45 protein-coding genes, 1 tRNA gene and 1 pseudogene (1 of these 47 only partly in view) are annotated in these 57,671 nt (G+C 42.9%); 32 read left to right on the forward strand and 15 right to left on the reverse strand.

Annotation, left to right across the window (positions count from 1 at the left end; translation table 11 throughout):
- Positions 1-213 precede the first annotated feature (213 nt).
- The 6 genes from IQ457_RS12545 to dnaA form a co-directional block, all read right to left on the reverse strand.
- Positions 214-822, reverse strand: coding sequence for a manganese efflux pump MntP (locus IQ457_RS12545; protein ID WP_200663693.1), 609 nt, complete (start codon positions 820-822; stop codon positions 214-216).
- A gap of 59 nt (positions 823-881) precedes the next feature.
- The gene (locus IQ457_RS12550; protein WP_200663695.1) at positions 882-2,363 is read right to left on the reverse strand and encodes a DUF6880 family protein; all 1,482 of its coding nucleotides are present in this window, start codon (positions 2,361-2,363) and stop codon (positions 882-884) included.
- 140 nt (positions 2,364-2,503) lie between these two features.
- Positions 2,504-5,038: a DNA topoisomerase (ATP-hydrolyzing) subunit B gene (gyrB, locus tag IQ457_RS12555; RefSeq protein WP_242465445.1), complete on the reverse strand. Its 2,535-nt coding sequence runs from the start codon at positions 5,036-5,038 to the stop codon at positions 2,504-2,506.
- Positions 5,039-5,696: 658 nt separating this feature from the next.
- On the reverse strand, positions 5,697-6,956 hold the full coding sequence (recF, locus tag IQ457_RS12560; RefSeq protein ID WP_200663697.1) for a DNA replication/repair protein RecF: 1,260 nt from the start codon (positions 6,954-6,956) through the stop codon (positions 5,697-5,699).
- 80 nt (positions 6,957-7,036) lie between these two features.
- A complete protein-coding gene (gene dnaN / locus IQ457_RS12565) occupies positions 7,037-8,212 on the reverse strand; it encodes a DNA polymerase III subunit beta (protein ID WP_200663699.1) in 1,176 nt (391 codons plus the stop codon).
- A 190-nt stretch (positions 8,213-8,402) separates the two neighbouring features.
- Positions 8,403-9,848 carry a chromosomal replication initiator protein DnaA gene (gene dnaA, locus IQ457_RS12570; RefSeq protein WP_200663701.1) on the reverse strand — a complete coding sequence of 482 codons (1,446 nt, stop codon included), beginning with the start codon at positions 9,846-9,848 and terminating at the stop codon, positions 8,403-8,405.
- A 647-nt stretch (positions 9,849-10,495) separates the two neighbouring features.
- On the opposite strand from dnaA, the gene rpmH reads away from it, so the two are divergent.
- The 8 genes from rpmH (at position 10,496) to IQ457_RS12610 (ending at position 18,012) form a co-directional block, all read left to right on the forward strand.
- On the forward strand, positions 10,496-10,630 hold the full coding sequence (gene rpmH / locus IQ457_RS12575; protein ID WP_007394757.1) for a 50S ribosomal protein L34: 135 nt from the start codon (positions 10,496-10,498) through the stop codon (positions 10,628-10,630).
- Positions 10,631-10,835: 205 nt separating this feature from the next.
- Entirely contained in the window at positions 10,836-11,207 is a 372-nt protein-coding gene (gene rnpA, locus IQ457_RS12580) for a ribonuclease P protein component (protein ID WP_144297362.1), read from the forward strand.
- A 1-nt stretch (position 11,208) separates the two neighbouring features.
- Complete coding sequence (yidD, locus tag IQ457_RS12585) at positions 11,209-11,583, forward strand: membrane protein insertion efficiency factor YidD (RefSeq protein ID WP_200663703.1); 375 nt, start codon at positions 11,209-11,211, stop codon at positions 11,581-11,583.
- A gap of 214 nt (positions 11,584-11,797) precedes the next feature.
- Positions 11,798-13,480 carry a membrane protein insertase YidC gene (gene yidC / locus IQ457_RS12590; RefSeq protein ID WP_200663705.1) on the forward strand — a complete coding sequence of 561 codons (1,683 nt, stop codon included), beginning with the start codon at positions 11,798-11,800 and terminating at the stop codon, positions 13,478-13,480.
- 214 nt (positions 13,481-13,694) lie between these two features.
- Positions 13,695-15,140 carry a tRNA uridine-5-carboxymethylaminomethyl(34) synthesis GTPase MnmE gene (mnmE, locus tag IQ457_RS12595; protein ID WP_200663751.1) on the forward strand — a complete coding sequence of 482 codons (1,446 nt, stop codon included), beginning with the start codon at positions 13,695-13,697 and terminating at the stop codon, positions 15,138-15,140.
- A 108-nt stretch (positions 15,141-15,248) separates the two neighbouring features.
- Positions 15,249-15,707, forward strand: coding sequence for a transcriptional regulator NrdR (gene nrdR / locus IQ457_RS12600; protein WP_068405041.1), 459 nt, complete (start codon positions 15,249-15,251; stop codon positions 15,705-15,707).
- Between the two features lie 109 nt (positions 15,708-15,816).
- Complete coding sequence (gene ribD, locus IQ457_RS12605; RefSeq protein WP_200663707.1) at positions 15,817-16,872, forward strand: bifunctional diaminohydroxyphosphoribosylaminopyrimidine deaminase/5-amino-6-(5-phosphoribosylamino)uracil reductase RibD; 1,056 nt, start codon at positions 15,817-15,819, stop codon at positions 16,870-16,872.
- Between the two features lie 465 nt (positions 16,873-17,337).
- The gene (locus IQ457_RS12610; RefSeq protein WP_200663709.1) at positions 17,338-18,012 is read left to right on the forward strand and encodes a riboflavin synthase; all 675 of its coding nucleotides are present in this window, start codon (positions 17,338-17,340) and stop codon (positions 18,010-18,012) included.
- A 57-nt stretch (positions 18,013-18,069) separates the two neighbouring features.
- On the opposite strand, the gene IQ457_RS12615 is transcribed toward IQ457_RS12610, so the two are convergent.
- The gene (locus IQ457_RS12615) at positions 18,070-21,003 is read right to left on the reverse strand and encodes a response regulator (protein WP_200663711.1); all 2,934 of its coding nucleotides are present in this window, start codon (positions 21,001-21,003) and stop codon (positions 18,070-18,072) included.
- Between the two features lie 233 nt (positions 21,004-21,236).
- Here IQ457_RS12615 and fmt point away from each other — a divergent pair, with 233 nt between their 5' ends.
- From fmt to IQ457_RS12680, 13 genes are all read left to right on the forward strand, one after another.
- Positions 21,237-22,343, forward strand: a complete 1,107-nt coding sequence (gene fmt / locus IQ457_RS12620) for a methionyl-tRNA formyltransferase (protein ID WP_200663713.1) — start codon at positions 21,237-21,239, stop codon at positions 22,341-22,343.
- Between the two features lie 84 nt (positions 22,344-22,427).
- Positions 22,428-24,014, forward strand: a complete 1,587-nt coding sequence (locus tag IQ457_RS12625; RefSeq protein ID WP_191690842.1) for a transcription antitermination factor NusB — start codon at positions 22,428-22,430, stop codon at positions 24,012-24,014.
- Between the two features lie 58 nt (positions 24,015-24,072).
- Positions 24,073-25,494, forward strand: a complete 1,422-nt coding sequence (gene thrC / locus IQ457_RS12630; RefSeq protein ID WP_200663715.1) for a threonine synthase — start codon at positions 24,073-24,075, stop codon at positions 25,492-25,494.
- A gap of 348 nt (positions 25,495-25,842) precedes the next feature.
- Entirely contained in the window at positions 25,843-26,943 is a 1,101-nt protein-coding gene (locus IQ457_RS12635; RefSeq protein WP_200663717.1) for a LysM peptidoglycan-binding domain-containing protein, read from the forward strand.
- Between the two features lie 76 nt (positions 26,944-27,019).
- The gene (dprA, locus tag IQ457_RS12640; protein WP_200663753.1) at positions 27,020-28,270 is read left to right on the forward strand and encodes a DNA-processing protein DprA; all 1,251 of its coding nucleotides are present in this window, start codon (positions 27,020-27,022) and stop codon (positions 28,268-28,270) included.
- 105 nt (positions 28,271-28,375) lie between these two features.
- Entirely contained in the window at positions 28,376-29,005 is a 630-nt protein-coding gene (locus IQ457_RS12645) for an L-threonylcarbamoyladenylate synthase (RefSeq protein ID WP_200663719.1), read from the forward strand.
- 126 nt (positions 29,006-29,131) lie between these two features.
- Entirely contained in the window at positions 29,132-29,650 is a 519-nt protein-coding gene (locus tag IQ457_RS12650; RefSeq protein ID WP_191690835.1) for a GbsR/MarR family transcriptional regulator, read from the forward strand.
- A gap of 141 nt (positions 29,651-29,791) precedes the next feature.
- Positions 29,792-30,745, forward strand: a complete 954-nt coding sequence (locus IQ457_RS12655) for a fatty acid desaturase family protein (RefSeq protein ID WP_200663721.1) — start codon at positions 29,792-29,794, stop codon at positions 30,743-30,745.
- A 40-nt stretch (positions 30,746-30,785) separates the two neighbouring features.
- Positions 30,786-31,247, forward strand: coding sequence for a hypothetical protein (locus IQ457_RS12660; protein WP_200663723.1), 462 nt, complete (start codon positions 30,786-30,788; stop codon positions 31,245-31,247).
- A gap of 108 nt (positions 31,248-31,355) precedes the next feature.
- On the forward strand, positions 31,356-31,823 hold the full coding sequence (locus tag IQ457_RS12665; RefSeq protein WP_200663725.1) for a hypothetical protein: 468 nt from the start codon (positions 31,356-31,358) through the stop codon (positions 31,821-31,823).
- 34 nt (positions 31,824-31,857) lie between these two features.
- Complete coding sequence (locus tag IQ457_RS12670; protein WP_200663727.1) at positions 31,858-32,820, forward strand: TIGR01777 family oxidoreductase; 963 nt, start codon at positions 31,858-31,860, stop codon at positions 32,818-32,820.
- Between the two features lie 195 nt (positions 32,821-33,015).
- Positions 33,016-34,089, forward strand: a complete 1,074-nt coding sequence (locus tag IQ457_RS12675) for a metallophosphoesterase (protein ID WP_200663728.1) — start codon at positions 33,016-33,018, stop codon at positions 34,087-34,089.
- Positions 34,090-34,205: 116 nt separating this feature from the next.
- On the forward strand, positions 34,206-35,342 hold the full coding sequence (locus IQ457_RS12680) for a metallophosphoesterase (RefSeq protein WP_068405018.1): 1,137 nt from the start codon (positions 34,206-34,208) through the stop codon (positions 35,340-35,342).
- Positions 35,343-35,449: 107 nt separating this feature from the next.
- Here IQ457_RS12680 and IQ457_RS12685 read toward each other — a convergent pair whose 3' ends face one another.
- Positions 35,450-36,937: an alpha/beta hydrolase gene (locus IQ457_RS12685; RefSeq protein ID WP_068405016.1), complete on the reverse strand. Its 1,488-nt coding sequence runs from the start codon at positions 36,935-36,937 to the stop codon at positions 35,450-35,452.
- A 477-nt stretch (positions 36,938-37,414) separates the two neighbouring features.
- Between IQ457_RS12685 and grpE the strand changes: the two genes are divergently transcribed.
- From grpE to IQ457_RS12715, 6 genes are all read left to right on the forward strand, one after another.
- Positions 37,415-38,029 (forward strand): nucleotide exchange factor GrpE, encoded by a 615-nt coding sequence (grpE, locus tag IQ457_RS12690; protein ID WP_068405014.1) that lies wholly within the window; start codon positions 37,415-37,417, stop codon positions 38,027-38,029.
- Positions 38,030-38,272: 243 nt separating this feature from the next.
- A complete protein-coding gene (dnaK, locus tag IQ457_RS12695; RefSeq protein ID WP_068405012.1) occupies positions 38,273-40,216 on the forward strand; it encodes a molecular chaperone DnaK in 1,944 nt (647 codons plus the stop codon).
- Positions 40,217-40,546: 330 nt separating this feature from the next.
- Positions 40,547-41,083, forward strand: a complete 537-nt coding sequence (locus IQ457_RS12700; protein ID WP_068405010.1) for a porin family protein — start codon at positions 40,547-40,549, stop codon at positions 41,081-41,083.
- A 168-nt stretch (positions 41,084-41,251) separates the two neighbouring features.
- Complete coding sequence (locus IQ457_RS12705) at positions 41,252-41,740, forward strand: NfeD family protein (RefSeq protein ID WP_227514939.1); 489 nt, start codon at positions 41,252-41,254, stop codon at positions 41,738-41,740.
- 21 nt (positions 41,741-41,761) lie between these two features.
- Positions 41,762-42,622 (forward strand): SPFH domain-containing protein, encoded by an 861-nt coding sequence (locus IQ457_RS12710; protein ID WP_068405008.1) that lies wholly within the window; start codon positions 41,762-41,764, stop codon positions 42,620-42,622.
- Between the two features lie 156 nt (positions 42,623-42,778).
- Positions 42,779-44,155, forward strand: a complete 1,377-nt coding sequence (locus tag IQ457_RS12715; protein ID WP_200663730.1) for an esterase-like activity of phytase family protein — start codon at positions 42,779-42,781, stop codon at positions 44,153-44,155.
- Positions 44,156-44,253: 98 nt separating this feature from the next.
- On the opposite strand, the gene hemN is transcribed toward IQ457_RS12715, so the two are convergent.
- Together hemN and IQ457_RS12725 are read right to left on the reverse strand one after the other, a co-directional pair.
- Positions 44,254-45,798 carry an oxygen-independent coproporphyrinogen III oxidase gene (hemN, locus tag IQ457_RS12720; protein ID WP_200663732.1) on the reverse strand — a complete coding sequence of 515 codons (1,545 nt, stop codon included), beginning with the start codon at positions 45,796-45,798 and terminating at the stop codon, positions 44,254-44,256.
- Between the two features lie 190 nt (positions 45,799-45,988).
- The gene (locus IQ457_RS12725) at positions 45,989-48,448 is read right to left on the reverse strand and encodes a penicillin acylase family protein (RefSeq protein ID WP_200663734.1); all 2,460 of its coding nucleotides are present in this window, start codon (positions 48,446-48,448) and stop codon (positions 45,989-45,991) included.
- 378 nt (positions 48,449-48,826) lie between these two features.
- Here IQ457_RS12725 and IQ457_RS12730 point away from each other — a divergent pair, with 378 nt between their 5' ends.
- Positions 48,827-50,368 carry a YifB family Mg chelatase-like AAA ATPase gene (locus tag IQ457_RS12730; protein ID WP_200663736.1) on the forward strand — a complete coding sequence of 514 codons (1,542 nt, stop codon included), beginning with the start codon at positions 48,827-48,829 and terminating at the stop codon, positions 50,366-50,368.
- Positions 50,369-50,376: 8 nt separating this feature from the next.
- On the opposite strand, the gene ilvD is transcribed toward IQ457_RS12730, so the two are convergent.
- On the reverse strand, positions 50,377-52,059 hold the full coding sequence (gene ilvD, locus IQ457_RS12735) for a dihydroxy-acid dehydratase (RefSeq protein WP_200663738.1): 1,683 nt from the start codon (positions 52,057-52,059) through the stop codon (positions 50,377-50,379).
- A gap of 348 nt (positions 52,060-52,407) precedes the next feature.
- Here ilvD and IQ457_RS12740 point away from each other — a divergent pair.
- Positions 52,408-53,427, forward strand: a pseudogene (locus tag IQ457_RS12740) (NnrS family protein); the annotation flags it as partial.
- Between the two features lie 100 nt (positions 53,428-53,527).
- Here the strand turns inward: IQ457_RS12740 and IQ457_RS12745 are convergent.
- From IQ457_RS12745 to IQ457_RS12760, 4 genes are all read right to left on the reverse strand, one after another.
- A complete protein-coding gene (locus IQ457_RS12745) occupies positions 53,528-54,247 on the reverse strand; it encodes a phosphoglycolate phosphatase (RefSeq protein ID WP_200663755.1) in 720 nt (239 codons plus the stop codon).
- A gap of 92 nt (positions 54,248-54,339) precedes the next feature.
- On the reverse strand, positions 54,340-54,840 hold the full coding sequence (locus IQ457_RS12750; protein ID WP_200663742.1) for a DUF4385 domain-containing protein: 501 nt from the start codon (positions 54,838-54,840) through the stop codon (positions 54,340-54,342).
- Between the two features lie 195 nt (positions 54,841-55,035).
- Positions 55,036-55,111: transfer RNA gene (locus IQ457_RS12755), tRNA-Phe, on the reverse strand.
- A gap of 122 nt (positions 55,112-55,233) precedes the next feature.
- Positions 55,234-55,656 carry a hypothetical protein gene (locus IQ457_RS12760; RefSeq protein ID WP_191690798.1) on the reverse strand — a complete coding sequence of 141 codons (423 nt, stop codon included), beginning with the start codon at positions 55,654-55,656 and terminating at the stop codon, positions 55,234-55,236.
- Between the two features lie 360 nt (positions 55,657-56,016).
- Here IQ457_RS12760 and hisB point away from each other — a divergent pair, with 360 nt between their 5' ends.
- The 3 genes from hisB to IQ457_RS12775 all read left to right on the forward strand — a co-directional run.
- Positions 56,017-56,664, forward strand: coding sequence for an imidazoleglycerol-phosphate dehydratase HisB (hisB, locus tag IQ457_RS12765; protein WP_200663744.1), 648 nt, complete (start codon positions 56,017-56,019; stop codon positions 56,662-56,664).
- On the forward strand, positions 56,665-57,309 hold the full coding sequence (gene hisH, locus IQ457_RS12770) for an imidazole glycerol phosphate synthase subunit HisH (RefSeq protein WP_191690796.1): 645 nt from the start codon (positions 56,665-56,667) through the stop codon (positions 57,307-57,309).
- A gap of 138 nt (positions 57,310-57,447) precedes the next feature.
- Positions 57,448-57,671 carry the 5' portion of a hypothetical protein gene (locus IQ457_RS12775; RefSeq protein ID WP_200663746.1) on the forward strand. It continues 169 nt past the right edge of the window, so 224 of the gene's 393 nt are visible here — the first part of the coding sequence; it begins with the start codon at positions 57,448-57,450; the stop codon falls past the right edge of the window.

The raw sequence follows: 57,671 nt of genomic DNA on the forward strand, positions 1-57,671 counted from the left end.
TAAACCCACCATCAAAAACATGCCTCAGCAGGGACAGGTAGCCACATTGTAAATAGTATCACTGAGTTACAATGTGGCTTATCCCGAACTGGGGTTAATTAATAAAAAATGACTATCTAAAAAATATTTATTCAAAGTTTCACGTGAAACAAGAAAAACCGCTTTGTTTATCAAGGCGGTTTTTTTATAGAGTAAGAACTTGAGGTTAATAAACTAGCTAAAGAAAATCACTTTTAAGCCAATGAGTATAAGTACAAATCCGCCAAGCGCTTCCGCCTTATCCTCAAGATACGTACCTGATTTTTTACCCAAATAAACACCAAAAACGCTAAAAATAGCAGTAATAATAGCGATAATCAAACAGGCTAGCCACGCATTAAGCGCCAACAAATTCAGCGTAAAGCCAGCTGCCATGGCATCAATACTGGTCGCTATCGCAAGGGTAAACATGGTGCGATGATTGATATTTTTCTTTAGGCTGTCATTTATAGACACTGTCTCACTATTTATATGCAGCGCTTTATCTACCGCCTCTTCTCCATCTCCTAAAAACACTTCATAAAGCATTTTTCCGCCAAGACCGATAAGAATAAAGCCACCAATCCAAGGTGCAGCAGCAGCCAACCAGCCTAATAAAGCGGCGCCCAATAAATAACCAATCAGTGGCATCACGCCCTGCGCAATACCAAAATACAAACCTGCATAAATCGCCAAACGCAGCACATAATGACGATGCTGTTTTTGTGATTTCGCCCCTAGCCCAATCGCAACAGCAAACGCATCCATCGCAAGAGCAATGGCAAGTAATATAACTTCAATCATTTTATTCTTCGCTTATTTCTGCTTATTGTCATAAGTTTCACGTGAAACACTATATCAATCTAATCATTTACCTTTTCCCAAAAACTACGCTTTTTACCATGCTTGTCTTTAAGCATAATGACATATTCTTTATGGGACGCAAGTTCACTGTAAGGCTTAGACGATTTACTAATAACCGTATCAAGCCTGGTTAGACGATCGAAGTAGCGAGCGGCGTGACCATAAGCTTTGCTGCGAGAGCTGTCTAGAATATCGTTAAGTAAAGTGCGGTAAATAATAACTTGAAGTAAATCTGTCTTAGTTGGCAAATCTTTTAACATGCTTGTGAGATCTGTGTAATGCACATCAGCAAACTGGGAATGACGGGCAACTGCAACCTCATTAGCAAGCTCAATCTCTCCTATTTCTAGCAGTAGCGATGTGGCCATAAATACATTTTCTTGTTGTTCTGCCAGCTCATAAGCTCTTTGTCGCCACTTAGATTGCTGAGCAGGACTGGCCACAGCCATGATAGCTTTTAACCGCGAAGGGGTTGATTGTAGCTCAAACGCCTCGCCTAGCACCTCCATGAGCGCGTCGGTATCTTTTTGCATGTGATATATGTGACTCAGCCAATCCAAACGTCTGATCTTATCTAACAGACCATCGCTTTGCCACTCTTCATTTAAGTAGTGTAATGCCTTATCAAAAGCTCTTTGATTTAGCAGAAATGTTAGCAACTCTTCTAATCTTCGAGGATGAACCGGTCTAGTCTCTTGCATCTCAAAGAATATGGTTTCAAAAAAACCCACATCACCTAGCGCCCTTGTTAGGTTTTTTATGGCGATCTCAATTACCATTTTTTCATAGTTAATTGAAAAAGCATCATCAATTAAAGGGCTGTTTTGCCTTTCATTGAGCGTATCTTTAATTGCTTTTTTTGTTTGGATATTCTCACGCTCTTGTTGATAATCACCGATCAATCCACGTATCTCAGTCTCAGATAACAGTTGATCAATATTTTCTAATAAACTATCTTTGGTACCATAATCATTATCGTCAGCCAGCACTTTTACTTTCTTTATCCAAGCTTGACTGAGTATATCGCGCTCATCAACAGGTATGTCTCGCTTTTCTTGCTCATAGCAAGTGCTAGCCACTGCTAGCCAAAATGACGTCAAACTCCTATAAATATCACCGATATAACCGTTGGAATCATCAGCACGTTCTAGGCTAGCATTAGTAGACTCTATAAATAACTCAAGTAACGTCAAGCACTCTCGTGGTTGCGCAGGATAAAGGCTCATTATATCGCTGGCTAAGTGCTGAAGCTCAGTAGCAAATTCACTAGATTCCCAGTAATCTACAAACTTCCTTCGTCTTCTAAGTCCTTTTAGTGTAGTGGTTAACTTTTTTATAAGTTTAGGTTTATCTGATTGTAATAGCAGACGCTCAATTTTTTTATCGAGCATTTTATCTATACCATACACCTCAGAGACAAAATCAATTAAGGTCTTTTTTGATAGTTGTGACAAATACTTCTTTTGTTCTGCGTTTAGCATAGTATTCCCTTCACTACTTTATTGATAATATTTCACATGAAAAAAGCCACCTTGCGAGCAAGATGACTTTATACCAATAAACAATTATATTCAAACTTCAAAACTATAACTTCAAGGTCTATAAACTAAAAGCTTAAAAGCTAAATATCCAAATTAGACACGGTCAGCGCATTCTCTTCAATGAAAATACGACGTGGCTCGACATGGTCACCCATTAGGCAGGTAAACATATGGTCAGCGGCAATCGCATCTTCAATTGTCACGCGTAACATACGGCGGTTTTCAGGATCCATGGTGGTATCCCAAAGCTGATCAGCGTTCATCTCGCCCAGCCCTTTATAACGCTGAATCGCCAAACCACGACGCGCCTCAAGCATCATTTGTTGCCAGAGATAATCAAAATCGCGTACTGGGATATCTTTGGTCGTACCTGCGCTTGCTTCACGGCGGATAAAGGCATCTTCTGCAAGCAAGGTATTCCATTCAGCGGATAAGCGCAGCAGCTTGGTATACTCACCTGAATTGATAAAGCTGGCATCTAACAAATAATGATGCGCCAATTGATGCACATAAACAGTGATACGCGGTAACCATTGCGCTTTGGCAGATAAAGAATCACTGTCATCAGCAGATGTTTCACTTTCATCAAGTTCTACCACTGCGGTCATACCCAATAAATCAGCAGCGGCAGCATCCATATTTTTTGGTTGCGGCGCATGGATATTAACCAGTTCAATCTCAGGACTTAACTCACTACCGAACTGCTCAAGCTGCTCTTGTAACGACGCTCTCCATGCTTCCATCGCTGACTTATCATAGGTCATATCCGTGCTTAGCTTCGGCGTATGCGTTAATGCATCTAATAAAACGGCTGGATAACGAATCTGCAAACGCGCTTTGATAAGCTGGGTTTGGTTATAGTCATTGAGCAAGGTCTCAAGCGCTTGACCAGTAATAGCCGGCGCATCAGCACTGATATGCAACTTAGTATTATCGATTGTCGAGGATAATAAATACGCTTTTAAGGCTTCATCGTCTTTTAAATACAGCTCTTGACGACCTTTTTTTACTTTATAAAGTGGTGGCTGGGCGATATAAATATAACCGCGCTCAATCAATTCTGGCGTTTGGCGGAAGAAAAAGGTCAACAGCAGCGTACGAATATGCGAACCATCGACGTCCGCATCGGTCATGATGATGATTTTATGATAGCGTACTTTGTCCGGATTATATTCATCCGGGCCAATGCCGCAACCAAGCGCGGTAATCAAGTTACCAACTTCAGCAGAAGACAGCATTTTGTCAAAACGAGCACGCTCAACGTTAAGAATCTTACCTTTTAGTGGCAAAATTGCTTGGGTCTTACGGCTACGACCTTGCTTAGCTGAACCACCAGCAGAATCCCCTTCCACAATATAAAGCTCTGATAATGCCGGATCTTTTTCTTGGCAATCTGCCAATTTACCCGGTAAACCTGCGATATCTAGCGTGGTTTTACGGCGAGTCATCTCGCGAGCTTTACGCGCCGCATCACGCGCACGCGCCGCATCGATAATCTTATTGGCAATTGCTTTACCGGCACTTGGGTTTTCAAGCAAATAGTCGTTAAACTTATCATGCATGGCCGATTCAACGGCAGATTTCACTTCGCTCGACACCAGCTTATCTTTGGTCTGACTTGAGAATTTTGGATCGGGCACTTTTACCGAGACAATCGCTGTCAAACCTTCACGCGCATCATCACCCGTGGCGACGATTTTCTCTTTTTTGAATAAGTTTTCGCGATCCATATAGCTGTTAAGACCGCGCGTCAAAGCTGAGCGGAAGCCAGATAAATGCGTCCCACCATCACGCTGTGGGATATTATTGGTAAAACACAATACTTTTTCGTTATAGGTGTCCGTCCACTGTAGCGCCACTTCGACACTGATGCCATCGTCTTGCTCGCTGGTGAAATGAAAGACTTCATTGATACCGTCTTTGCCCGCATTGATGTAGCTGACAAATTCTGACAAGCCGCCCTTGTGCTCAAACTCATGACGTTTATCGATGCGCTCATCGGTTAGGACAATGCGCACGCCAGAGTTTAAGAATGATAGCTCACGTAAGCGTTTGGCTAAAATATCGTACTCAAAAATGGTACCAGTAAAGACATCGTTACTTGGATAAAAACGGATTTGCGTACCGGTTTTATCGGTCGCCTCCATCTGCTGAATATCGGCATCAGGAACGCCATCGGTATAGGTTTGATGATAATGATAGCCTTCGCGCCAAATATTCATCTCAAGCTTTTTAGACAAGGCGTTTACAACTGAAACACCGACGCCGTGTAGGCCGCCCGATACTTTATAGCTGTTGTCATCAAATTTACCGCCAGCATGCAGTACGGTCATAATAACCTGTGCTGCCGATACGCCCTCTTCTGGATGGATATCCACAGGGACGCCGCGACCGTTATCCATGACACTGACCGACTCGTCTTCATGGATAATGATATCAATTTGGTCGCAATGACCAGCCAGCGCCTCATCGATAGAGTTATCCACCACCTCAAAGACCATATGATGCAAGCCGGTACCATCATCGGTATCACCAATATACATACCCGGACGTACGCGCACCGCTTCTAGTCCGCGCAATACACGAATATCTTTGGAGCTATAATCAGAGGGCATTCCTTCAGGGGCTGCAGCAGGCGCAGTAATCTCTACAGCGCTGTCGCTCATCAATTGTTCGTGGTCGGTAGGTAATGAATCACTCATGTGTATTCCTTAATCTAGCCATTATCAGCTATATGTCATCTGCTCACCACAATGGCAACGCTCGACGACGTTATCTTAAATTTAACGTTTCATGGTCAAAATATGTAGTTATAGAGTTAGCAAAAGTTTTATCAGAAGTCGCCTAAAAGAAGATAAAACAGTAATAAAAAAGTGGACTTAAATACAGCCAATTTCTCAAAGACTGTTTTTAATATACGCTGTCATTTCTTTTACGTTTCATTAAAACAGCTTAGAAATAAGCATATATCTATCAAGCACTTAGAAGCTGAATATTATCAAAAAACCCTTAAACAATACTGATAAAAATTTATAAGATAACTTGCTGAGAACAGGGCAAAAATAAAGCTCTATTTTAACATTTTTCTGGCGCTAAGTCACTGTTTACTGACAGTTTTCTCGGTATCAAGCAAGTATTTTAGCAAGATCACTTTTCTACTACACCCACAAGCATAACAATGAAATTTTTCGGAAGATATGAAGTGTGGTTGATAAAAATGAAGCCCAAACTTAGCTGATATTCACCATCAAAACCAGTTTATAAAAGCGTTTTCTATAAACGTATTAGGCTTCCTTGTTTCACGTGAAACACGTTAGGTTCTGACCAATACTCATGCACCAACGGTAAGATATCTTCGGTTAAGCTGGTCATAAATACCTGACATGGCAGCTGCGCCAATGTCGACAACAGAATCTCTATCGCCCTAGCATCAAGTTCAGCGGTAATATCGTCTAGTAGCACTATTGGCGTGGCTCGCGCTTTGTTATGGTCATTTGGCAAAATAACACTGCTATTGTCTTGCTCTATGGTATAGGTAGAAGTGTTTTCATTAAGCAATAACGGTAATTGTGATAAGCGTAGAGCGGTAATTAACAGTTTTTTCTCGCCGCGAGAGAGAACGTTAGCGGCCTGTTCTTTTATAGTCGGTAGTTTGGCCGCAGTGTCTGCTTTTTCTATAGTTGTCGGTGCTGCGATTACACTACTGTCTGCCTCGTTGTTAGCAAGCTCTGATAAATCACTAGAGCGCCAATGCACATGAATATCGGCGCGGTGATTACCTATCCGCGTATAACCTAGCTGCAAATCCTGCTCCAAACGCTCGTTAAGCTGGATATCTAGCGGGATATTGGTGTCGTAGCCAGCGTTATAGCTTAAACTTAGTTGCTCAGCGTAGGTAGGCAATAACTGCGTGATACTCTTCGCAAAGTAAGGCTGCCAATCGCTAAAGACTCGCTCACGATAATGATGAATAAGAGCCGCATGACTAGCAAGCCCTTTGTCCCATGATTTTAACTCAGCAAGCTGCACTGGCGTTAAGTGACGGCTCTTTTTTAGCAAACTATTGCGCTGTTTTAGCAAACGCTGATAAGCGACCCATTGCGGATGAAAACCCTGTTTCATGTGAAACACTAGCCAATCTAATAGCTGCCGGCGACTGGCACTGCCCTGCTCTAACATATCCATCGATGACGGATCTATCAGTAATGTGGGTAGTTGCTCGGTTAAGATGCTTTGGTTATAAACCGTGGTTTGATTCAGCCGTAGAACCGTCGTTGCATCCGCTTGCTTTTGAATAGCTAAGGTACTGCCATCATTGAGCTTAGCGTGTACCGTTGCCGCATTTTGATGGTGCTGAATATAGCGTTTAGGCTGATGATGGCGGAAGCTTTTACCTCTTGAAAGCAAGAATATCGCTTCAAGTAATGAGGTTTTGCCACTGCCATTTGCACCGATAATAACGTTGCAAGCAGCAGTGCTTAAACTGATCTGGGTCAGATTACGCAGGTGTGAAATTTGTAGACGTTCAATCATAAGGGTGACAGCCGCCTATATTACGCCCACTATTTAGTAAGCAAAAGTTTATTACTGTTATTTTTCATAAGGTCACCAAGTTATATACGCATAGGCATAATAACATACTGATGAAAGTCATCATTGAGCTGATTGACCAATACCGAGGCATTGGATTGGCTCATATGCATTTGCAAATCACCTTGAATCACGCCCAAAACGTCTTGTAGATACGCCGCATTAAATGACAACTCCATCGGCTCGCCTTGGTACTTTGCTTGTATCATCTCGACTGCCTCGTCTTGCTCAGCATTATTAGCACGAACTTCTACCATGCCATCACTGGCAAAATTAAACACCACACCGCGAGATTTCTCATTACTTAAAATTGCCACACGGCGCAGCACATCAGTCATTTTTTCTTGGTTAAATAGTGCCAATTTATCGGTATTACTTGGCATGACACGGCGATAATCAGGGAATTTACCATCGATAAGACGCGCGGTAAAGGTCACCATTAAATCATCACTCACCTGCCCTGTACTATCCACATCACCAAAGGGTAAGCTTACTTGTAAGAATTCACGGCCAAAACTCAATGTCACAGCGTTATCTTTGTCGCCCAGCATCTTGCCAAGCTCAGAAGCCAAACGCTCAAGCTCAATCACCGCTTTACGCGGCAAAATCGCTTGCATACTTAAGTCGCTACTGACATCAATAACACTACGCGCTAACGCCAATCTATGGCCGTCAGTCGCAACCGTAGTCAGTTGCTGCTGTGACACATCAAATAGCATACCAGTCAAATAGTAACGAACATCTTGGATAGCCATTGCGAACTGGGTTTTATGAATCAAATCGGTCAAACGACTACGACTGATAGTCAAAGGTGTGATATTTTCAGGATTACCAAGACTTGGGTAATCTTCACTTGGTAATGTACCTAAAGTAAAACGACTTTTACCACTGGTCAGCAGGCAGCGCTCATTTTCTTGAGTGGACAGATTAACTTGCGCTTGCGTGGGCAATGATTTACAGATGTCTCTGAGCTTTGTGGCAGGTAATGTAGTGGTACCTGCTTCGATACAGGCACCAGCAGGCAATTTTAATGTCGATGTCAGCTCTACTTCTAAATCAGAGGCAGTTAAAATAAGCGCCGCCTCAGACAATTGCAGCTTAATATTGCCCAAGATAACCATGTTGTGGCGCTTATCGGCGGCCTTGGCAATCAAGTTAATGGCTTTTAGTAACGACTCTCGATTAATCGATAATTGCATGCTTAGTTACTCTTGTTTATTAGTTACTCTTATTAAAAGAATTTTTATACGTTTTTAAATCATAGGGTTTTAAAATAATGGCTTAATAATACCTTGTCTACTGATGATAATCCATACAGCGTCTGTCCGCTAATCATTAAAATATTATAAATCATATCGACTCGTGACAACATTATGACGCCATAAGCTTCTAACCCGCTTGCAACATCAAGGCAAGCGTTTTGTAATCCTTATCAAACGCGGGGTCAGCGGCGCGTAGCTCATTGACCTTATCACAAGCATGCATCACTGTCGTGTGGTCGCGTCCACCAAATGACTGACCAATCTCAGGAAAGCTATCACTGGTTAATTCGCGTGATAACGCCATCGCTATTTGTCGTGGTCTAGCAATGCTGCGCGTACGTTTACGACCCATGATATCTTTTACGCTTACATCGTAGTATTCGGCGACCACTTTACGAATATTATCCATATTTACCGCTTGCACACGCATCGCAACGATATCTTTTAGGGCGTATTGCACCATCTCAAGTGTAATGGGCGCTCCCGTCAAGTTGGCATTGGCAAACACTTGGTTTAGTGCACCTTCTAATCGCCTGACATTAGAAACCACGTTTTGAGCGATGAATAGGGCACACTCTTTAGGCAGGCTCATGCCGTACGATGCCGCCTTTCTTTGTAAAATTTGTACTCGAGTGTCAATCTCAGGTGGATCTACTGCAACCGTCAAACCCCAAGAAAAGCGCGACCTGAAACGCTCGTCAAACTCCGTCATTTGTGATGGATGACGATCTGATGCCAGAATCAGTTGCTTATCACCGCTGGTAAAATCTGCAAATAAGGTTAAAAACTCATTACTACTTTTTGTTTTACCAGCTAATACATGAATATCATCTACAATTAATAAATCTACTTTTTTTATTTTCTTTTTAAAATCTTCTATTTTATTATTTCTTAATGAATAAACTAATTGATTAATAAATTTTTCAGATGTGAAATAATAAAAACTTAGATTATTTTTTAAATAGCGATGCGCTACAGAATGCATTAAATGCGTTTTTCCCAAACCAGAAGGTCCGTATATAAATAAAGGATTGTGACGATTTTTTGATTGGCGTTTTCCAAGCTCGTAACAGGCCTTATAAGCTAAGTTATTAGACTTACCAGTGACAAAGGTTTCAAAGGTGAAGTCAGGATTCAGATAGCTTAATGATTTGGCATCGGCAGACTCAATCAGTTCTGCATGACGCATATTGGCATCGATATCCGCTCTAGCAATATCATTATGCGTGCTTTGAAAGTTGTAATCAGCAGGGGGAGGGGAGGGCTGGTCTTCTTCAAACAATGAGCCTGACTGGGCCAGATTACTATCAACCATCTCACGGCCAGCATTATCAACACGTACAATAACGGCTTCAATACTACCTTGGCTATGTTTAGCAACCAACTGCTCGATGTCGTGTAAATGATTCTTTTTGATATAGGTTACAAAGTAATCATTAGGAGCAAGAATAATCAAGCTATTGGCTTCTTGATGTGCAGATAACGGTCTCAACCACATCGTAAAGACATTATCTTTAACATGATAACGTAAGTCGTTTAGGCATTTATCCCAAATAGTTGCTGTATCAATCATGAAAAATACTAACCCCATAGTCCAAGGTAATCGGTCAAAAGAACGTCATTTTTATAGTGTAAATTTATCAGCTTTAAGCCCCAGAAAGCCTCTTTTCTTAACAAAGATATCTTATGGTCACATAACTCAAAATCATACATCTCGTAGGGCGCCAATCTAACACAAACAGCCTGTGGATAATACCTTGTTTTTTGTGGATAAGACTGTGGATATTTTTGTGGATAAGTATATATCATGAGTTATCCATATTCCACCCACAGGTTATCCACAACCTTACCCATAGCCTATTATTTTGATAATAAAGTAAAAAATCGAGTTAACCACAGATAATATGACCCCCAATAACAACAATACTTATATATATTAATAGTTAATTATTATAGAGTACGATACAAACTGTGGATAAGTTTTAAAAATTGATTATCAAAATAGCTTTTCTAAAAGATAATTTGGGTCTACTGATATGAGTTTATTTAACTAAATCTCTTAGCTGTAAATATCTCATTACCGATAAATATAAGAAAACTTACTCTGTTGTAAAATCATCTGTATGAAAACGGAGCAAATTAGTTCGTTGACCAAAATACTATGCAGTGGTATAATCCTCCGCTATTACGAATTTAGTCCATTATTTTGATAGGTGAGTTATGAAACGTACATTCCAACCAAGCGTGATCAAGCGTAAACGTACTCACGGTTTCCGTGCACGTATGGCAACCAAAAAAGGCCGCCAAGTCTTAGCTCGTCGCCGCGCTAAAGGACGTCATCGCCTTACTGTATAATTAATCAGTAGATTGCGATAAGCATGGCCGATAGTGCTTGTTGTGTTTCTATTATTTTATAGATTGCGATCGTCAAGCATCACAACTGTCACTCAGCCATATATTAAAAGCGCCCACATAGGCGCTTTTTTTGTCTCTATACTTTGTTATTCTTTCTACGCTATTATCTCTGCTAGTGTTACTAGCTCTTATATTAGGTTGTATTATGTCCAATACCGTTTCAGCGCCCCCTAATGCTCGATTTACCAAAGCACAGCGTCTACTCACGCCTTCGTCCTTTCGCGAGGTATTTGACGCGCCTGAGCGTAAGCTGCATCAGAGTCATTTAATGGCGTTTGTACGTAGCAATCATTGTGAACAGCCTCGAGTCGGTATGGCCATTACCAAACGTAAAGTACCGACGGCTGTCACACGAAATTTAATCAAACGCCATGTTCGTGAACAATTTCGTATAAAGGCAAGTCACTTAGAAAACAAAGATATTGTATTTATTGTCAAAAAGTCTATGAAGCAATTGAATAATAAAGAAATAATAAATGAAATTAATAATATCTTTAAAAAAATAGAAAAAAAATAAAATGAATTTTTTATTAAAAGTAGTAAATAATTTTTTATATAAGTTGTTTTATTATTTTATCGTTTTTTATCAAAAAGTAATCAGTCCTATTTTACCTGCGCGCTGTCGTTATTATCCAACTTGCTCAAATTACGGTAAACAAGCTTTAGCATGGCATGGCGTTTGGTTAGGTAGTTGGCTATTATTAAAACGTATTAGTAGCTGTCATCCGTTAGGCGGACATGGCATTGATTTTGTGCCACTACCTTTGTCTTCTTATCATTATCAATATATATCGCCTACGACACCAGTTCATGGTAAAGCTCAAAGCTGGTATGTTTATAAAGATACTAAGAGCTATGTGGCTCGCCTAAATCATCTAATGAAGTCGATATAAACTTTATTATCGACTGAGAAGTTGTGGATATCTTTTAAGTTACCCACAAGTTATCCGCACGCTTGTATCATTTAGAGCGGTTTTTTAGTAAAATGATGAACATTTTATGTGATTGACTGCTGGTATGACTGCTAGGAAAGGGTTTGATACTGTGTGGTGGTCATGACACATGCCTGATTTTTCATTCCCTAATTTTTTAATCTAGGAAAGGTTTATGCAAAAGATATTTCGGGTGATGATCATCATTGCGATGCTAATCACCGCTTATCTGCTGATTTTAGCATGGCGAGATGATTATGCCGATGCACCAGCTGTAGACGCGGTACCAGAAACGTCAACATCGGTAGGGGCTGATATTCCTGCTACCACTGGCGCAGCAGGTGATATTCCAGCACAAACGCTACCAGTTGATGCGGGCGCTGTTGCGGAGGCACCTGCGACCAATACGGGTCTCATCACGGTCACAACCGATCGCTATGACATTAAAATCAATCCAGAAGGCGGGGATATCGTTTATGCGGCATTAAAGCAATATGATGCCACGCTCAATAGCGAAAAACCTTTTGTGTTGTTAGAAAATAATAGCGGTCGCGTTTACGTGGCACAATCTGGTCTTATCGGTCCAAACGGTATTGATACCGCCGAAGGTCGCGCCAAATATAGCCACGCTGCCAATAATTATGTGATGGAGAAAGGTCAGCAAACCTTATCAGTACCGCTTACCTATCAAAAAGATGGTGTAACGGTTACTAAGACCTTTACTTTTACCCAAGATAAATATCCGATTGATATCAGCTATCAAATCCAAAATGCTTCTGCCAATGCTTGGCAAGGTCAGATGTTTGCGCAGTTAAAGCGTGACGATAGTAAAGACCCTGGTATGTCTGATAAAGGCGCGCTAAGCATGGCGACGTATTTGGGCGGCGCTTGGGGCACACCTGAGGACCCTTATAATAAATTAAAATTCGGTAAATTTAACGATGGTGAGTTGACCACGACCAGTGATGAAGGTTGGGTTGGCATCGTTCAGCATTACTTTGTTTCTGCTTGGACGCCTGAAAACTTTACGGGTAAGTTCTTTAGCCGTGAAACGGGTAATGATTACTTTATTGGTTTTAACAGCCAGCCTGTTAATGTGGCACCGAACAAGCAAATTACCTTAAATGCAACTCTCTATGCTGGTCCAAAAGTACAGTCTGAGCTAAAAGAGGTGGCAGTAGGTCTGAATCAAACCGTCGATTATGGCTTACTTTGGCCAATATCAAAAATATTATTTGCGATTTTGGATGGTATTCATAAAGTCATCGGTAACTGGGGCTGGTCAATTATTCTGTTGACGCTGCTGGTTAAAATCGCCCTGATGTGGGTTTCTAATAAAAGCTACTACTCAATGGCGAAGATGCGTGCTATCGCCCCAAGACTGGCTGCATTAAAAGAAGAGCACGGCGACGATCGTATGAAAATGTCGCAAGAAATGATGGCAATTTATAAAGAAGAGAAAGTCAATCCGATGGCGGGTTGTTTACCTATCTTAATGCAAATGCCTATTTTCTTAGCACTGTACTGGGTATTGGTTGAAAGTGTTGAGCTGCGTCATGCGCCTTGGATACTGTGGATTCAAGATTTATCAGCGATGGATCCATGGTTCATTTTACCGCTCTTAATGGGTGCGTCGATGTTTATCCAGCAGCAACTAAATCCGCAGCCAGCTGATCCAATGCAAGCGAAAGTGATGAAGTTTTTACCGATTATTTTCACCGCATTCATGCTGTTCTTCCCAGCAGGTTTGGTACTATACTGGACGGTGAACAACTTATTTAGCATGACCCAGCAGTACATCATCAACCGTAAAGTTGAAGAAGAACAGAAACGTCGTACCGTGAAAGTTCTGGATTAAATAAAGTTCAAGTCTAAAAAACCATCGCTACGGCGGTGGTTTTTTTATGTATCAAAGAGAATGCTTTTCTTGTGTTAATAAACAAGGAAAATAGCTATATAACCATACTTTAGGATTTTAATAATCTACTCGTTGAAGTTTGCTTTGTCAGTGCCTGCTAAGCCGTCTATAATGGGGTTTTTGCTTATTGAGAGTGATTGTGGATTCTTTAGAGATGGCACTAGCCGCCGATAATTTGGATGAGTCACCTAAAAATTCTAACGTATCTGGACTTCCGACCATTGCGGCGATTGCTACACCGGTCGGGCGTGGTGGCGTCGGAGTTATTCGTCTGTCAGGCGCGCGTGCTTACGATATTGCTTGTCAGCTTACTAGTAAGTCGACTTTCACGCCGCGTATGGCCAGTTTTTGCCGTTTCTATCAGGCTGATGGCACGACCATTGATGAAGGTTTGGTGCTGTACTTTAAAGGTCCGCACTCGTTTACTGGCGAAGATGTGATTGAGCTGCAAGGTCATGGTGGCATGATTTTACAAAATCAGCTGCTAGCGCGGGTGTTTGAATTGGGCGCAAAACAAGCGGGCGCAGGGGAATTCTCTTACCGCGCTTTTGATAATGATAAATTGGATTTGGTGCAAGCAGAAGCCATCGCTGATGCGATTGATGCCACCAGCGCCGCTGCTGCCAGTAGTGCAATTCGCTCGCTTAGCGGTGAGTTTTCCCAAAAAATTAATCAGTTACTTGAGCAATTGATTCATCTGCGCTTGCACGTCGAAGCGGCGATTGATTTCCCTGATGAAGAAGACGTTGATTTCTTATCTGATGGGGTTATTCAAGATAAGCTTGAACAAACACAATCCAAAATACAGCAAGTGCTAGCGACCGCCAAGCAAGGTCAGCTATTACGTGACGGTATTCATGTGGTGCTTGCTGGCAGACCAAATGCGGGTAAATCAAGCTTGCTGAATCGTTTGGCAGGGCAAGAGCGTGCTATCGTGACCGATGTCGCTGGGACAACGCGCGATACCTTACAAGAGACCGTCGTGCTTAACGGCTTAACCTTGCATCTAACCGATACCGCAGGTCTGCGCGAGACTGAAGATACGGTCGAGCGTATCGGTATTGAGCGTGCGCGTACGGCAATTACGCAGGCTGATATGCTTCTGATGGTCTATGATGTGACTCGTGACCTTGCAAGTGACACCACACCATTACAGCTGGCTGAGCAGCTATTTGGCGAGTTACCAGAAGCCAAGCGCTTACTAATTATTGCCAATAAAAGCGATTTATTGAACGATAACAGCAGTGAAGAAAGAATCGCTACTTCACAAGCAGAAATAAAAAATCGTGGCTATGAGCAGGTGAATGTTTCATGTGAAACAGATGCAGGAATTGATGATTTGGTCGAAACCTTATGTGCTAAAGTAGGCTTTCATCCGCCAGAAAATAGCTTAATCGCCCGTACACGACATATTGATGCGCTAAGACGTACCGCTGATTCCTTAGCAGAGGCACATGAGCAGCTGACAGTGTTTAAAGCAGGTGAGTTGGTGGCAGAAAGCCTACGCCAAGCGCAGCAAAGTTTGGGAGAAATTACTGGTGAATTTAGCGCTGACGATTTATTAGGAAAAATTTTTGGTAGCTTTTGTATTGGCAAATAACGAGTAAAAGTCTGCTTCTTTATCTGCATAGTAAAATTATCATTTTTTAGAAAATTTAGTTTTATCAATAATTATATTCGCCCTCACTATTAACCTAAGGAAAAGCGTATGCATTGCCCATATTGTAATGCGTCAGATACCAAAGTTATCGACTCACGGCTAGCAGCTGATGGCGCGCAAGTACGCCGCCGCCGTTCATGTAATAGCTGTCAGGAACGCTTTACGACCTTTGAAGTGGTAGAAGTGGTAATGCCGCGTATTATCAAATCAAGTGGCAAAATCGAACCTTACGATAATGACAAATTGCGCCGCTCGATTTTATTACCGCTACAAAAACGTCCGATTACCATCGATGAGCAAGAAGCGATGATTAGTCGTATCGAGAAGCGCGTACGCCAAATGGGCGAGCGCGAGGTGAGCAGTAAGGTCTTGGGTGAGATTATTATGAGTGAGCTTAAAACGCTCGATGATGTCGCTTATGTGCGTTTTGCCAGTGTTTATCGTGATTTTCAAGATATCGACGCCTTTCATCAAGAAATTGCCAATATCCGTCCTAATGAAAAATAAGCATCACTCATGCTAAGTATTTAGCCTGCTTTCAAGTTTATATTGCTTACTCACTCTACTCTATAAAATCTTTAATAATAATTATCAGTTGTTGATTAAGTCCACCTTTATGTCAAACTCAAAACACTCTCAAGACGCCAAAGATCGCTATTTTATGATGCTTGCCATTGAGCAGGCCAAGCGTGGTTTGTATACGACGCGTCCCAATCCCGCTGTCGGCTGTGTGATTGTGCAAGCGGATAAAGTGGTTGGCCAAGGCTTTCATCCAAAAGCAGGGCAGCCGCATGCTGAGGTTTTCGCCTTAAAAGATGCTGGCATGCAAGCGATGGGCGCGACCGCTTATGTGACATTAGAGCCTTGTAGTCATACCGGACGTACACCGCCTTGTGCCCTAGGTCTTATTGAGGCTGGCATAAAACGTGTTGTCATTGCCGGTCTCGATCCCAATCCACAGGTAGCTGGTCGCGGTGTGAAACTTTTAGAACAAGCAGGCATTGCTGTTACCGTCGGCGTGCTGACAGCGCAAGCAGAAGCTTTAAATAAGGGCTTTTTAAAGGCGATGCGTAGCCAAATGCCTTATGTTAGGCTTAAAATTGCCACCAGTCTTGACGGTCGTACGGCGATGGCGTCTGGAGAGTCGAAGTGGATTACCGGCACGGCGGCGCGCGAAGATGTACAGAAACTGCGTGCGCAAAGTGGCGTTATTATCACAGGCAGTGAAACGGTCATCGTTGATAATCCGCAATTAAACGTGCGCTCTAATCAACTAGGTATTAATCCTGAACAAGTACCACAACCTAAAATAGTGATACTCGATAGACGAGGGCGATTAGAACACGATTTACAGTCTGACTATCAGCTATGCCAGAGTCCAGAAACTCTTTATTGGCATGAAGAAAACTTAATTGAGTTATTAAAGAACTTAGTGAGTGACCATCACTGTTATGACGTCTTAGTAGAGGCGGGCGCAAGCGTTGCAGGAAGCTTTTTACAACTGCAACTGGTAGATGAGCTCATTGTTTATCAAGCACCTTGCTTATTAGGCACACAAGCACGGCCTATGGTCGCTATCAATCCATTAGCGTTAGCGCAGCAGCTACGTTTTGATATCCATAGTCATGAGCAGCTTGGTACTGATCTTAAGCTTACCTTATTACCTGTATAGTCGGCGTTATAAAAGCCTTGTCTTTCAATATTTTACCCACAAGATTAAACTTACATACAATGTATGTGGATAAGTGGAATAGTTTTATAAAGGTTTCACATGAAACTGTGTATAACTTTGTTTCACATGAAACTTACTAGTAATTGTTAATAATGTTTTAAAGTTATAATTTATTTAAAATCAGTTACTTATGTATATAGCTCAAGTGTAGTGAATAATTATTAAAAAGCAGACTTATTGTGGATAACTCTTTAAAAACCAAGTTTCTCATACTACTACTCCTTATGTCAGCGCTAGTTATCCACAGTTTATCCGCTGAGTCTTTTTATTCTCGCTAATTTTATAGTAAGCGCTATAAACAGCTTAAAGACTAATAGCGATTATCGTTATTGATTTTGAATGCAATAATAGGTTTAAATAATATATGCTGCCTTTAACGGCCATAAAAAATACCAAGAGGTTAATATGTTTACTGGAATTATAGAAAGCGTTGGCAAAGTAAAGTCCATGCAGCCAACGGGCGGTGATATCCGCTTGACCATAGAATCTGCTGGCTTAGATTTTAGCGATGTGAAACTAGGCGACTCGATTGCTTCAAATGGCATTTGCTTGACGGTGGTGGAGTTTGGTAGTAATTATTACTCTGTCGATGTTTCACGTGAAACTATTGCTCGTACAGCGCTGGCAGATTTAAAGCCCGGTTATGCGGTGAACTTAGAAAAAGCCATGCTACCAACCACCCGTTTTGGTGGGCATATTGTTGCCGGTCACGTTGATGGGGTAGGCGTGGTTAGTAAATTGCAAAAAGATGCACGCTCACTTTATATTGAAATTGAGATACCGCACGAGTTGGCACATTATACGGCTACCAAAGGCTCTATTACCCTTGATGGTATCAGTCTCACTACCAACTTAGTCCGCGATAATATCGTTTCGCTCAATATCATTCCGCATACCGCGCAAGTCACCAATATTGCCCAGCATTGGCTGGTAGGTAGTAAAGTCAATGTTGAGGTCGATATTGTGGCGCGCTATTTAGAGCGTTTACTAAGCAAATCGCAAGCGGATAATGCACATGTTAGCAGCCCGCAAAGTACGATTACTGAGGCGTTTTTAGCTGAGAATGGTTTTATGAAATAAGGGTTAAATAGCCAAAATCATCACCAAGCTGTTATAAAAGACAGATCTTGCAAACGCTTATTGGTTTTTAATCAGCGTTTGCAAAACAGTTTTTAGCTTTTGTTTATTAATAGGCTTGGCCAAAAACTCATCCATGCCCACTTGTAAACAGGCGATTTTATCTTCTTCGCTGTTATTTGCGGTTAGCGCAACGATTGGAATATCATCGCCTTGCGCGCGAATCGCTTGGGTCGCTTGCAGTCCATCCATCACTGGCATCCGGCAGTCCATCAAAATAAGCGCAATTTCCTGACGCTGCGCTTGCAATTTGTTTAACGCCTGCTGCCCATCTTCTGCCACGATACTGCGATAACCAATCTTTTCTAGTATTTTACAAGCTATTTTTTGATTGGTTGGACTATCTTCTACCACTAAAATCAGTGGCGCTAATGTTTCATGAGGGGCGTTATCTGCGCCTAACGGGCTACTGCTTTGCTGTTTGTTTTCTTGGCTAGTTATTTGCGGTAACAGTGTTTGTCTAACGGGTAGGGTTAATCGCAGTAATTCAGAGAGTGATAATGCCACATCGAGTGGTTTGTTTAAAAAACCGTCACATTGATCCAGTAACATAGAAGGAATGCGGCGCTCAGCTTTCATACTGACCAATATTTTTGGCAGCGCAGTATTAGACAGTAAGCTATTTAGAGCCTGCTGTTTATCGATATCTATACGTGCTTTATTTTCTGATTTCTCCAATTTATTTTCAGCGTCTATATTTTTATCATCAATGTTTATTTGATGTGATAACGCGAGCGTGATGTCTTCATAATATTCGTAATCTAAGAGCAAAATAGGTGCAAGTTTTTGCGCATCTTGCGCCAGTTTATTATTTATTTGCTCAAGCGCCACTCTATCTATAGACGTGGAAATAGTGGCTGGGATAGATAAATAAGCGCACAAATCGCGTAAATGCTTGGCTCGCAGCGGTTGTTTAATGACGGCAATAAGATGAATATAAGTCAATTGCGGATTAAAGTGGTAAATAGGCTGATAGGCTGGTCGTCTACAAGGCAAATACAGCTTAAAAGTACTGCCTTTATTAAGCGTGCTTTTCATCTCAATAAAACCGCCTAATAGTTTAGCGAAGCTATTAACGTCGTTTAATCCGAGCCCTTTTATGGCGCTGTTTTTGTGCGCGTAGTTAATAGGGTGGTTTTTGATGTGAACACTGTTTTGGCTGTTGCTTTCATTAAAATACGTCAGCAGTTGGTGCTGCTTTGCGATATCGATGCCTGTGCCGCTGTCTTTTATACTAAACCGAATCCAGTCGTGCGATGGATGAATGGTAGTGTTTGATTTATCTAGATTGCCGTGATTCGTATCATGGCTGTTATTAGAAATGTGCTCTTTATCTACCTCGCCTATACTGGTACTTTTGATATCAGCTATGTCCGCATTGGTCACCGCATCGATGGTAAGTGACACATAGCCAGAATTGGTAAATTTAATCGCATTATCTAATAAATTACGTAGGATTTGCTGCAAGCGCCTATAATCGGTATCGATACAGCGCGGGCTGTCAGGCGCAAAAAAATACAAGAGCTCAAGTCCTTGCTGCCTTAAGCTTTCTACCATCGATTGACTGACTTGTTGACCAAGCTTATAAATATCCACCGCTTCAATAGATAGACGGGATGTACGAACCTCTATCTCTCCTATATCTAACATGTCGTTTAGCATCGTCAGCATAGAATGGCTGGTTTGAGTCAAAGTCGTAACGATTTGATGTTGCTTAGCGCTCAGATTATCGGGATTGATAGGTTCTAACGTGTCAATCATGGCTTCTAACGGCAGGCGTAAATTATGCCCCATCGTTGATTTAAGTGCTTCAAACTCATCAAGCTGACGTTGTAGTTGACGGTTTTGCTGCTCCAAATGCGCGGTCTGTTCGACAAGTTCGTGAATATTATTTAGGAGGACGGTAAAACCATGCACCTGCCCGTGTTCGCCAAACCAAGGCGTGATATGCAACTGATAAGCTTTTTTATTGTGCAAACCATAAACCAATAGCGTGCGCGTGACTCGCAAATCCGCCAACTTTTGTAGCAGGGCTTGGGTTGATTCGTCTTTAGCAAAGAAAAAATCGGTCAGTTGATAGTTGCTATCGCTGTGAAAGGTGGTGTCAAATACTTGCTCAAAGCGATGATTAAAAAAGCTGATTTGGCCATGTCTCATAATCATCAGCATCGGCAGCGGCGCATGATCGACCAATCGCTCTAAACGATGCTTTAGGGTGGTAATGCGCCGATGGTTGCTGTGCAGCTGATAACTGATACGGCTCAGCGCGTGACCTAAACGCAAAAATTCATCTGTGGTTTTCTTTTCGATAAACGGCGGCGTGATATAACCATCCTTGGTATGGCTACTTAGCTCATTGGTATAAATGAGCAGCTGTTCCCAGTTGGCACGCCGTTTTAGGGTATAGAGTAAGGCCATGGCAAAAAGTAAGATGGCTGTCATCAGTGGCAGCCAATAGCGATACGACATCCAATTGATATCAAGCGCTTCATGCCGCAGTATCAGGTACACCTTGTGACCATTTTCAAGTTCAATGGTGCCAACCAAATTGCGATTATTTAGCTCGTAGGCACTATGATGATTGCTAGCAGAGGGCAAGGAAGTGATAACGTTGGGGAAGGTGATACCGGCAAATTCCCGTTCATTAGGACGGGTATGACGATGAATATAAGTCTGTCCAGACGGCATCATAAAAATCAGCTGATAGCTGATGTCTTTTAGAAAAGGTTTTTTTAAGACCTTTTTAATGTCAGTATTGTCAGGGTTGGCAAGCTCAGAAATCTCATACTGCAATGCATAAAAGCTCTCTATGCTGTCTTGCTTACTATCCTGCCTTATCTCATAAAACATGGTGAAGTAATACACTGACAACATCGCCAATAATGTCAGCGTATAAAAAATCAGCAAGCGTTGTAGAGACTGGAACTGTTGCATAAAAGCATGACCCTAAATCGACCGTAAGTCGGTGTGATGGCGCATCGTAAAATAATGATAAATCTGACAGATTTGCTTGCTGTGGCTTATTTGAGGAATAAGTAGCTGAGCCTGCTTACTATTATAGAGATAAATAGCACCATTAATAGCGCTGGATGGCTGCTATTACAATCATGGCACAACACCACAAACTCACCTATAATAGACAAATTAACCATAAATACTGCCTGACTATGACCACACTTGCTGCACAATCTGATATATCTATTGACGCCAATCAAGCTGAGCAAAGCGCCGTAACCGAAATACCAACAGTCGCTAAGCCGCTAAGAGTGATATTTGCCGGTACACCTGAGTTTGCTGCTGTCAGCCTTGAAGCGCTTATCAAGCAGCAAGATGCGTTGAATATAGATATCGTTGCGGTCTATACCCAGCCTGATCGCAAAGCAGGGCGCGGGCAAAAGTTATCAGCATCTGCCGTCAAGCAAGTGGCATTGGCAAATGACATCGCGGTTGAGCAGCCTCTCACCTTTAAAAAATCTAGCACAGAAGGTATGGCTGCACGTGAGACTTTACGTACTTATCAGCCAGATGTCATGATTGTCGCGGCTTATGGTCTGATTTTACCGATTGGCGTATTGTCCACGCCTACTTATGGCTGTCTAAATATTCATGCTTCGCTGTTGCCACGTTGGCGCGGTGCGGCGCCTATTCACCGTGCATTACTGGCGGGCGATTCTGAAACCGGCATTACTATTATGCAGATGGATAAGGGGCTTGATACTGGTGATCTGCTCCACAAGGTCAGCGCGCCTATTGAAGCTGATGATACGGCCGCCAGCTTGCATGATAAGATGGCAGCACTTGGCGCGGCGGCTATTACTACCGTATTAAAAGACTTGGCGCATTACCAAGCACAAGCGGTTGCTCAAGATAATAGCAAAGCCAATTATGCGGAAAAATTGGTCAAAACCGAAGGCGAAATCGACTGGACGCAGTCTGCTACACAGATTGAACGTCAGATTCGTGGGTTGACTCCTTGGCCTGGTGCCTACACCTTTTTAGCAGGGCAGCGCGTCAAAATTTTGGCCAGTCTGCCGGTAAATACATCACAGCAAACCATTAAGCCTGCGGGCACTGTTATCAGCGTTGGGCGAAAAGCCATACTGGTCGCTTGCGGCAAAGACACTACTAGCGAACCACAAAGTAATGAATACTCAGCGACGACTTTGGCGATTACCAGCTTACAATTTGCAGGTGGTAAGCCAGTGACTGCTGAGCAAATTTGCCATGGTAATCAATTAAACGATGGCGATCAGTTTATGGCAGAAGTAAAGTAACTTACTTACGCTTAATGTATTTAATAACAAGCACTCTAACTTTTATCAGACGCTGTCGATCAGACGTCAAGGAAATTCAATTTAATGAGACAAACCAGCACTGCACCAAGAAATAATAAGCTCAAACCGTCAAGCAACCTTATTATGAATGGTAGCGTCCGTGTCCGGGTGATTCGCACTTTATTGGCCATTCAAAATGGCCAATCACTTGCCAGCGTCCTTGACCCGTTACTCAACAGTCTGCACGACGGCGATAAAGGCTTTGCACATGCCTTACTACTGGCGACACTGCGTCAGTGGTACGCGCTGGCGCGTTTGCTCGATACGCTAGCAGACAATCCTATCGATGAGGTCGAAGTTCGTACGACTATTCAAGTGGGCTTAGCGCAATTGCTGTATTTAGAAGTGGCGGACCATGCAGCGATTCATGAAACGGTTGAAGCGGCAAAAGAGATTGATTTTGCCCATGCAACAGGTTTGATTAACGCTATCTTGCGTAAAGTCGCTAAGAATCCTAGCAAATTTCGTAAAAAATGTGATAAAAAGCACAGTCTGCCGAACTGGCTTGCTTATCAGCTTAAGCAGGACTGGGGCGAGCAGTATGACGAGCTGATGCAAGGTTTGCGCCATGCAGCACCGATGTTTTTACGCGTAAACTCAGCGGTTAGCTCAGTAGAGGATTATCAGAAAACACTTGATGGGGCAGAAATTGATGCAGACATCGTTGAGCTAACGACTGGTTTTAATTTACCGAACTCATCAGATACAGCTATAGCAACAACGCTATCCACCAAAGGTCTCCGGCTACATCAAAGCACAGCCGTAAACGCTTTGCCTGATTTTGCTTTTGGAGTTGCCAGCGTACAAGACATGCATGCTCAACTTGCTGCTCCGATTATTAATAAAGCGTTAATGGCTAAAATAAGCACTGATAAATCTAATACAGACATTGATTCAGAAGCCAATAATAATGAGCTGCATATCTTAGATGCTTGCGCGGCACCCGGTGGTAAATTGGCTCACTGGTTAGAGCTCATAAGCGCTAATAACGAATCATCGTTGTTTCACGTGAAACAAGATGATGCTAAATCGACACCAGTAATAACTGATATCAAGGTAACAGCTATCGATAATGAAGCGCCGCGTATTGAGCGTATTCGTGAGAACTTACAGCGCTTAAATTTAAGTCAGTACGATTTGCAGCAAGCAGAGAAAAGTGTCGCACTGAATATTGTCTGTGCTGATGCCACCAGATGGCAGCATGGGAAAAATAAAAAAGCGGCTACCAATGAGCCGGTATTTGATGCAATATTACTCGATTCTCCTTGTACTGCGACAGGCGTGATTCGCCGTCATCCTGATATCAGTATTTTGCGTACCGAAGAAGACGTTGAGCAAACTGCATTATTACAAGCGGATATTTTGCATAATTTATGGCCACAATTGAAAGCGGGTGGTTATCTATTGTATGTGACCTGCTCTATCTTAAAGCAAGAAAACGTCGAGCAAATGCAGGATTTTATCAGTCATCATAATGATGCGGTAGCGATTGAGTTTACCGAATATTGCAGTTGGGGCATCGCGCAAGCAATCGGTCGTCAGTGCTTGCCCATTGATAGCGAGAGTGGTGATGGGTTTTATTATGCGTTGCTTCATAAGACAATGGCATAAAACTGCTGAATAAACCGTTTTAAATATTGAATAACCTCATTATAGACAGGACAATCTAATGAAATATATCAGTACCCGTGGTCAGACAGCGCCGATGGATTTTAGTGATGTGCTATTGATGGGTCTTGCGCCAGATGGCGGTTTAATGCTGCCTGAGCACTATCCAAACATTGATAGCAGGACTCTTGATGAGTGGCGCACGCTCAGCTATCCACAGCTTGCCATGGCGATTATGCAGCGCTTTGCCACTGATATTCCTGCCGCTGATTTGCAAGATATCATCGAGCGTACTTATACCTCCGAGGTATTTGGTTCTGATGAGATTGTTCCTGTCCGTAAGCTTGAAGATAATTTATATATTTTAGGACTATCAAACGGTCCAACATTGGCATTTAAAGACGTTGCCATGCAGTTCTTGGGCAATGCCTTTGAATACGTACTGAAAAGAAAAGACGCGCGTATTACCATCATTGGTGCAACCAGCGGTGACACCGGCAGTGCAGCAGAATATGCCCTACGTGGTAAAGAAAATATCGAAGTCTTTATGCTGTCACCGCACGGCAAAATGAGCGAATTCCAGCGTGCGCAAATGTATAGTCTGACCGATGATAATATCCATAATATCGCCATCGACGGTATGTTTGATGATTGCCAAGATATTGTCAAAGCGCTGCAACAAGATGCCGAATTTAAAGCGGCTTATAACCTCGGTACAGTCAACTCTATCAACTGGGGTCGTATCCTTGCGCAAATCGTTTATTACTTTAAAGCCTATTTTGCCGTTACGACGAGCAACGATGAAAAAGTCAGCTTTAGCGTACCATCAGGTAACTTCGGTAATATTTGTGCCGGTCACATCGCTCGCGAAATGGGACTGCCAATTGACCGTCTGATTGTTGCAACTAATGAAAATGACGTGTTGAATGATTTCTTTAACCAAGGTGCTTATCAACCACGTCCGACCGAAAAAACTTATGTTACCTCTAGTCCGTCTATGGATATTTCAAAAGCCTCTAACTTTGAGCGTTTTGTTTATCTATTATTAGAAAAAGACAGCGCGCGCGTTCATGAGTTATTTGACGGCGTAAAATCAGGTCGAGGCTTTGACTTGTCTGACTTGATGGAAGCAGTTAATAACCGCTATGGTTTTGCTGCTGGTAAATCTACTCATAGCGACCGCTTGCAGACTATCAAAGCGCTTTATGATCAGCATGGTGAATTGGTTGATCCACATACTGCAGACGGCATTAAAGTCGCTAAAGAGCTACAGTTAGATGGTGAAATTATTGTTTGTGCAGAGACAGCATTACCCGTTAAATTTGCAGATACTATCGTTGAGGCTATCGGTCAGATAGATATCGCTCGTCCAGCGCATACTGAAGGGTTAGAAGATTTACCGCAGCACGTAGTGGTACTGGATAACAAAGCTGAGCTGGTCGCTGAGCAAATCCGTCAGCACGTGACGCCAAATCTTGCCTAGGCAGCTTATTTATATAAAGTATTCATTGAAATTAATATCCAATTAAAGGTTACGCTATTGTAATAAAGTGTTTATGATTGTGTTATGGTAGATATAATTGTAATATTAGAAACAGCGTCGGCGAGTCATCATTATGCTCGGCGCTTTTTTAGCAATCAAACCCGTCAATCATATCAGTCGACAACACTGAACAGCTGCTCTAGAGGCTTTATGATGGTGATACTTAAGCCTTTTATACTTTTATTTTCTAATCGTTACTTAATGACTAGAATGGAATTTTGAACCTAAGTAATAGACTTAAGTAGACCAGATTCGACGCTAATAGCGCTACATATTGTGGATATAAAAATGAAGATGAGCTTAAAGAAGATAGCAAAAGCACTATTACTGACGACATTTAGTGGTGCAATGCTGCTGACCACTGCCCACGCTAATAATCCACCGCCTACTATTAAGGCTGATGCGCCCAATCGCTATATTGTCAAAAAAGGCGATACCTTATGGGATATCTCAGGGCGTTATCTCGATAGTCCTTGGCGCTGGAAAGAGATTTGGGCGACCAATAAGCAAATCAAAAACCCCAACCTTATTTATCCTAACGACGTTCTTATTCTATGCGTGATTCAAGGTAAAACCTTGGTCGGGGTCGATACCGGCGAAGGTTGCGCAGGAGTTGAAAAACAATTGACTGGTAATGTGGTTGCCAGCTCAGTCACGGTGACCTCTACTGCTAATAGTATTCCCTCTATTCCGTGGTCTGCTATTCAGCATTGGCTCGACAAGACCATCATTGTTAATCCAGCAGATTTTAATACCACCCCATACATTTTAGCCTCAAAAAAAGGCAATTTAATTACCGCTAGTGGCGATAAAGTCTATGCCAAAGGCGTACCACTTATCGTTGGCCAACGTTACGGTATTTACCGTGAAGGCGAAAAGTATGTCGAGCCTAAAACACAAAAAATTATTGGTTTAGAAGTCACGCAAGTCGCTACTGGTCTGGTGACGTCTACCGAAACCAATGGCGTGACCAGCTTGCAGCTTATCGACAGCTATGGCAAAGAAGTCCGTGAAGGCGACCGCGTTTTTGTGGAGCTAAATAATTCAATACCGCCAGTATTTTATCCAACGCCAGCAACCGTTAATCGCGGCGGTATGATCGTCCGCGTGATGGATTCTATTAGCTCAGCGGCTAAGGGCAGCGTCGTTGCGATCAATTTGGGCAGCGCACACGGTGCCAAACCTGGTGATGTATTGACCGTTTTTCAAAAAGGCGCGGTCATACGCGATATCAAGGATAATGACACGCCAGTCCGTTTACCAAGCGAGCCTACTGGTATGGTAATGGTGTTTAATACCTTTGATAATATCAGCTATGCGTATGTGCTTGATTCTGAGCTACCGCTCAATGTCGGTGATCAGCTGTTACCACCGCCGTATCTACAATAAGTTCGATATCTCTAATAAGTATAATGCTTATTCTTTGAGCTAAAAGTTTAACTTAAACTAAATGAGCTAGATGATTATGACCGCAGTCACTTCTCTTTTATCCGCCGAGCAGCGTGCCGTTTTAGCGCTGTGGACTGAAGTGAATGCGTCATTATCAGCATATCATAAACTCATCTCTAACTTTGGCACGGCAGGGTTTGCTTGGAATGCTAAAGTAGAGGCATGGCGTCAATTGGGCATTCATAGTACCCATCTTAAGCGTCATGAGCAGCCAGAACAAACGCTCACTACTATCGATAAAATCCAGCAAGCATTGTTAGACGGAAAATACGGTCTTTTATTTGCTGACCAGCCTGACTATCCAGCGCAGCTGCTAGAAATATACGACCCACCACCATTGTTATTTTACCGTGGTGATAAAGCGCGTTTGCAGCAAGCGCAAATTGCCATCGTTGGTAGTCGCAAACCCACCGCCCACGCGCAAAAAATCACCTTTGATATGGCACAATACTTAGCGCAAGCTGGTTATATTATCACTAGCGGTCTAGCGCTGGGTGTCGATAAGCGTGCCCATTTAGGTGCTTTAGCTCAGTCTGATACCGAATATCAAGGCCGTACGATTGGCGTGATGGGGACGGGGATTGATGTCAATTACCCCAATCATCATGATAAATTATTTGGTCAGATTATTGACCAAGGCGGCTGCATTATTAGTGAGCTACTACCGCACACACAGCCGCACAAACACACTTTTCCGCGCCGTAATCGTCTAGTTGCAGGACTTAGCCTCGCGACCATTGTCACTGAAGCGACCATTCAAAGCGGCTCACTGATTACTGCGCGCCTAACCTCCGAGCAAGGTAAACAAGTTTTTGCCATTCCAAGTCATATTGATAATAGCAATGCCGAAGGCTGCCATCATTTAATACGTGAAGGCGCAACGTTGATTTATCATCCGCAGCACGTCCTTGAAGATATTAATAATCAGTTGGACTATAGAGCGCATACCTATCAGCCGTCATCTAATGCAGAGTCTAGTATTGAGCGGGCAACTCTTAGCCAAGGTTCCAATTCTCTAAATACAGAGAAACTCTCTACCAAAAGTATTAATCAATCGCCACAATCTAATCTCAAACCTTCTTCCCATACTAGTGTTATTCCTGAGCATTTAGCGCTCATTTATGAGCAACTTGATTGGCATGGGCAGGATTTAGATGCGTTGTTAAATACTACTGATATGTCGGCCGCGCAATTGATTGGGCAACTTATGGAGCTGGAGTTATTAGGCGTTATCAGTGTACAAGGTGGGCGTTATTTGCGCGTGTAGTTTTATTTTTAATCAAAACGCGATTTTAAGAAATCTTTAAACCTGCTGTTTTACCCATCGTTTAAGTTGTATTATACCCCTTCATACTTTTTTTCTTATTCCGCTATGTCTACATCTAAAGCTCTTATCACCGATTCTGTCATCGAAGCTGCGCATTGGCTACAACAAGGTCAGCTGCTTGCTTATCCAACCGAAAGCGTTTGGGGTATCGGCTGTGATGCTTATGATAAAGCTGCCGTACAGCATATTTTGACCATCAAGCAGCGACCACAAGCCAAAGGTATGATTGTCATTACGGATAGTGCGGAACGTTTAACGCCCTTACTAGACGCTTTAGATGGAAGTCAGCGCCAACAAATCATCGAGAGCTGGCAGACAGATAATGCTGATGATAATTTTCAAGGTAAGCAAGCGCATACCTGGCTACTGCCTATTCCGCAGCCGCTTGCTAATACCCTTCCTTCTTGGATAACAGGGCAACACCAGACAGTAGCAGTGAGAGTCATTGCTCATCCTGTTATCGCTCAGCTATGCGAACAATTGGTTAGTGCTCATAACCCATTTGGGCTGCTGGTTTCCACCAGCTGTAACCCATCAGGTGAGCCGCCTGCCATGAATTTTTCTGAAGCCTATGATTATTTTGGTGAGCGTATTAAATATTTGCAGGCTGAGACATTAGGCTATACCTTGCCCAGTCAAATTCGTGATGCAACGACAGGCTTAATCATTCGTTAAAATAAAATAACTAACTGAGTAGCAAACTCATATTCTTCAATTTCACTGTTGACAGAAATTAAAGAATAGAGCAGTATGAGTTATTAAGATAACCAAATCATTTAAGATAGTGAGTAGATAGTCATTATGAAACTAAATCCTGTGACCGAAAAATTTATCTTACATTGGGGCGAAATGGGCTCGCAGTGGGGCGTTAATCGCACCATGTCACAGATACACGCGTTGTTATTTATCATCGGTAAACCGCTTAATGCTGAAGAAATTACAGACACACTTGGCGTCGCACGCTCTAACGTCTCAAACAGTATCAAAGAGCTACAGCACTGGGGTCTAGTACAAAAGGTCTCGATATTAGGGGATCGTCGTGATCATTTCACTACCAATACCGACGTTTGGGAGCTGGCACGTATCATCGTCGTTGAACGTCAAAAACGCGAATTGGAACCAACGGTACAGTTTTTACAACAGCTGATGGACAGCCCTGAATTTGAACATGAGAATAGTGAGGTAAAAGCTCGTATCCGTGAAACCCAAGAATTTGTTGATACCGTAACCACTTGGTCTTCAGAGATGCTTAGATTGCCGACGAGTGCGCTTAAAAAGATATTGAAATTGGGCGCTAGTATTAAAAAGGTCTTACGCTAGGAGTAAGGAGTATTATTTAAAGTAAAAAATTTACCTCATTATTTCTGTTTAGACAGAAATTAATGTAATGTTTCTAACTAGCTATTCTCATTAACTATTATCACTAGCTCATTTCATATTAACAATAAATGGATGTGTCATATGAAAACGAATAATGCACAGGTTAATAAAAATACAGCGATTAAAAATGCTATCAACACAGTGCAGTGGCAAGATTTGCGTTCGTTAACTCGAGGTCAAATTGCTTATAACGTTATTTTGCCTTATCCATTTTTATTACTGTCATGGTGGTTTGCCAGCCAATCATGGTATGTCTTAGCGTGCGGCGCGTCTTATTTGTTTTTTGCGGCGGCGTTCCGTCAAGCTCACGATGGTTATCATCATAGTTTGGGTACAGGCAAACGCACGACCACCGCTATATTGTTATTGCTTAGCGTGGTCTTAATGACCAGTTTGCACAGCATCCGCGCCACTCATATGGAGCATCATCGTAACCCTTTGGGCGACAGTGATATTGAAGGCAGTCTGGCAAAAATGTCATGGTGGCAAGCGATGTTAGGTGGTGTCACGTATCGGCTAGACATCTATCGCCAAGGCTTACGTCTGAGCAGTCGTCGTAATCGGCACATTACGTATTTAGAGTTTGGTTTGATTGCTTCGGTTATCGTGACTGCGCTCGTGCTGAGTGTATTTCCTATCGCTGTCCCTGCCATTGCAATGTCAGCGCAAGTATTGATGTATCACATACTGACCATGATGTTGGCCAATGCCAGCGTCGGTATTATTGCGGTGTGGGGCGTGCACCATGATTGTGATGAGACGGTTGCTCGCACCGAGCGTAATCTATTGGTCAATTTTCTGACCTTTAATCTACTTTATCACGTCGAGCATCATTTATTTCCTGCTGTGCCGTCTAATCATTTACCACAGCTCGCCAAGCGTTTAGATGCAGAAGTACCTCATCTAACCGAAGCGCGCGTATTGCCAACGATGGCTAACGTCGTAGATTTTATTAATCATCACTGGCATAAAATAAAAGCAAAATACCAAAGTAATAATGATAGTGACTGTCCTATTCGTAAGCGTTTTGCTTAGGGTAATTATCGGATAAGTTGGCTTTTCTAAGGGTATCGTTATGAGTTTAGACGCTAATGAAAGTAGTGAAAACTATTCAAAATCAAGTGTTATAGGAGCATATTTATTCTTCGGTGGAGCTATCGGTGGCGGCTTAATAGGATTGATAGTAGCTATGCTCGGAGTTTTAGAGGCTGTCTTACAAAATGCTGTTTTGCAGAATATAGTGCGTTCAATAGTGATAGCTGTATTAGCAATACCTGGCTTTGCATTTTTTGGTTTTATTGTAGGTCTAATTCCTGCAACATTGACTGGTTGTTTAGTTGCGCATTTTAAGCTATACCGTAACCATAAAGGTTTATCACATTCCGCTATCATCAGTGCAATATCGACGGCTATTTGTGCTTTGCTATTTATAGTTTTTAGCGATATCAATTTTTCAATTGCTGTTTGTATCTTTAGTGTCTTGATTGGAAGCGCGAGCGGATATCTAACAGGATTATTTACCTTACCAAGGCCATAAATTAAAACTACATTTTTAAATAAATACCCACTAATCTCCATAGTAACTTCACTGGCTTAGCGAGCCTCCTATTTATACTCAATGACTGATATAAATAGGAGAAATATAATGAATAATAATTTGGATACCTACCCTTATTTAACCATCATGATTTTGTTTGCAGCACTTAGGAGTGTGGTTGGTGGAGTGATTGCAGAGCTGGCTTTATTGTTTATCTTTCGAGAGGCCACTTTTGCCCAAATCGGTTCTCAGCCACTGTTATACGTCGGCTTATTAGGTTTTATCCCTGCGTTATTAACGGGAATTATCATCGCTAGCCAAAAGCTATGGGGCGAGGATGATAAAAGTATACGCACAACGTTTTTAGTGGGATTTATAACCTCAGCTATTTATATGGGTACAATCGGCTTATATTTAGGCATCAATTCATGGATAGAAGTTGGTGTGTTATTGGCTTTTATGGGTAACGTTGGTGTTTTTGGCTGCATAGCTTTACCAAAAGCATGTAAGAGTTATTTTGATATCAGCGCTAAAAAAGTAGATGGTGGTAGTAATACATTAAGTTTTACTAAATAATAGCAACGAAAATAATACATACAGGGAGTAGGACATGGATATTCTAATCAGTGGCGGCTCGGGATTCTTAGGTAGCGCGTTTAGTGAAGCAATCATTAAGCGCTATCAAAAAGATGATAAAAAAGTGCAGGTTACGTGGCTGACGCGCGATAGTAAGCAGGCGCATCCTAATGATATTAAAATGATGACCTATGATGAGCTGGTGAAATCATATAAAAGCTTTGATGTTATTTTGAATCTAGCAGGCGCAGGGATTGCTGATAAACGCTGGAGTGACGCGCGTAAAAAGCAATTGCTTGCCAGCCGTATCAAACCTACTGAGGCGCTACTGGATTTTATTGCGCGTAGTAATAGCAAACCTAAGCTACTGGTTAGCGGTTCAGCGATTGGCTGGTATGGTCCTCAAGGTGATAAGTCTTTGACAGAAAGCAGTGGTTTTAACGCTGATTTTTCGCATAAACTCTGTGACGACTGGGAACAGTTGGCGCTAAAGGCTACCGATCACGGTGTCCCTGTGGCTATCGTACGCACTGGCGTGGTTATCCATCCTAAGGGCGGTATGGTCAGTAAATTATTAACGCCGTTTAAAATCGGTGTCGGTGGTCAATTGGGTGACGGTAAGCAAATTATGAGTTGGATCAGTCGTACCGATTGGGTAAGAGCGGTGATATTTATCATTGAGGAGCATCTTAGTAGTCAGAGACAGCAAGTGAATAGTATTGATAATACTCTAACAACAGCAAACGCTACGCCAGCGCTGGTTTATAACTTGACCGCGCCCAATCCTGTGGCCAGTCATACTTTTACTAAGACGCTTGGCACATGGCTACATCGTCCGACATTTTTTACTTTACCAGCATTTTTATTAAAGCTGATGTTTGGTGAGATGTCGACCTTGTTGATTGATGGGCAAAAGGTGCTGCCACAAGCGCTACTGGACGCAGGCTTTGAATTTGAACACACAGCTTTAGAGTATGCACTGGAGCAGCAAGGGTGAGTTTTTAGAGATATGTTTCATGTGAAACAATGGGTTTAAAACAACGTTTTTGAAGCATTGATTTAAAAATAACGTTAAATTACTAAGTGCTTTATATTTCTAGTTCTATAAAGTTTCAATAAACCATCATGCTGTCTACAACAGGTAAGAATATTGGCGTACTATAAGCCCGTCTTTGTCTGATTCAATTTTATCATGTGGCCTTTTATCATTCTTACCCAGCTGCTCGCCCTGATGAGTAGCGTGATATTTTACTGGTTCTTTCAACCAAAACAGCGCTTAGCTAAAGCCGGTTTGTTTTTAAGTATTTTTATTATCAACAATGTTTTTCTGCTCTACGGCTTGAGTGAATTTTGGCGCGAGCGCTTTCATGTCTATCTGGTTGTCGGCATTTTACAAGGCTTTATGTTTTATGCCGCATTAATAACTGCGGTTATTGCCTTGGTCTATGTTTATATTCTTAAACAAAAACTCCGGCCAAAACTTATACGCATTCTCGCAGTGGCAATTTATATTGGCATTGTAGGTTTGGCGGTATTTAATGCCTATTCACCTGTCGTCCATCGTCTAAACGTCACGACGGATAAGGCAATTAAGCGGCCACTGCAAATTGCTCTGGTGTCTGATACGCATTTGGGTAGATGGTTTGGCAATCGGCAGATTGATAAGCTGGTCAAGCTGATTGATGCCCAAAATCCTGATGTCGTGGTCATCGCAGGCGACGTCATGAATGATTCGACCGACGCTTATGATAAAACCAATATGCATGCGCACTTATCAAAATTGACAGCGCCGCTCGGTGTTTATGCCACTTTGGGAAATCACGATTATTCTGGTAACGAAGTGGCAATTGCCAAGGCCGTTGAACGCGTGGGGATACAGGTAATTGACAATAAAAGCGTTTGGTTAGACGATTCAGTGTTGCTGATAGGGCGTTCAGATGAGACAGATCCCGCACGTCCGGCTGCGACAGATTTGCTTAGTGAAGTGAGGGCGGATAAACCAGTAATATTTTTAGAGCACAGCCCTGCTGACTTGGAGCAAATAAAAGGTTTGCCGATCGATTTGCACCTGTCAGGGCATACGCATGGCGGGCAGATATTTCCTTTAACGATATTACTAAAGTGGTTTACGCCGCTGGTTTATGGGGCAAAGTACAGTGAGGGCACGCAGTTTTTGGTGACTTCTGGCTATGGTATTGGCGCAGTACCCTTTAGGCTTGGCACGCGCTCTGAGATATGGATGATTACCTTGCAGTCGGCGCAATAGTAGTCATCCCAGCGCTCACAAGTATTGAAAAAGCAGTCGCTATAATCCGCTAATTTATAAATACTGCCACAACCCAGCAAACGCTTTATCAAAATATTATCTCGCTAGGAATTTTCATGCGTTACGCATTTATTATCACTATTATTGTCCTGCTGCAGCTGTTTAGTTTTGGCGCAGCGTGCAGTCTAGAATGGTGGCTACAGCCTTGGAGCACGCCTTTATTAATACAGGTGACTTGGCTTGCTGTCTTTGCGATTACCAATGTTTTTTTGCTGCTTAGCGTCACAAAATCATTTGCCAATAGCTATCGCTGGATAAGCGCTTGGATGATGGTGATGCACTTTATGCTACTAACGGCGCTATTGAGCAGTGTATTATATGGTGGTTTTTGGCTTTTACATGCTTTGGGTATTCCTACTTTTTATGATACAGGCGTAATTAGTATTGGCTTACGCATTTTTGCCCTAGTTTTCTTTATAGGCCTATTTAGCTATACGCTGTATAACGCTTACGTGCCGGCGGTGCGCGAGCTGTCTGTCAAGATTAATAAGCCGCTAAATTACTCGCTGCGTATTGCAGTAGCCAGTGATTTGCATTTGGGCCGTTTATTTGGCAATAAATCTATCGAACGGCTCAATGACATTGTGCAGAGCTATCAAGCAGACATATTGTTGATGCCAGGCGATATTATGGATGACAATACCAAGGCGTTTGCGGCCTATAATATGGCAGAAGATTTGGCAAAGCTGGTAAGTAGTCTGCGCTACGGTGTCTATGCGACGTTAGGTAATCACGATTTGTACGGTCACGAGCAGCCAATTAGTGAAGCTTTACAAGCTGCTGGCGTGCAGTTGCTCAACGATGAAGCGATTTGTCTGTCGCATCAAGGTCAGCCGGTTTGGCTCATTGGACGTTTTGATAATCATAAACGGCAGAGGGTAGCGACGACCGAATTGCTCGAACAAGTGAATACTACTGAGCCAGTGATTTTGTTAGACCACCGACCGAGCGATATTATGGCGCATAGCCAGTTGCCGATTGATTTACAGGTTTCAGGACACACCCATAATGGGCAGATATTTCCAGCTAATTTTATTGTAAAGGCGATTAATCGCTTGGGCTACGGCTACGAAAAAGTCGGTAAAGGTCACTTTGTGGTATCGTCAGGTTATGGGTTTTGGGGCATACCTTTTCGTTTAGGCTCACGTTCTGAAGTTTGGCTCATTACGTTAAACGGTCAGCCCAATTCATAAAAACTATCTTTATCATATTAATGTCCTTGACGATTTAGTTGTCATAAGTCCTTAATTGCCCATTAAACGCCAACCTCACTTTTTAGTGATAACGGCTATTCTATTTCTTAGGCTGCTAATAAATTTTGTGTACTTATAATGTCACGTACAAAACCAGCAAAGCCATGGATAATATGATTGGTTTCCTGCTCAAGTCCTTGGTGCACGCTCATAAAATGAATAAAGCCATGCGGCGCACCGTAGACCGTATAAGTTTGGACAGCTCTACCATAATCTTCTAACTGCTTGGCATACGCAAACGCCTCATCACGTAAAACGTCCAATTCTGCTGCAACGACATAGGTCGGGCAAATTTGTCGATTGTCACCGAGCATAGGCGACGTCAAGATATGTTGACGTGGCAGCGGACTATTTTCTAAACAAGCCGCATCAAAAACCGCCACATCGGCGTGATCGAGCAATAACCCTTCGCCGTATAGCTCCCAGCTTGGATAATCATTTTCGATATCTGTCACAGGGTATAAAGGCATTTGTGCCAGTGGCTGCGGCAGGCGCTGTAATATCTCAAACGTTTTTTGCCCATCAATCCCTAAGTCTTGCCATGCTTTTGCAGACGGCGTGATGACTTGTTGCGCAATCATGGTTGATAAGCCGCCGCCTGCACTATCTCCTGCCAAAACAATACGTGACGCTAGTGCCCCGAATGATTGGCAATTATCAGCTAACCAAGCATAAGCGGCAATACAATCTCTTAACCCCGTAGGCGCAGGATGTTCAGGCGCTAGGCGATAATCGACACTGACCACTGGCCATCCTGTTCGCTCACAGACAGCATGACAAAACTCGTGATGGGTGTTGATGTCGCCAATACAAAAGCCACCGCCATGGAAAAATAGCATGACGGTTTCATCAGGATTGCGTTTGGCTTTCTTTTTAAAACTAAAGCCTGCTGCGTTTACTTGCTTTTGATAACAACGAACCAGCATATCGCCATCATCAGCGTTGGCAATCGTCTTATCTTCCCAATTGACGCTAGGTTCATTTTTCTTAGTAAAAGGTTTTATCATGTCGAATAAGGATGAGCTTGCCTGCTGCCAAACTCTTGGCGTTTGCATAGCAACGGCGTCAGTGGCAAAGCGTTTACGCAGCTCGCCCATCTCTGAGAGCTGTAAAGGGGTTTTAAGCTTGCTATTTACCGCCAGAATCAAACGCAAATGCGCATCAACGTGTTCATACTGCTTAGCCGTAGGTCCATCTAGATAATCAACCAAGCTGTCTAATACTGTTTCTGGCAAGAGACCGATACTTTTCATTGCATAGTGCAGCAAATGTGGCTGATAAGTCGTCAGCAAATTGTGATGCAGTACTTTATCTCTAATGGATAGGTGCTCGCTGTCAATGCAGGATTGCCTATCGTCAGTGCTTATTTGCAAAGTATTGATGGGCAACGGCTCATTTTCAACATTCTCTGAAGGGTTGTTTGATGAGTTAACAGATGAATGCTGACGTTTTTCTTGACCTAAAGACGTAAGGTTTAGTGTCCTTACTGCTTTATTAAGTAAGGTGTTGACTGATAATGTCGCTGAATAAGGCATAACACCTCCCATAAATGATAAATTATATTTGTAAATATCATAAGATAGGCGAAAATAAAGTTGAGTATTCTTTGGTAAGAGTGTGCAGGCTAATAGTAATTTATCTGGCTTAACTGACGTTTTTTTGTAGGTTTTGTTAGTGAAATGAATTACTTATTGACAATAAGCGTAAAGGGAATAAGGTTGTTTTAAAGTAGGTAATCATCTCAAGCATCACCATATCGTTATCATGGATTAAGGTAGTATTCATAACCAGCGATAAAAATTCTACACAGTAGGCTTGAAATTTACCCTCATCACCTTTATTAATCAGCTATCAGAAGGTAGTTAAAAGTTATTGCTAACCATAGGTGATTTATAAAATCACGGTTTGGCTAATGGTCGATTATTTCATTGTCTGGCCAATTTATGGTGTTGTTTTCTAATCCATCATTATTCAGTTAATAGCCTTATTCATAATTATATAAAGGAGCCATCATGAACGAGCAGAATAATAATCACGAAAATATTGATCAAAACGTGCCACACGACAACGTTTCGCATGACAATGTCGAGCACGATGATAGTATCTTAAAAGAAACGCTAGAAGAGTTTAATCCACAGCAAAACTCAGGGGAAGAAAGCACTATCGAAAACGATATCGATTTAGATACTTTTAAAGCCCGTATCGCCGAGTTAGAAGGCGAGGTCAAGCAAGCGAAAGAAGGGACAGCGCGCGCCAATGCTGAAGCTTACAATGCGCAAAAACGCATGGAGCAAGAAGCCGATAAGAGCAAAAAATTTGCCCTGCAAAAATTTGCCAAAGAGCTATTAGAAGTGGTCGATAATTTAGAGCGCGCTATCGAAAATGCTCAAGCAGATGATCCTGTTATCGAAGGCGTCAGATTGACGCATAAAGCATTATTAGATGTCTTAAACAAAAACGGCGTAGAAGTGGTTGAGCCACAAGGCGAGAAATTTAACGCTGATTTGCATGAAGCAGTTGGTATTGATCCAGAAGCTGAAGCCGATACTGTGGGTACAGTACTGCAAAAGGGCTATAGTCTGAACGGTCGTTTGCTGCGCCCCGCAATGGTTCGTGTTGGACAATAGGTTCTGCCAGCTTAACCATTTAAAATTAATATTTTAAATAATAAGTCTTTAACCACGCTAAACCTTACTATTAATAAGGGTTTACACAAAAAATCACATAAAAGACATTTTTTGCCGGTTAAATGACTTGAAATAATACAGCGCCAAACCTATATAGAACAACAAGTGACCGTCTAGTATCTGCTAGATTAGGTCTGATGAGATAAATAGCTTATTTAAAAAATAAATTAGGAGCAATTAATTATGGGTAAAGTAATTGGTATTGACTTGGGTACAACGAACTCATGTGTCGCAGTGATGGAAGGTGATAAAGTTAAAATCATCGAAAATGCTGAAGGTACACGTACCACACCATCGATTGTCGCTTACAAAGATGACGAAATCTTGGTCGGTCAGTCAGCAAAGCGTCAAGCGGTGACCAACCCAAACAACACTTTATTTGCCATTAAACGTCTGATTGGTCGTCGTTTTGATGACAAAGTGGTACAAAAAGACATCGGTATGGTGCCTTATAAAATCGCTAAAGCCGATAACGGTGATGCATGGGTTGAAATTAACGGTAAAAAATTAGCGCCACCACAGGTTTCTGCTGAAATCTTGAAAAAAATGAAAAAAACAGCGGAAGACTATCTTGGTGAAAGCGTCACCGAAGCTGTTGTAACAGTACCTGCGTACTTTAATGACTCACAGCGTCAAGCAACCAAAGATGCGGGTAAAATCGCTGGTCTTGATGTAAAACGCATTATTAACGAGCCAACCGCTGCCGCACTTGCTTACGGTATGGATAAGAAGCAAGGCGATAGCACCGTTGCCGTTTATGACTTGGGTGGTGGTACTTTTGACGTATCAATCATCGAAATCGCTGACGTTGATGGCGAGCAGCAGTTTGAAGTATTAGCGACCAATGGTGATACCTTCCTTGGCGGTGAAGACTTTGACTCAGCGTTGATTGATTATCTGGTTGATGAGTTCAAAAAAGATCAAGACGTCAACCTAAAAGGTGACTCGCTGGCGATGCAGCGTTTAAAAGAAGCCGCTGAAAAAGCAAAAATCGAGCTATCAAGTGCCCAAAGTACTGAAGTCAACCTACCATATATCACTGCCGATAGCAGTGGTCCTAAGCATTTGGTTGTCACTATCAGCCGCTCAAAACTTGAGAGCTTAACGGAAGATTTAGTACAACGCACGATGGGTCCTTGTAAAACTGCCCTTGAAGATGCTGGTCTAAAAGTTGGCGATGTTGATGACGTCATCTTAGTTGGTGGTCAGACTCGTATGCCATTAGTGCAGCAAAAAGTACAAGAATTCTTCGGCCAAGAGCCACGTAAAGATGTGAACCCTGACGAAGCGGTTGCCGCTGGTGCTGCGATACAAGGTGCGGTATTGTCTGGTGACAAAACTGACGTCCTATTGCTTGACGTAACACCATTGACGCTCGGTATCGAAACCATGGGCGGTGTCATGACGCCAATCATTGAGAAAAACACCATGATTCCAACTAAGAAATCACAAGTTTTCTCAACGGCGGAAGACAACCAGCCAGCCGTAACGATTCAGGTGTATCAAGGTGAGCGTAAAATCGCTAACCAAAACAAACAGCTTGGTCGTTTTGACTTGACGGATATTCCACCAGCGCCACGTGGTTTGCCGCAAATCGAAGTTACCTTTGACATTAACGCTGACGGTATCATGAACATCTCAGCGAAAGATAAAGGTACTGGTAAAGCGCAAAGTATCCAGATTAAAGCGGATTCTGGTTTGTCGGATGAAGAAGTCGAACAAATGGTGCGTGATGCTGAAGCCAACGCTGCTGAAGATGAGAAATTTGCTAACCTTGCGCAGGTACGTAACGAAGCAGATGGTCGTATTCATGCGGTACAAAAAGCGCTAAAAGAAGCTGGCGATAAAGTCACTGAAGATGAAAAATCAACAGTAGAAACTGCCATCTCTGAGCTTGAAGCGGCTGCTAAAGAAGATGATTATGATGATATCAAAGCCAAACTTGAAGCGCTAGACAATGCTTTCTTACCAATCAGTCAGAAGATTTATGCTGACAGCGGTGCTGGTCCAGAAGGTATGGATCCAAGCCAGTTCCAACAAGGCGCTGAAAATGCTGGTAACAACAACCAAGCGGATGACGATGTCGTTGATGCTGAGTTTACTGAAGTTGACGAAGATAAAAAATAAGCTTAATTAAAGCTTAAATCGACGTTGATTTCATAATAAAAGGCGTATCTTTCGGGATGCGCCTTTTTAATGTTGACTCTCAGTCGCTGTTAATGAGTAGGGAATATTACTCAAACTAGGTGATTGTAACAAAAGATTTCATATCTAGCCCTTTGTAACCCAAGGGCCGACAAACACTTGCAAAAGTTAACTTTCTTACCATTAAACACTGACAGAGTTTTTGACATGGTTTGTTACTATGTATACATCGTTAGCAAACAAGGCGATATGGCTAAAAAGCCCACATAAATAAATAACTTGTTTGTCCAAATTGATTTTAAGGAGCTACACATGAAAACTCTACAAAAAACTTTACTAGCCCTAGCTGCAGGTTCTTTACTAAGCGTAGGTGCACAAGCAGCCGTAGCATACGGCAATGGTTATACTGGCCAGCCATACGTTGGTGTAAAAGTCGGTCAGTTTGACCTAGACGTAGATGGTGCTGATGATCCAACTGCTTATGGCGTATACGGTGGCTATAACTTTGATCCTAACTTCGGTATTGAAGCTGAATATGTAGGTTCAGATGATGCTGATTATCGTGGCGGCGATATCGATGCCAAAACTTACGGCGCTTACGGTACTTACCGTTATGCATTCCCAAATACTGGACTATACGCTAAAGGTAAATTAGGGGTTGCCAGAACTGAAGTAGAAGCCTCTGGTACAACTTTAGGTTTATATAACGGTACAGATAAAGATACAAGCCTAGCAGGCGGTGTTGGTCTTGGTTACTCAGTCAATCCTGACTTCAGCGTTGAAGCAGAATATGACAAACTAGGTAGCGATGCGGATCTTATGACTATCGGCGCTCATCTTAAATTCTAATTAACTGAACATTAAGTTCTATATTAATGAAAGAGTTAGATGATAAGCAAAATAAAAAACGATCACTTAGGTGGTCGTTTTTTTATGCCTATAACTTTTAAGGCGCTGTTTGATAACAAAATGTGCTACATTGAAAGCTAGAATGATAAAGATAGGGAATGAGCAATTATGGAGATGCTTTGGATGCTTGAACCGTGGCACTGGCTGGTATTAGGCTTTGTATTGCTAATCATTGAGATGTTTGTACCGACGTTTGCCAGCCTGTGGTTTGGCGGAGCGGCTATCATCGTGGCTGCTCTTGCGTGGTTGCTACCCATTTCTGTATCGATGCAAATCATTATTTGGTTGGTGCTCTCGGCTATCTTTTTATTGGCTTGGTTTAAATTTATCAAACCATTATCTGTCGATCGCACCAAAGCGGGGTTGGGCGGTAGTGTCATCATCGGTGAAACTGGGATGATTATCGTCGCGCCGCAGTTAGAGCGCGCAGGCGTTGTACGCTTTAGTGTACCTATCGTCGGGGCTGCTGAGTGGATGTGCCGTACGAGCGGTGAGCAAGTCGCCGTCGGCGATCGCGTGATAGTGACGGATATCGTAGGTAATGAGCTGATTGTCAGTAGTATGCAAGCGCAAGCAGTTATTAATAAAAATAGTTAGGCATAATAATAGAGGTGCAACATGGAAAGTTTTAGTATTGTCATGATCGTTTTGATTGCATTGGTCGTGTTTACGGTGTTCAAAGGCGTGCGCATTGTTCCTCAAGGGTATAAATGGGTGGTGCAGAGACTCGGTAAATATAGCCAAACCCTAGAGCCGGGATTAAATTTAATCATTCCTTATGTCGACGATGTGGCTTATAAAGTGACGACCAAAGATATCGTCCTTGATATTCCCTCACAAGAAGTCATTACCCGAGACAACGTGGTCATTATCGCTAACGCCGTTGCTTATATTAATATCGTGCGTCCTGATAAAGCGGTTTATGGCATCGAAGATTATGAATACGGTATTCGAAATCTAGTGCAGACGTCTTTGCGTTCAATCATTGGTGAGATGGATTTAGATAGCGCCTTGTCAAGCCGTGATGAAATCAAAACCAAGCTCAAGTATGCCATCTCAGAGGATATTGCCGATTGGGGTATTACCTTAAAGACGGTAGAAATCCAAGATATCAATCCCTCGCAAACCATGCAAGCCTCGATGGAAGAGCAGGCGGCGGCAGAGCGTTTACGCCGTGCTACCGTCACCCGTGCTGACGGGCAAAAGCAAGCGGCTATCTTAGAGGCAGATGGTCGCCTAGAAGCGTCACGCCGAGATGCTGAAGCGCAAGTGGTATTGGCGAAAGGCTCAGAAGAATCTATTCGTCTGATTACTGCTGCAATGGGCGACGAAGAAATGCCGATTGTCTATTTGCTTGGCGAGCAATATATCAAATCGATTCGTCAGTTAGCCGAATCTGATAACGCAAAAATGGTGGTATTGCCTGCTGACATTCTAAGTACCATAAAAGGCATGGTAGGTGATAAGCTTAAGGTTTAACTAAGTATGCTTTAGGCGTATTTAAATTTGTTAGAAAAATAGTCAGTGAGCGTTTTACGTGCTGACTATTTTTTTAACTTTTAATTGACAGCTAATCAACTTTTTAGCGTGCATTACTCTATTTTTAATAACAATAATAATTCAAGGAGAATAATAATGACCAAGCAAGATATCAATACTGGAATTATTACTATAAATGAATTTGTGCAAGGTAGTCCGTTGCCTTATAGCGTGCTTGATGCGACGCATATCAATGCCGCTTATCCTGAGCAGAAATTAGAGATTCGAGGCGGCGGCTACGGCTCAGATGCAGCGGCGCATCCAACCAACGCTAAGCAGTTTTATGCCTTGACCGACCGTGGGCCTAATGCCGACTTTGACGGAATTGCTGGTAAAGGTAAGCAGTTTCTTGTGCCAAACTATACGCCGTCTATTGGGTTGTTTGAATTGCAAGCTGATGGCAAAATTATCAAAGTAAAAGAAATAATTCTAAAAGATAAAAATGGCAATCCTATCTCAGGACTACCAAACCCCAAGGCTTTTGGCGGTACCAATGAAGTACCTTACGATGTCCATGGTCAGCCGATGACAGTCAATCCACAATTGCCTTTTGATACAGTGAGCAATCCGATCAAAACTGATATCAATGGTTTAGACCCTGAAGGGCTCGCAGCGCTGCAAGGTGGCAGCTTTTGGGTCAGCGATGAGTACGGTCCGCACCTTGTGCATTACGATGCCAATGGCGTAGAGATTGCGCGTATCAATGCGTTTGCCAATGATGAGCGTAATAATGTGATGGTTGAAGGTAAGCCGATCTTGTTACCGACGGAATTTAGCAAACGTCGTGCCAATCGTGGCATGGAAGCGTTAACCATTACGCCTGACCAAACGACGCTGGTCGGTATCATGGAGTCCTCTATGGACAATCCCGATAAGTCAGGGCGACTGTCTTCTTTAGTACGTATGGTAACGATTAACTTAGTTTCAGGACAAATAGCGCAGTATTTATATCGATTGGATAACGCAGCGCATGTGACCTCTGGTATTGTGGCGCTTAATGACCATGAGTTTTATTTGATTGAGCATGATCGCAAATTCCCGCTCCAAGATAAGTCAGCACAAAAACTCATTTATAAAATTAATATCGCGCAAGCAACAGATATTGCAACCATTGCAAATGATAAAAGTGTTAAACAGAATGATAGACTTGGTTTGACAGTGAATGGGCAAACGCTTGAGCAGCTGATTGCAGAAGACGAAGAAAACTGGCAAATCCTTGAAAATATAAACATTACGCCTGTTAAAAAGACCTTGGTCGTCGATGTGCTGGCGAGTTTAGAGTACCCGCATGATAAGCTTGAAGGCTTATGGTTACGTCAAGATGGGTCGCTGGGATTGTTAAATGATGATGATTTTGCGATGACAGATACTGATATAATCAATCCAAAAAGCAGCGTCGAGCAAAAGTATCTCGATAAACAAAAAACCATTGAAGATGCCAATCGTTTATATATTGTTATGCCGTTAGAGTAGATTGATTTATCCTAAAAACCTTACTTATCGTCACCAAAAAAAACACCTCATAAAAGTGAGGTATTTTTTATTATTTACTCGAAAGAAGCTTATAAAGCTTAGATAACTTTTGAAAAACGATTTTTATGTTTTTTCTCAAGGTATTCATCGAACACCATAGCGACATTACGCCCTAATAGACGACCTTTTGGCAGGACGCGAATACCAGCTGCATCCATATCAATCAAGCGGTCCTCTTGCATCGCGCCCAATTGCTGAATTTCATCGATAAAGTAAGTAATGGCATCGATACCGAATTTCTGATTAACGTCTCTAAAATCGATATAGTCGTGACAAAGTAAATTCATAATCACGTATTCTCGCAGACGATCTTTAATCGAGGTTTTAATCACATTGACCGCTGGCATTATCGCTGGATTATCACGTGCGGCATCGATATTTTCTTTATATACCTGCAAATCCGTATGGTTTTGCAAAATATAGCTGCTATTGGCGTTAGAGATTTGGCTGATTGACGACACGCCAAAGCCCAACAAATCGCAATCGCCCATGATGGTATAACCCTGAAAATTACGATGTAATTTGCCTTCGCGCTGGGCGATAGCAAGCTCATCGTCAGGTTTGGCAAAATGGTCGATACCGATATATTGATAACCGGCTTCGCTCAAGGTATTGATGGTATTACCGAGCATGGTAAGCTTGGCAGCTGGCGTCGGTAAATCTTCCTCTTTAATTTGGCGTTGCGATTTAAAGCGCTCAGGTAAATGAGCGTAATTGAATACCGATAAACGATCGGGTGACATCTCGATAACACGGCGTACGGTCTTGTCTAGAGTCGTTGGCGTTTGATGCGGTAAGCCGTAAATCAAATCGACGTTGGTAGAATGGAAGCCCAATCTACGCGCTTCAGCAAGCACATTTTCAATCAGTTCAGCAGAGTTGATACGGTTGACGGCGATTTGTACTTTTTCGTCTAAGTCTTGTACGCCTAGACTGACGCGGTTAAAACCAAGGTTACGCAGTACCGTTAGTGTCTCGTCGCCAAGCTCACGCGGATCGATTTCAATAGAGTAATCGCCTTGGTCTTCTGGCAAAAATTCAAACTGGGTCTGCAAAAACTCCCAAAGTTTTATCAACTCATTATCTTGTAAAAAGGTTGGCGTACCACCACCAAAATGCAGCTGCTTAACCAGGGGGTTTTTACGATCGGCTGGCGTTTTTAATAGGCTACGTTTGTGCTTGATTTCCGCCATTAAATATTCTAAATAATCTCCAGCATCGCTGTTCTTTTTGGTGATAATTTTATTACAAGCACAGTAATAGCAAAGGTGACGACAAAACGGAATATGGAAATACAGCGATAAGGGCGCATCGGCTTCGCGCTCTTGCAGAATCTTAGTCTCCAGCCCCTCAGGCATCGGTGAAAATTCTAACGCGGTCGGGTAGGAGGTATAACGCGGCCCAGATCGATTGTATTTATTGATAATCTCTTCATCGAATGCCGGCAGCTGCTTACTGGTAATGCTGCCACGAGTACTGGCATAGGGATTGGGCATCTCAACCACAGGACGTGCAGTAGTAGGCTGCTCGTCGGCATGAGCGAAAGATTTTTGGTCGCTATTGATTTCGGCTGGTTCTGACATGCGAGATTCCTCGGTTTAACTGTATAAATCGCCACTTAAGTAATAAGTAGTATAACAAATCAATAGTTATAGTGGCATGGACGGTAAGTTTTCGTATATACCCATAAAGTTGTATTGCTATCTGCAATAAAAAAAGACTTCAGGATTACCCTAAAGTCTTTTTTTATCATAATCAATAATTTAGCTAGAACTATTCTCTCAATTTGATCACTTCACCAACCGCTTGTTTGGATATTTCGCTCTTACTAAATGGCAGACGAATCCACTTTTTATCTGAATAACGGCGCGTCTGATCACGATGATAAGGGCGCGTTGTATCTCCTGCTTGTGAGTAGGCAAGCAGCGCTTCTACGACAGGACCTTTACTATCAAAGGTCACTGACTGCATATAGGTTGGGCCATTATTAATAATATAATTACCAGCCTCATTAACTCCTGCACCTCGGGCAACGTTAAAGATACCTTCGCTACCATAACCACCATGCATAGGAATGTGCTGGTTGTTCTTGCCAGCATCTAGCACATATTGCAGCTCACCTAAGCTTGCATCAAGTGCAATGCCTTTATTTTGGAAGTAGGCAATCGCATCGCCTAAAGCTTGGCGAGTCTGGGCAGTGATTTTTAGCTCGCGCGGTGTATTGATGGGGTCGGCTTCGTTAAAAGGGACTTTAAATGAATCATTTGTATATTCACTAAAACCCGCCTTGTTCCAAAACTCTCTAAACACATGCGCGCCTCGGCTGTCGATGTTGTTGCGACGGTCCCAATTATTCAAGATGCTACAGGCTTGTTTGGCTTCGATAGTTGCGCCACCTGTCAGAGGTAGCATAGGGTTGGCATTACAATCGGCTAAGACATCATCGAGAACTAATTCGGCGGCATAACTGCGGTTGCCATAGACGACTTGTTGTAGCTTATCTAAATCAAAATTATGGCCACCAAGTCCATCTTTATTGCTCAGTCTATCTAATACTTGGGTAAATGCCATTCTGGTACGTAAAGATAGCGGTGCCGCGTCTTCAGAAAGCGGTAACAAATCACGTCTTAATAATGGGGAGAATCCAGTTAATGGTTGTTCTGCATTACTGAGCCAATAACTATCGTTTGAATTTAGGACATAATCATCACGAATTAAAAACGGTAATTTTGAGCCGCCAAAGATACCCGCTTGAGGAGAATCGGCGTCCGTATCCCACTCACAGGCAGCCGTACTACCATTAAGTGCAGGTAAGTCTGCGGCAATCAAAAGAGGAAGAGCAGCTCCAGCGTCAGCACTACAAGCTACTAACTTTTCTCTAGTGACATTAGGTACCGTTGAGATATCGGCGTAAAGCGCTTTACCGTTACGGTCAGTAGCAATGGTATTGACAAACCCTAGGCCTAGAATTTTTTGCATTCTATCGACGAGATCTCCAACGCTAGTGGCCATATTCATACTGCGCCACTGATTGAGGGCTCTTGGGTTCTCAGAGGCAGCATCACGGATAGTATAAACAACGTTATTAGCATCACCCCATGCTGGTAAGCGAGGATCAAGCAGTTTTGCATTGAGTATTGGCCCATAATGTGAAACATAGATGTTCCGAGTTATTGTTTGATTGTTTGGCATCTTAACAATGACTGGAACCGTTTCAATATCACGTTGTTCAACCTTACCGTCGCTGTTGACATAATTGTATTTAAAAGGACTACCGTTGACTAGACTAAGCTGATAAAGGGTAAAGCGCTTAGCAGTCGATACCGTATGGCTCCAAGCCACGTCTTTATTAAAGCCGATGTTGATAAAAGGTTGACCTTGCTGAGCGGAACCCATCACATCAAGCTTACCTGGTATTGTTGTATGAAATTCATAAAAACGCTGAACGCCTTCCCATGGTTCATGTGGATTTCCATACATTACGCCACTATCAGTACCTGTTACCTTACTACCAAAGGCATAAGCATTACTACCGCCATCTAATACGTTGATAGTTGTCATATCGAATTTTTCATCCGACTCTGCTATAGGTTCAGGGCTACTCATTCTAGAGCTTCCCATGACGATACCTGACGCTGGAGGAGCTACTTGTGCGATTTGTTTGACGAAGTTAGAGAGTCCACCGCGTAAATTGGCTTTGCCATATAGAGCCAACATATCGTCAATATTGATTTCGCGAACCCATTCAGCGCCTGCACAGGCAGGGTCTTCAATATTTTTGACCCCTTTGTCATGCAAATAGCGATTGTAGCCAGCGGCATAGCCTTTGACCGCATCAATCACTTCAGGGTCTTGAGCCCCTAGAAAACCCGATCGTCGTTCAGGAGAGTTATACCAAGTGTAGAAAACATCGCTATTCTCATTACCCTCAGCACCCAGATAGCGCATACTCTCACCCTTAGCGATTACGATTTCACGTGCTAAGGAGCAGATATTGTCTTCGGCAAAAGCATACCCGACGCCATAACCCAGACCTTTATAATTTTTAGCAGTGATGTGCGGGATACCAAACTCAGTGCGCTGGATATCCGCCGCATAAGTACTATCACCAGTGCCGTCGTCTATATTGCCGTTAAAATTGTCGTTATCCGAACAGCCAAACAGTCCCAGAGAGACTGCCATCGTCAATAGCGTGAGTGTGCGTACACGCCGATTAAGCACATTAATGCTCATAAGCTTACCCATCCATGGTTAATTACGATTTTATAAAGCGCTAACGAAAATCACCGCCAAGCTTTATATGTCAATAAAATCCTTTTATTGCCATGCTTTTATCTGTCTTATTTTCTATTTTTTTGAATGAAATAATAAATAAGAAAAATTAAAAACATTTATCAATCATATAACACTTTTAAATATCTATGCTAGCGAATAAATCGCAGAATTTAGGCGCTGATATTTTGCTTAGTAGTAGTCAGAAATGAGTTTTATCTATTAAAAAATAGGCTAGAAATAATAAGGTTTAAACGGATTGATAAAAATAGAACACGACATTTGCGCGCTGATTGATAATGCTCTATTATCGATTAATCTTTATAGTAGGAAACGCTGATGTCGTTCGCCCAAGTCTATACGCGTTCAGTCGTCGGACTGCACGCGCCGCAGGTCATTATCGAGGTGCATTTATCACAAGGCTTGCCAGCGCTGACCATTGTCGGCTTGCCTGCCGCTGCTGTGCGCGAAAGTAAAGACAGGGTGCGCTCGGCGATTTTGAATTCGGGCTTTCAATTCCCTAATCGGCGTTTGACGATTAATCTAGCACCGGCAGACTTGCCAAAAGATGGTGCAAGATTGGATTTGCCAATTGCGATCGGGATTTTAGCTGCCAGTGGGCAGCTTGAGCCAGAAGCGCTATCAAGGTTTGAGTTTATCGGCGAGCTGGCGCTTAATGGTGAGCTTCGGCAGGTGAGCGGTAGCTTGGCAGTAGCACGAGCGATAAAAGCAGAAATGCTAGCAGCATGTAAAAATACTGAACAAGATTCGCCGCTACGTCAGTTAATCGTACCTTGTGACAATGGAGCAGAGGCAAGCCGCGTTGATGGGGTGACGATATTAGCTGCGCAAAACTTAAAAGCCGTTTGCAATCATTTGCAGTCGCTCGCAGATTCTAGCTTGATAGATGAGCGCTTAGAAGTTGTGCAAGCAACCGCCGTGCAGAGTAAAGTTGCTTACAAAGTAGATTTGGCAGATGTCAAAGGTCAGCATCATGCTAGGCGGGCGTTAGAGATTGCCGCCGCTGGTGGTCATTCGATACTGTTTATCGGGCCGCCGGGTTCGGGCAAGACGTTGATGGCATCACGGCTACCAACTATCTTGCCAGACTTGAGTGATGAAGATGCATTAGAGGTTGCTAGCACCTATTCAGTGGCAGATAGCGACTATGATTATGGTACGCGGCCATTTCGCCAAGTCCATCACACCATATCTGCAGTGGCGTTGGTTGGTGGTGGTTCTCGTCCCAAACCTGGCGAGATCACCCTTGCTAACAAGGGAGTTTTATTTTTAGACGAGTTACCAGAGTTCGACCGTACGGTTTTAGAAGTATTGCGTCAGCCGTTAGAGGCCAAGCAAATCACCATTAGTCGTGCCAACTCGCAGCTTACTTTCCCCGCAAACTTTCAACTGGTAGCAGCGATGAACCCGTGTCCGTGTGGCTATGATGGTGACGGCTCGGGACGATGCCGCTGCCGACCTGAGCAGATTAAGCGCTATCAGGATAAGCTATCAGGGCCATTACTTGATCGGATTGACTTGCATATTACCGTGCCAGCGCTACCGATCGCTGATTTACAAAATGCGCAGGCTGGCGAAACCTCTGAGCAAGTGCGAACGCGAGTCGCTGCCGCCCATCAGCAACAATTAGAACGGCAAAAAAAGGTTAATAATGAGCTGAGTCCCAGCGAGATTGATAAGTATATTCATTTAGGCGCGGGCGAGCAGCAATTATTACAGCTTGCTCAGCAGCGTCTAAATCTATCTGCTCGCGGTTATCATCGGGTATTACGTGTCGCGCGCACCATTGCTGATTTGGCAGATAGCGAAGGCATCACCAGCGCCCATGTCTCTGAGGCGCTAAGTTACCGAAGTAAGTGATTTAGCAATTAAAATTTATCAGTAATGGCACCTTCTGAGGCACTGCCAACGGTTTTAGCGTATTTGGCCAGTACACCGCGCTTTATATTTGGCTCTGGGGCTTTCCATACACTTAAACGCTTTTGAATATCTGCTTCGCTGATGTTTAAATTGATTTCATTATTATCGGCATCAATGGTGATGGTGTCGCCGTTTTCAATAATAGCAATCGGACCGCCAACCATGGCTTCAGGGGTGATGTGCCCGACGACAAAGCCATGGCTACCGCCAGAGAAGCGGCCATCAGTAATCAGCGCCACATCATTGCCCAATCCGCGACCCATAATGGCAGAAGTCGGCGACAGCATTTCACGCATACCAGGGCCGCCTTTAGGACCTTCGTAACGAATAACAACCACGTCACCCGCCACCACAGTGCCATCTAAAATAGCGCTCATGGAATCTTCTTCGGAGTTAAACACCCGTGCTGTGCCGGTAAACTGCGTACCTTCTTGACCACTGATTTTTGCCACCGCACCGGTTGGTGCAATGTTGCCGCGTAATATGCGTAAGTGGCTGTCAGCTTTAATGGGATTGTCGAACGGACGGATAATATCTTGGTCCTCAGGGTAATCTTTTACGTTAGCCAAGTTTTGAGCGACGGTGTTGCCATTAACGGTTAAGCAATCACCATGCAGTAACCCTTTTGCCAATAAACGTTTCATTAATGGCGCGATGCCACCAATTTCGATGAGCTCTGACATCAAGTAGCGACCTGATGGGCGTAAGTCGGCCAACACAGGAACGCGCTTTCCTATTTCAGTAAAGTCATCAATATTTAGCTCTACACCGATGGCATCGGCCATAGCGAGCAGATGCAGAACCGCGTTGGTTGAGCCGCCTAACACAATCACCATGGTAATAGCGTTTTCAAAGGCTTTGCGCGTCATAATGTCGCTGGGCTTGATATCGTTATCAAGGAGCCACTGGATTGCTTCACCGGCTTTTCGGCAATCTTCCCGTTTTTCAGGAGAAATGGCTTCTTGAGCCGAGCTGCCCGGTAAGCTCATGCCAAGCGCTTCAATGGCTGATGCCATGGTGTTGGCGGTATACATGCCACCGCAAGAGCCGGGGCCAGGGATAGCCGTTCTTTCAACTTCTAAGACTTCCTCTGCTGTCATATCACCGCGCGCATTGGCACCGACGGCTTCGAAGACAGAAACGATATCGGTGTGGTTTTTGCCCGGCTGGATGGTGCCGCCATAAATAAATAGCGAAGGACGGTTTAAGCGCGCCATGGCAATAAGGCAACCCGGCATGTTTTTATCGCAGCCACCGATAGCGATGATAGCATCGTGACCTTGGCAGCCCGATACGGTTTCAATAGAGTCGGCAATCACTTCACGCGATACCAGTGAGTATTTCATACCTTGGTAACCATTCGCGATACCGTCAGAGATGGTGATGGTGTTGAAAATAATGGGTTTGCCATGGGCAAAATAAACGCCTTTGGCCACTTCATCAGCCAAGCCGTTAATATGAATATTACAGGGCGTCACTTGGCTCCAAGTCGAGGCAATGCCCACTTGCGGTCGCTTAAAATCTTCATCGGTAAAACCGACAGCACGCAGCATAGAGCGTGCTGGGGCTTTTTGAATACCATCGACCAAAATAGAAGAGTGTTTTCTGTTGGTATTGTCTTTTTTAGTCATTCTTTGTCTCCAATAGCATACGGTTTATTGGCTTATTTAAGCCAAAGCGCTATTTAATCATACGCTAAACCGGTTATAAAAACCTAGTACTCCAAGACTTACACTGGATTATTCACCCATAACTCTCGACACTTTATTATACTTAACCCCAAACATACCTTTAATGCTCGTTTAGACAAATTGACGTTTTATAAAAGGATTCTTTTGTTAATGAAAGCCAAACCCCCTTTTGCTCATACTTATTGGTTTCCGCTTGCCGCGTTGTATTCCGCTTTAACGCTACCTTTATCAGTGGGTGGTCAGCTCGGCTAGTTTACGGTCCCTGTAGGCTTACAGTACGCTTGGGGTCACGGTCATGAAATGATTTTTGGATTTGCTTTGATTGTCATTGCAGGTTATCTGGCTGGCCCGCAACCAAAATCCTATATCTTTACTGTGATGGGGTTATGGCTGGTGGCCAGGTTGAGTTTTTGGTTTGCGCCGATTAGTATGATTACAGCGATAATTAATATCGCTTTTGTTGCGACGTTAGTATGGAAGCTTGCGCCTATTTTTTTGCGAACAGCTAAAAAATGGCGAAACAAATCGGCAGGCTTTGTGCTGGTAGGCTTAGGTATTTCTGCGCTTGGTTTTCATATGGTTATGCAAAGCGATCAGTCAGATGACTTGAGTCTGAAATTCTTATTAGAAGCGGTGTTGTTATTAAGCGTATTGATGTTTTATATGGGCGGTCGAATAATAGCGCCAGCGTTAGCAGGGCATTTTCAGAGTCAAAATCGGTTCTTAAAAGATCGTGTGCAGCCCAGGTTTGAAGGCAGTATTTTAATTCTGCTGTTTTCAGTATTGGTGTTAAATCTACTGACCTTTACTTGGATTAAGCCCGTGATGGCCGCTCTTTTACTGCTCAGTGCACTGCTTTGTGTGGTTCGAGTGCTGCGCTGGCGACCGTGGTGGAGCTATGGGCGTGCTGATTTATTGGCCATGCTATTAGGATACAGCTGGATTATCGTAGGCTGGGTATGCATTGCTTTAAGTCTGTTAACAGCCAATTTTCCGATTACCCAAGCTTTGCATGCCATTACTATAGGCGCGCTTGGAACGCTCACCTTCACAGTGATGTCGCGAACTCGATCACACCGAGTATTGCGTGACACGAACGCCAAGCCTTTTGTCTTTGTCTTAGCGTTATTGATAACCGCTGCGGCATTATTGAGGCTTAATCCTACTTGGCTAGGGTATTCTCAAAGTATTTTTTTAGCGGCCTGCTGCTGGAGCTTTGCTTTTATCGGATTGTTTATTTGGTTAATGTGGCTCAACAAAATAGAGAAAAAAGTGAAATGGCAACGACAATTAATGCAGGATAAGTAGGCGCTTAAGGCGTTAATTATAATATTAGCTCGCTTAACACTGTCAATGGCAATGGTTACTGCGTTACTTTGAGCACTATATCAAATCCCTATCAAAAACGTTACACGCCCAATAATTCTAATAGGCCAGCAAACTCATCAAACGCAAAGTTTGGCTTACTATCACGAATATCGACACCATAGTTATAACCATATGAGAGCCCAATGGTATCCACGCCCGCATTTTTCCCCGCTAAAATATCATTAATCGAATCACCAATCATAAAAGCGTCAATAGGCGCAAACCCAAGCGCCCCACAAACGTGTAATAACGGCGCGGGATCAGGTTTTTTAGTCGGTAAGCTATCGCCGCCAATCACTTCGCTAAATAGCGGCGTCCAGCCCATATGATCTAGTATTTTAGGAACAAAGCGAATTGGCTTATTGGTCACCAGTGCCAAGGTATAGCCCGCGTTTTTAAGCTGATGCAAGCCGTCGCTCACATCAGGATAAGCCGTGGTTTTTTGACAATCAAGGGCGCCATAAGCGGCAAAAAAGATACGAAGCGCTTCCTCTACCGCATCGTTGTCTAAGCTGTCATCAACAATCACCTGACCTAATAGCGCTCGCTCAACCAATACACGCGCGCCATTACCAATCCAACCTTTAATGGTATCAAGAGCGAAAGGAGATCGACCTAGTTGCTCAAGCATTAGATTGGTGGCATCCGCCAAATCAGGAACGCTATCGATCAGCGTACCATCAAAATCAAAGATGAGAAGCGGTTTTTGTTGTGAAGTAAGTTGCGGTGTAATGGGCGCTGGGGCAAGGTTATTGGACATCATAAAAGCTCTTATTATTAATTTAGGATAAAGCGTAGCACAATCAAGCGCCTGAGGTCATTGTGATTCATGGTTGTCATTTTTATAACCGGTTATTTGAAGTCTTTATAGCGTGCGCGATGTTCGGATTTCATTCTAAGATAGTCTGCGTTTTCGCGGCATTTATCCCAAGTTTGCTTAAAAATACGCGCTGACTCTGCTTTGATAGGGTCTTCAACCTGCCGTGGTAGATCTTCACGGCCATGGGCGCCGCTTTGACCCTTTTTATCGTCAGGGACGGGTCCTTTGTATTTCTTGCCACCTTTGTGGTTGGCGTAGCGGCGGGCGCGGGTATAGCCCATTTGAATAAATTTGCGCGCCATATCGGCACCAACAAAGTCATCGGCAGCCAGATAATCTAAAAACATCTGATAAATGGTTTCGCTGCTTTCCTTTGCCATATCAGGGGTTGCAAAGCGCCAATGCGGCAATATTTCCGACTTATAAGGTTCGACCAATAGCACGCCTTGCTCACCGCGACCGACGCGATATAGCTCAGGGTGCGCGCGCAAGTCTAGGTTTTTATAATCCAAATCATAATCAAACTCTCTCATAGTTTTACCCTTTTACTTTGCATTAATCGTTTTAGTATAGAGAGAGTTTATCCTTTAAAAACAGCCTAAAAGTGTTATGAATTAGTGCGACTAACAGTTGTAGTAAATAGCTATCCTTATAATTTTTATTAAATTTTAACCATAAAAAAAGCCCCAAACAGTAATGTCTAGGGCTTTTTGGAATGCTTAAACGAATGGTGGCTCGAGGCAGGTTCGAACTGCCGACACACGGATTTTCAATCCGTTGCTCTACCGACTGAGCTATCGAGCCGTCTTCGTTGAGGCGCTATTAAACTAAATATAGGCGTTACTGTCAAGTGATTTTTGCATAATAAGTGAGAAAAGCCTATAAATAATCGAATATCAGCCAAAACTAAGCTTTTAACCTCGTATTTAATCCTTAGCGCGTAGGAGCTCATACTCGCTCATAATACGGTGAATATCGGCATCGACTGGCACGAACTCGCGCACGCCTTTTTTCACTTCGGCATCATAGACCAGTTTGATAAATTTCGCATCGATAGCGCGCCCACGATTTTGGCTATGAACAGTAAGATATTGCAAGCGCTTGGCATCGGTTTGCCCATCATCAAAGCAAGCAACCGCGGCGATAGGCTTATCATTAAACATGCCGACATACAAAGTCTGACCACGCTTAAAACCTTGCTCAACGAGGTTTAATACCTCTGCGCCACTTGGCTGATTGTCATCGCTGTCATATAAGGCATGCAGACGCTCTGATAACTCGTTCTCGCGGGCAGGGTTTTTAATTAGGGGCGCATCTAAGCTATTGATGGCGATCGCTTCTAAAGGCATAATCGGTTCCTATAAGTGTTTACCGCGTCGTAACATCGGGTGTAGCGTTGAAGGGTTAGCGCGGGTGATGATTGATAATACTGAACGCACTATTTTAGCAGAATAGGGCGATTTTGTGCGTGGATTACTGCTTGGTCGTGGCAGTAAATGCTAGGGTTTGCTATGATGAGGATAGACAAGGGTTTATACGCCAAAAACCTAATATTTATACCTTTCTGAATAAGTTTTTTAAGCAAATGTTGAACGTATTTTTAGCTTAATCTTCTATATTTTTATTCATTGTTTTAAACGCTAGTAAGAATGCTTTGGGCGCTTTTTCGCCCTATTTTATTGACCGCTTTTCATTTATAGAGAGTAGCCATGACAGCCAATTCTACCGAACAAAATCAAAATTCTGCTCAAAATCTTTTCGGTCATGCCGCACGTACGGCGTCCGTTACGCGTAATACTGCTGAAACGCAAGTCACTTGTACGGTAAACCTTGATGGTACCGGTCAAGGCACTGTCGATACTGGCGTGCCGTTTCTAGACCATATGATTGACCAAATTAAGCGTCATGGTTTGTTTGACTTAGATATCAAATGTACCGGCGACACCTTTATCGATGATCACCACAGTGTTGAAGATACTGGCATCACGCTTGGACAAGCATTCAATAAAGCATTGGGTGATAAAAAAGGCATCCGTCGTTACGGGCATTTTTATGCGCCACTCGATGAGTCACTAACGCGCGCGGTGGTTGATTTGTCAGGCCGTCCAGGACTTCATATGGACATTCCGTTTACTCGCTCGCACGTTGGTAACTTCGATGTCGATTTGTTTAGCGAATTTTTCTACGGCTTCGTCAATCATTCATGGATGACGGTGCACTTGGACAACCTCAAAGGTAAAAACAGCCATCACCAAATCGAGTCAACCTTTAAAGCGTTTGCTCGTGCGCTACGTATGGCTTGCGAATATGATGAGCGTGCGCTGAATACCTTGCCATCGACCAAAGAGGCTTTTTAGATGAGTCGAACCACAAAGATTGCATTATTAGATTATGGCATGGGTAATTTGCACTCGGCCAGCAAGGCGTTAGCAGCGGTCGGGGCAGAGGTTTCTATTACCAATGACCCAAAAGTGGTCGCGGCGGCTGATAAGATTTTCTTCCCCGGTGTCGGTGCGATGCGCGATTGTATCGCTGGCATGCATGAGGCAGGGATTGATGAGGTCATACGTCAAGCAGTATTCAATAAGCCTGTTATGGCCATCTGTGTGGGCATGCAGGCGTTGTTTGAGCAGTCCGCTGAGAATGGTGGTACAACATGCTTGGGCATCCTAGATGGCAGCGTAGAAGCGTTTGACCCTACTTGGAAAGATGAGCAGGGGGTTACCATTAAGGTGCCGCACATGGGCTGGAATACCATCAGCGGCATGGATTTTGCTCATCCGCTGTGGAATGGCATCGAAGACAATGCGCATTTTTACTTTGTACATAGCTATTACTGCGCGCCTAGCGACGATGCACAAGTGGCGGCCGTTTGTGATTACGGTCAGCCGTTTTGTGCCAGTATTCTGCAAGACAATTTATTTGCGACCCAGTTCCATCCAGAAAAAAGCCACACCGCGGGTCTACAGCTATTAAAAAATTTTGTCGATTGGGATATTTAACAACTATACTTTAAATATTTCTTCAATAAGAAGGTAGATTAGCAAATGCTTAATCTACCTTTTTTATTCTCAATGTATAATTGGCTGTTTTTCATTTATACTCAGTTACTTTTTACCTCTTTTACGCGGAATAAAATCGTGGATTTTTATCTCTTTAAAAACGGTGTCGTCGATGCTACTGGCTTAGACAAAGACGCCTTACATATTTATGTGGGCATTGGCGTCTACCTATTAAGTTTACTTTTGCTGCGTCCAATTTTTAAAAAATACAGCGCCAGAGCTTTTGCCGCTTTGATTTTGGTGACTGCCATTGCTCTACTGGGTGAGTATTTGGACAATCGCCAGACGCTTACCGAACTTGG

Origin of the sequence: Psychrobacter sp. M9-54-1, assembly GCF_016613355.1 — a bacterium.
Lineage (GTDB): Bacteria > Pseudomonadota > Gammaproteobacteria > Pseudomonadales > Moraxellaceae > Psychrobacter > Psychrobacter faecalis.

Bases quoted from the DNA above. Each gene is read 5' to 3' on its own strand.
- IQ457_RS12610 (WP_200663709.1), top strand. From the start codon at position 17,338: ATGTTTACTGGAATTATAGAAAGCGTTGGCAAAGTAAAGTCCATGCAG.
- recF (WP_200663697.1), bottom strand. From the start codon at position 6,956: ATGATTGAACGTCTACAAATTTCACACCTGCGTAATCTGACCCAGATC.
- gyrB (WP_242465445.1), bottom strand. From the start codon at position 5,038: ATGCCCTCTGATTATAGCTCCAAAGATATTCGTGTATTGCGCGGACTA.
- IQ457_RS12680 (WP_068405018.1), top strand. From the start codon at position 34,206: ATGCGTTACGCATTTATTATCACTATTATTGTCCTGCTGCAGCTGTTT.
- IQ457_RS12625 (WP_191690842.1), top strand. From the start codon at position 22,428: ATGAGACAAACCAGCACTGCACCAAGAAATAATAAGCTCAAACCGTCA.
- IQ457_RS12685 (WP_068405016.1), bottom strand. From the start codon at position 36,937: ATGCCTTATTCAGCGACATTATCAGTCAACACCTTACTTAATAAAGCA.
- fmt (WP_200663713.1), top strand. From the start codon at position 21,237: ATGACCACACTTGCTGCACAATCTGATATATCTATTGACGCCAATCAA.
- hisH (WP_191690796.1), top strand. From the start codon at position 56,665: ATGAGTCGAACCACAAAGATTGCATTATTAGATTATGGCATGGGTAAT.
- dnaA (WP_200663701.1), bottom strand. From the start codon at position 9,848: ATGATTGATACAGCAACTATTTGGGATAAATGCCTAAACGACTTACGT.
- hemN (WP_200663732.1), bottom strand. From the start codon at position 45,798: ATGTCAGAACCAGCCGAAATCAATAGCGACCAAAAATCTTTCGCTCAT.
- IQ457_RS12550 (WP_200663695.1), bottom strand. From the start codon at position 2,363: ATGCTAAACGCAGAACAAAAGAAGTATTTGTCACAACTATCAAAAAAG.
- yidC (WP_200663705.1), top strand. From the start codon at position 11,798: ATGCAAAAGATATTTCGGGTGATGATCATCATTGCGATGCTAATCACC.
- IQ457_RS12635 (WP_200663717.1), top strand. From the start codon at position 25,843: ATGAAGATGAGCTTAAAGAAGATAGCAAAAGCACTATTACTGACGACA.
- nrdR (WP_068405041.1), top strand. From the start codon at position 15,249: ATGCATTGCCCATATTGTAATGCGTCAGATACCAAAGTTATCGACTCA.
- IQ457_RS12725 (WP_200663734.1), bottom strand. From the start codon at position 48,448: ATGAGCATTAATGTGCTTAATCGGCGTGTACGCACACTCACGCTATTG.
- IQ457_RS12670 (WP_200663727.1), top strand. From the start codon at position 31,858: ATGGATATTCTAATCAGTGGCGGCTCGGGATTCTTAGGTAGCGCGTTT.
- rpmH (WP_007394757.1), top strand. From the start codon at position 10,496: ATGAAACGTACATTCCAACCAAGCGTGATCAAGCGTAAACGTACTCAC.
- thrC (WP_200663715.1), top strand. From the start codon at position 24,073: ATGAAATATATCAGTACCCGTGGTCAGACAGCGCCGATGGATTTTAGT.
- hisB (WP_200663744.1), top strand. From the start codon at position 56,017: ATGACAGCCAATTCTACCGAACAAAATCAAAATTCTGCTCAAAATCTT.
- IQ457_RS12545 (WP_200663693.1), bottom strand. From the start codon at position 822: ATGATTGAAGTTATATTACTTGCCATTGCTCTTGCGATGGATGCGTTT.
- IQ457_RS12615 (WP_200663711.1), bottom strand. From the start codon at position 21,003: ATGCAACAGTTCCAGTCTCTACAACGCTTGCTGATTTTTTATACGCTG.
- IQ457_RS12715 (WP_200663730.1), top strand. From the start codon at position 42,779: ATGACCAAGCAAGATATCAATACTGGAATTATTACTATAAATGAATTT.
- rnpA (WP_144297362.1), top strand. From the start codon at position 10,836: ATGTCCAATACCGTTTCAGCGCCCCCTAATGCTCGATTTACCAAAGCA.
- IQ457_RS12660 (WP_200663723.1), top strand. From the start codon at position 30,786: ATGAGTTTAGACGCTAATGAAAGTAGTGAAAACTATTCAAAATCAAGT.
- dnaK (WP_068405012.1), top strand. From the start codon at position 38,273: ATGGGTAAAGTAATTGGTATTGACTTGGGTACAACGAACTCATGTGTC.
- dprA (WP_200663753.1), top strand. From the start codon at position 27,020: ATGACCGCAGTCACTTCTCTTTTATCCGCCGAGCAGCGTGCCGTTTTA.
- IQ457_RS12650 (WP_191690835.1), top strand. From the start codon at position 29,132: ATGAAACTAAATCCTGTGACCGAAAAATTTATCTTACATTGGGGCGAA.
- IQ457_RS12645 (WP_200663719.1), top strand. From the start codon at position 28,376: ATGTCTACATCTAAAGCTCTTATCACCGATTCTGTCATCGAAGCTGCG.
- IQ457_RS12700 (WP_068405010.1), top strand. From the start codon at position 40,547: ATGAAAACTCTACAAAAAACTTTACTAGCCCTAGCTGCAGGTTCTTTA.
- IQ457_RS12665 (WP_200663725.1), top strand. From the start codon at position 31,356: ATGAATAATAATTTGGATACCTACCCTTATTTAACCATCATGATTTTG.
- IQ457_RS12760 (WP_191690798.1), bottom strand. From the start codon at position 55,656: ATGCCTTTAGAAGCGATCGCCATCAATAGCTTAGATGCGCCCCTAATT.
- IQ457_RS12655 (WP_200663721.1), top strand. From the start codon at position 29,792: ATGAAAACGAATAATGCACAGGTTAATAAAAATACAGCGATTAAAAAT.
- IQ457_RS12710 (WP_068405008.1), top strand. From the start codon at position 41,762: ATGGAAAGTTTTAGTATTGTCATGATCGTTTTGATTGCATTGGTCGTG.
- IQ457_RS12745 (WP_200663755.1), bottom strand. From the start codon at position 54,247: ATGTCCAATAACCTTGCCCCAGCGCCCATTACACCGCAACTTACTTCA.
- ribD (WP_200663707.1), top strand. From the start codon at position 15,817: ATGTCAAACTCAAAACACTCTCAAGACGCCAAAGATCGCTATTTTATG.
- grpE (WP_068405014.1), top strand. From the start codon at position 37,415: ATGAACGAGCAGAATAATAATCACGAAAATATTGATCAAAACGTGCCA.
- yidD (WP_200663703.1), top strand. From the start codon at position 11,209: ATGAATTTTTTATTAAAAGTAGTAAATAATTTTTTATATAAGTTGTTT.
- IQ457_RS12705 (WP_227514939.1), top strand. From the start codon at position 41,252: ATGGAGATGCTTTGGATGCTTGAACCGTGGCACTGGCTGGTATTAGGC.
- ilvD (WP_200663738.1), bottom strand. From the start codon at position 52,059: ATGACTAAAAAAGACAATACCAACAGAAAACACTCTTCTATTTTGGTC.
- IQ457_RS12730 (WP_200663736.1), top strand. From the start codon at position 48,827: ATGTCGTTCGCCCAAGTCTATACGCGTTCAGTCGTCGGACTGCACGCG.
- dnaN (WP_200663699.1), bottom strand. From the start codon at position 8,212: ATGCAATTATCGATTAATCGAGAGTCGTTACTAAAAGCCATTAACTTG.
- IQ457_RS12750 (WP_200663742.1), bottom strand. From the start codon at position 54,840: ATGAGAGAGTTTGATTATGATTTGGATTATAAAAACCTAGACTTGCGC.
- mnmE (WP_200663751.1), top strand. From the start codon at position 13,695: ATGGCACTAGCCGCCGATAATTTGGATGAGTCACCTAAAAATTCTAAC.
- IQ457_RS12675 (WP_200663728.1), top strand. From the start codon at position 33,016: ATGTGGCCTTTTATCATTCTTACCCAGCTGCTCGCCCTGATGAGTAGC.